Raw genomic sequence first — 57,671 nt, 5'->3', positions numbered from 1 at the left:
CCAATATGAATTTACTGTCATCATTTGCCATAAATCTTCAATTTGGTTGGCATCTCGACCAATCAAAAGTGGTTTTAGATATTCATCAACTACGCATTTCACCGCCAATGGCCTAAATTGGAACGTTGCGCACCCTAAACCGGAAATGCCTTTATTTGTTTCAATTTTAACGATAACTAGATTATGTCTGTCTGGCTTTATTGCGAAACTCTTTATATCTGTAATTATGGTTGGCGTCATTTTTCATCATCCCTTAAATTAGTGTCCCTTACGTTGCTATTGAATCATGTCCGTATATACGCTGTCAATTTGGAATAAAAAACAACGCTTATATGCAAAAGAACCAGTCCAATTTCCAACTATATAACCAAAAAACACTTATACATCAACGTTTTTTTGCGATTTCAATGTAATTAGGACTGGTTTTACAATCGTATATATTATGCTATGATTCATCTTGCAAGCGGACACATAGCTATGCGAAAATAAATGAGTGAAGGATGAGTATAATGAAACATGAAGATGTTGCAAAGCAGATTATTGACAATATTGGCGGCATAGAGAACGTTAACAATGCTTGGCATTGTATGACCCGGTTACGGTTTAACCTTAAAGACATTCATAAGGTTAACTATGATAATCTCAATAATATCTCTGAAGTTATAGGCACAAAATATCAGAGTGATCAATTACAGATTGTTATTGGCACAAATGTCGAAGATTACTACACACCATTATCAAAGCAATTAGGTCTTGACCTTGCTAGCAATGAGCTTAAGCAAGAGGTTAAGAGTAAAGGTTTAGTGTCAGTATTTATGGATACTGTATCAGGTGTTTTCGGACCTATCGTACCAGCTATCGCAGGCGCTGGAATGATCAAGGGGCTAATAGCCGGTCTGGTTGCATCAAATGTGATCTCTAATACCACTCCGACGTATCAAGTAATCAATATGTTAGCAAGTGGCGTTTTTACTTTTATGCCTTTCTTTGTTGCTGTATCCGCCGCAAAAATATTCAAAACAAACCAGTATTTGGCAATTGCTATTGCAGCTACCTTACAATTTCCAACAATGACAGAAGCAGTTGTCGCAGGAGAAATTTCACAATTCTTATTGTTTGGAATTTTACCAGTACCTGTTTTCAACTACGCTGGAACCGTAATCCCGATAATTTTTGCGGTATTAGCGCTTAGCTACATTTATCGATGGGTTGACAAACATTTACCTGAAGTATTAAGGACAGTTTTTACACCTACAATCTCTTTATTTCTTTCCGGTATAGTCACATTAGTAGTCATTGGCCCAATCGGTATTCATTTAGGAAATCTATTGGCTGATGGAGTAAGCTGGCTATTTACCATATCGCCAGTATTAGCGGGTGTTGTTGTCGGAGTAATTCGTCCAATTGCCATCCTAACTGGACTACATCATGCGATGACACCAATCGCCTTACAAAATTTTGCAACTCAAGGGTATGACATGTTGATGCCTATGATGTTGATGGCAAATATGGCTATCACAGGCGCGACTGCAGCGATGTATACCAAAGTCAAAACGAAAGAAGAAAAATCAATCATTGTCTCCGCTGCTGTATCTGGCTTACTTGGGATTACGGAACCTGCATTATTTGGGGTTTTAACAAAATACAAAAAAGCATTTATTGCTGCTTCTATCGGAAGTTCCGTTGCTTCTGCTTTCATTAGTTTCTTCGGGGTTCGAATTTACGGATATATTCTCTCAAGTATTTTTAGTTTGCCAGCCTACATCGGAGAATACTTCATCTTTGCAGTTTTAGGCATTGGGATTGCTTTAGTACTTTCCTTCATCATTGTTTATTTGACGGTACCCAATCAATCAAATACCTCGTTAGCTAATGAAGTAGAATTACTATCAGTAACTGACGGTGTCTATGTTCCATTAGAAGATGTATCAGATGATGTATTTTCCAGTAAGTTAGTTGGAGACGGCTATGCTATGAAATCAAATTCCGGAGATATCTTTGCACCAGTTAGTGGAACTATCAATACAGTATTTCCTACGAAACATGCCATTGGTATTACTACTGATAACGGCTTAGAAATATTGATTCACATGGGTATCGATACAGTAAGTTTAAACGGAAAGGGATTTGATGTATTCGTTAAAAAAGGAGAATTTGTTACACCACAAACAAAAATTGCTCACGTGGATCTACAAACTCTTGTGAATGAAAAGAAAGATTCATCCATCATAGTAGTCATTACAAATATGGATAAAGTTTCTAAATTTTCAGGCGAATACAAAATGGAAGGCTTTCATAAGAACGGGTCTCCCCTGGAAAAAGCGATTTTGGTTTAGTTCTTTCAAGATATAGATTAAATACTTCAACAAAAAAGGAACGGAAAAACAGGACATTGCCTGCTTTCCGTTCCTTATTTTGATTACACGTTCACGCCAACATTGGCTTTTTGATTCACCAAATTTTTGGCCTGTGCGACGATTTTTTCCCCAGTCAGACCGTATTGCTCTTTCAAATAATCCGCCTTCCAGATAGATTTCGATGGCATTTTTGCGGATCATCCCCACATAGTTCAAGCCATCCGTAGGGTACGTTTCTTCCAGGATAGCGCGCAAGTACTTGTCACCGCTAGATTCGTAGACATGCGCATCCGGTATCAACCACGCAAAAAAGGACAACCTATTCGGTTGCCCTAAAAATTATTCCCATTTTAAAAAGCAAGAACAGTCAATACACAAATGAAGATGTAGCTCAAAATCATGGATATTTGCAGTAGTCTCGGTGCTTTGTAGCCTAAATCTTCATTGACTTCCTTGCGGCAAATCAAGAAACAGATGAACAAGCCTGCAACCGGAGTAGAAATCGATGTCGCTACATTCGCAAAGAAAATCAATTCTACTGGAGATCCATTGTAGACGAATGCAACGATTGCCGCAAAAGCAAGTACAGCCAGAGATCCGTAGCGCACACTCTTTTCTTCAAGCCCTGTTGGTTTACCGAAGCCCGCATTAAGGAAAACCAAGCCACGTTGCGTGTTGCCTAACAAAGCAGCGAAGCCTGCACCTAATAGTGCTATTCCCATAACCAGATTAGAAGAATTGCCCATAATCGGTTTGATCAGAGCAGCCAAATCGCTGGTTGAACTGATTTGTGTCTGGGTTGGATTCAACACGATGGCGCCTACCAATACTATTGCCCCGCTGATCATGACGACTTCAACAACGTGCGAGACAGCATCCGCAGTCATCGCTCCATTGAAATAATCTTCTTTTTTCCATTTCTTTTCGCCGCCGAGATAAGTTCCGTACATGCTGGCCGTTATGGAACAACTGGTTGCGATAAAACCGAGCGCAGCCAATAAACTGCCTGCGGGTGCTTGAAAGGTTACCAATCCTTTGGCAACTTGGCCCCAATCTGGTCCACCAGTCGCCACTAAAGTTGCGTAAAAAGCAACAATCATCGCTAATACACAAATACCCGAAATTTTTTCCACCTTTGAGTAAACGCCTTTAGAAAAATAACAATAAAGCATGACGCCAATCATAATCATGGAACCGATCTTCCAGTTAATCCCGAAAATCAGACTGAAACCTGCGCCTGTCCCCGATATATTCCCGATGGTGAAGAACAAACAGGACAAAAAAGTAGTGATCCCGACAACGATTCCTGCCAGCGGTCCATAATAGTGACGGATGGCCGCGATAATGGGCATATCTGTCATTACCGAAATCCGATAAGTCGTCATCATAAAAGCAATTCCCATAAAGCCAATAGGCAACAATAGCCATAACATTTTATAGCCATAATCCGATCCCAACATAGCTGCCGTGGTGATTGATCCTGGCCCTAAAACAATCCCTGTCAAAATAATACTTGGCCCAATTTTTGTGACTAACTCTTTAAACGAGGCTTTCTTCACACTATCCGAAGCAACTAAACCGCTTTCATTAACTTTCATGTTTTTATACACCCCAGTTCTTATCTGTAAAAAAAGAGCTGCAAAGCCAGAAAGATTATTTCCCCTTCAAACTCTGCAGCATCAAAACGATCACCGTTATTAGTCAGAAAAACAGATTATTTTACTAAAGCTTCTTCTTTTTTGAACTTAGCGACTTCAGCACTGACATCGCCGGCAGTAGAGCCCTTAAGTCCTTGTGTGATCCAGTCTTTTTCCTCTTGATCCAACGGCAATACAGGCTTTCTCATAAGAGCAGAAGTGAAAACGCCACGTTGTACCAATGCTTCTTTCATGCGAGCATGAGCTTCACCTGATGGTTGTCCGCCACCGTAGATTGCTTTTGAAATCGGGAAAATCAAGTCATCGTAGTGACGGATTTTTTGGAAGTCTCCTGCTTTCATAGCTTTCCAAGCTTCTGTAATCAGTTCCGGGATACATCCAGCGAACCCGATCAAGGCACCGTCCATGCCTGGGAACATAGATGTCAATAATGTTTCATCATGGCAAGTGATCAAGGAAACTTCAGGCGCATGCTTGCGTAATTCTCTGATGTTATTTTCATAAAGAGCTGTTACACGCGTACCCATCTTGATGGATTTTACATGTTCAATTTCAGTAGCCATCTTGATTAATGTTTCTACTGGATAGAATGCTTTACTTGTTGCTGGATATAAATGGATAATGATATCGATATCGGCACCATCAGCTACATCTTTTACATATTCAAACGGAGCAGCAGGGTTCATTCCAAAGCGTAGCCACATGTGCGGAGGCATCAATAGGATACCGTCGGCGCCTGCTTCTTTTGCCTCGCGAGCCATTTCGATGGACTCTTGTGTGTTTTCGCAGTTGATTCCTGAGATGATTGTCATCTGGTCGCCAACTTCTTCCGCCACGATTTCAACTACACGAGCGCGTTCTGCGCGAGTCAAGGAAGTGATTTCGCCAGTGTGACCGTTACATACCAATCCGCCGATTTCGTCGAATGAAGCTAACCAGCGAACATAAGGACGTAATTCTGCTTCATTTATCGAGTAATCATCATTTAATGGGATAGAGATTGCTGGGAAGATTGTTTTCCAATTTTTTACTTTAGCCATAGTTATTTCTCTCCTTAATGATATGTATTAGTTTATTTTCATCCCTACATACTGCGCAATACATAAGGTCATGAACAAAGTTAGGTTGTTTCTCTTTCGACCAGGGTTACCCCTAATTCTTGATGGACAGGAATTCGCTTTCCATTTTTGGGTGCCTCGATATCCTTCACAATACTTTTTGTGATCAATTCACCGATCTGTTGGGAAGGCAGTTCCACAGAGGTCATCGCTGTTTCCAACATGCCGCCTATCGAGTGCCCTGTCAGACTCATCACCTTGATTTGATCAGGGATGGCGATTTTTTGCTCTTTCAGGTAACGGATGACTCCGATTCCATGCATATCCGCGGCAACAATGATGCCGTCAATGTCGGGATCCTTTTCCAAGAGTTTTTTTGCACCTGTATAGCCATCTTCAAAGTAAGATTCTTTTTTTGACTTGGAATCAATCACATACGCTTCCAACCCGAACGCTTGGATTGCTTGCTTGTAGCCTTCGCATCTTTCAATATACGGAAGCACTTTCATTGATCCGTTTATCAAACCAATTTTTTTACAACCTCGAGAAACCAGATACTTGACTGCTTCATAAGCCGATGAGCGATAATTCGCTACGATACTACTGAGCGTCTTATCCTGTTTGCGGATCAACTGGATGACAGCGATTCCACTATTTTGAATATTGCGTAACGCAGCATTATTCTTTCCTGTCGACGCAATGATGATACCGTCCACAAGTCCATTTCGCAGGCGTTCGATATATTCTTTCTCGATTTCCGGATCGTCATCCGAAATACAGATGATGATACGGTAGCCAAGTTTAGTTGCTTCCCGTTCAATTACTTGAACAATATCCGAAAAGATAGATAAGCTGATGCTTGGTATGATGACGCCTATCGACTGACGTTTCCCCTTGCGTAAGCCTTGAGCCAATAAATTTGGCTTATAGCTTAATTGCTCTACCGCCTCCATGACCCGTCTCCTTGTGTCTTCATGGACATAAGAATTATTATTGAGGGTTCTGGAAACTGTGCTGGCGTCTACGTTTGCTAATTTCGCCACATCTTTCAAAGTAGCCATCAGAAATTTCTCCTTCCTGGAGGATTGCTCTTTCTGCAATCGATTGTAGATTGGATATTTTTAAATAGGCTTAGGAAGTCACTCCCTTAGACCCATGAGCTTGTTCTACAATCGATTGCATATGTGCCATTAAAAAAAGGCCACAAGAAAATTCTCCCCCATAACAGTTGCGCCTAGTCTACAATCGATTGCAGATTAGGTGGTATAAAATAGGCTTCTTGCTGAATAAAAGTCATCCCCATCATTTTTGGAACGCAACTATCATTCCAACTTCGTGAAGGTTTTCTCTCGTTTAGCAATCGCTTTCTTTCATGTCTGTATTATAGACCCGACTCCTATTAAAAGACAATAGTTCTTGGCCTTTCTGCAATTTGTTGCATAATCTTTTTTATTCTCCTCTCAGTTGACATCTCTATAATCGCTGTACAACAGCATCCATGTTCATTTATTCTCAAACGTTTGGCTTTGCAGCCTTAGCTTGACATCCTATCTTAGCATTCCGCCCACTGCAAAAACTCCCGCCCTTCAGGTTCGCCTGAAAGGACGGGAGTTTCTAATTTATTATAGCTTGCCTTGCTCATTCAGTTTGCCCAGGAAATACGGCATCTGGACGCGCCACCATTCCCAGTCGTGGTGGACGTTCTCGCCCCAGAAATCGATCCAGGCGGGGATGTTCTTGAAGCGCATCGCTTCTTCAATCTTGCGCGTATCGCGGATGCTGACTTCTTCCCAGTTGCCTTGTCCGGTCGCGACGATAATGTTGCCGGAACGGTATTTATCCAGGAACCAGCCGTCGTTCAGATTCCAAAGGTAGTCGATCGGCGAGTTTTCATAGACGTTGCGGTCATGGTAATCTCCAAAGAAATAACGGACATCATAGAGGCCACTCAGCGCGATGACGCTGTCGAACACATCCGGATGGCGCAGGTAAAAGTTCAGGCTGTGGTAGCCGCCCATGCTGCAGCCGGTCGTGATCATCGGTCCTTGATGGTTCGTCTGATGCTTGATGTGCGGCACCAGTTCTTCGATGATGTAGCGATCATAGCGTTCGTGCATGTTGGCACGGTCGTACGGACTTTTCCATTCGCACAGCCAAGATTCGTTATCCATGCTGTCGGGTGTATAAAACTGCACCAAGCCTTGGTCGATGAACCACTGGCAAGCTTCGATCATGCCGAAGTCCGCGTATTCGTTATGGCTGCCTCCGGATGACGGGAAGACGATGATTGGTTTACCCGCATGTCCATAGCGATTGAAACGCATCTCACGGTTCAAGTGACCGCTCCATTGTGATGAATATTCTACGTGCATTTTATTTCCCCCAGTCTATTCGGTTATGGAAATCATATGGATAATGTCCATCAGTTCTTGATATTCTGCCGCACGGATGACGTAGCCGAAATCCCCCATGATGGCCGCAAAAATCCCCGGCATTTCCTCAAACAGGACGACGTGGCCTCCGTAACGGGCGATCACTTCCTCATGCGTGAAGCGGTAAGGATGGACGCCCTTGCGGCTGACGTAGCAGCAATAGTAAGGCGTGTTCATCTGCGCCGTGAAATTGCCGGTCGCAACCAGATTTCCGTAAGCGGCATAGAGATCGACATCATTTGCCCAGTTCCACATGTCCATCGTATGCCCGCCAGGCGGACGCAGGTTGGCTTCCAAGGCAACAAGGCTGCCGTCAGGTAAACGGAAAAACTCAAAATGGAAGAAACGCTCGCGGACATTGAAGGCCTGAACGAGCTTGGTTCCCACTTCGCGCAAGTCTGCCGGCATATTGCGGTCGACATAGTAGAACATATCCGCATTTTTCTCGACGATTTCCAACACAGCTTTTTCGTATACAAGTGTCGCATCAAAAAGGATATTCCCCGCGGCATCGGTCAGACCGTCATACGTCACGATCTTTCCGTCGATGAATTCCTCAAGAATATATGATTCATAAGGATTCTTCACATGGAAAAAGTGCCCTAGTTCCTCTTCGGAACGGATCTTGTGCGTATCCGCCGCCCCTACGCCTGAGTCAGGCTTGATGCAGACCGGGAAGCCGTATTCGTGGCATAACCCGAGGGCATCGTGATAGTCCCCGATGACGCGCCCGCGCGCTACCCGAATGCCGACTTCTCTGAATTTTTCTTTCATGGCTGACTTCAGTTTTACGAAGGCCATATCCTCGTTCTTGAAGCCGAACACATTGAAATCAGTACGCAGACGCGCATCCTGCGCCAACCAATATTCATTGTGCGATTCGATACGGTCCATCTTGCCGTGTTTGTAAGTCAAGTAAGCCACCGCGCGCAGCATTTCGTCATAATTTTCCATGTCGTTGACGCGGAAATACTCAGTCAGGCTCTCGCGCAAGTCAGCATCCAACAACTCAAACGGCTCGCTGGCGACCCCGAAGACATTCACGCCCGCGCGCTTCAAGCCGATTGCGAAATTCTTGAAATTACTTGGAAAATGGGGTGAGATAAATATATAGTTCATGGAATTTCCTTCTTTCATCCGAACATTAGATTATAGTGAGAATGTACCATTATGACGGCATATTTACAAGCATTTTTCAGACGAAAAGGGAAAATATTGATATAAATAATGATCTGTGGCACTGTTCGTTTTTAGGAGAACAGCCAATCCAAATTCAGCAACTCCGGAAAGCTGAGCATCAGCCGGTTGACCTCGTCCAAAGTCAGTTCCCCCAACCCCATTTCTCCTGACCGGACAGCATCCAATCGTTGCATCGCGACGCCACTCACGAAGGCCAATTCATCCGTTGGTTTGTTGACGAGGAAGATCAGTTCGAACAACGCGCGTTCGATCCGGTCAAGGAAGGTGTCGTGACAGATATCACCGATTCCTGTCTGTTTTGCCGATCCGTGCGCTATCCTGCCGCAAGTCGAGAGCATTTGGTCGATCGTTTCATCGCTGTCAGCATAAAAGATGCGGATCCTTTTCTCGCCCATCGAAAATGCCAAATGGTCGAAATCGTTGAAGTTCACGGAGAGCTGTTCAAAGACCGCAATTATGCCAGGCATCTGATGCGTGACCGCCCTCGAGGCAAGCACATCGTCAACGAACATTCTTTTGGAGAAAAAACGCAGTTCCAGCGGGACGCCATTCTTTCGGAACTCAAGCGCTGCCCGATTGATGATTTCGTTGCGGAAATCGTTCATGCTGACGATCATGTCCGGGTGCTCCCACATCTCGTTGCTGTCAGTAGCTGCAGTTTCATCTTCTACACCAGGATTCCACTCTTTTTCGGCTTGCGTTTCCTTTACCTGTCGCTCAATTTCCTCCCAGTTATCGGGCAGGCCATAAACCATGACGAACTGTCTTCCTTGGCGATCCACCGCCTCAACAGTCATCATTTCATGGAAATAATGATAGGCGAAGTCATCCATGATCGCATATTCGACGTCATCGATCACTCTTGTGCCGTAGGTGTTGGCCATACTTGTGTAGAATTCGATCGGATCATCGTTTCCATCATACAATTCTTCTTTTAAAAGATTTAAAACTCTGAGTTCCTGGAAATGCAATTCAAGAAAAGGAAAGCCTGGATCCAGAGTATCCAGTTCACCCAATCGCTCCTCCGGCGTTTCGTAATCACGCAGTTCATCCAACAAATCCTCCCAATCCATTCCAAAAACGATCCGTGCAGTCTCCATATGTTCTTCAAAAATGTTGTCCTCGTACATCCAGAATCCCCTCACTTTCAACTTTCATCCCATTCAGCCGTGCAATAACGATTCGGAACTGCGCAGCCACAACGCCTCCCAGAGTTCGCCGGTTTCTGCATGGTTCAAGAGCGCATTTTGGTAATCTTCCCAAAAAATGACATTCCGGTCCCAATCTTTGATTTCTGTGAAGGCTTTTATTTCCTTGCAATTTGGGCAATGCATGTGTTTGACGTGCCCCAATTTACGCTGCTCCGCTCTTTTGCGGTAAAGCACCATCTGCGCTCCGCATTCCTGACAAACGAACTTGCTTTGGACCATTATCTGATTTTTCTGTCTGGTCATTTTCAACACTCCATTCCTCTGAATGACAAATCCCAAGGGACAGTGATCAAAAAATAAATGGGTATCCGAAACGGTTGCAACCTTTCGATGTACTTATCATACACCCAGATACACACTAAAACAATTTTGTGAATTCGTCGTCAATATTTCACAAATTTGACTTTCATGCCTGTTGAAATGACAGCATTATTAAGAAGATTTCCAAATTTTCAATTGTCTTGAAAGAAGTATTCCCGTACAGATTTCATGGCCAAAGTGATATAATGAACACAAATGAACCCGCTTACAACAAGCGGTCCGAAAGGGGATCCATTATTATGAATGAGTCTGAACTATTAGCGAACGGTTACCGAAAATATACAGGGGAAAAGGTCGATGTTTACTTCAACTTAAGCGTCTGCATATACTCCGGCAACTGCGTGCGGGGGAATCACGCTATTTTCGACACGAAAAGAAAGCCTTGGATACTGCCTGATGCGGATTCGCCTGAAGAAGTGGCGCGCGTCATCCATACTTGCCCGTCCGGAGCGCTGAAGTACCGCTTGAAAGGCTCGGAAGAAATCTTGCCGACCTTCCCCTTGGGAGCAATGAAGCCAGAGCAAACTGAAGATAACCCTGAAGAAAAAAATGATTGCCAACCAGATAAAACTAAAAACTAGCCGGTTAACCAAAAAAATCACCCGCAAAGGATTTCAAGATCCTTAATGGGTGATTTTTTACGTTTCAATTTTATATATTCGTTTATTCTGCCGCAGCTATCTGCGCATTTTCCCGCGGTTTCCTGAGGGTCATCACAAACCTGAAGACTGCCAGCCCTATTAGGATCGCCGCTTCTATATAGAAGATACCGCGCACCGATGTCAAACGGAACAGCCGCTCCAACACCACGATACCGTATGGTGAGAAGGCTGCGCCAACATTGAATCCGACCAAAATGAGTGAAGTCCGGTAAGCCGCGTTGCCGGCAGAGGACGTGCTGACCTTGTTGAAAAGATAAGGCAGGAATGTCCTGAAGGAAAAGCCGCAGATGACGGCGGCGATGCTGGTCTGCAGGACCGTGTTCGATGACGCGATCAAAAACATGCCGACGCTCATGACGGAGAATGAGATCGGCAGCGTATATGTCCGTGTGATCCGGTATACCTTCCCGAAAAGAAAACCGGCTGACATGGCTCCTACCCCGATCAGCGCCAGGATGTTGCTGCCGTCCGTCGCATCGCCGTATCCCAGCGTGGTCATCAAAGTCGTGCCTTTCACAGCGATGGACATGTAGATGATGACGGCTATTACCAGCAGCACGATATAACCAAGGAAGTCCCGTTTGCCGAGAGCGGGCTCACTGTTTTTTGGGACGACCGATGCTTTCATTCCCCCGTCCGCTGCTTTTTCTTTCCCGATATCGTCATACGCGACATTCGGGACGAACAGCAGGAACAGGATGAAGACGGGCAATGCGATCAGATAGACCCAAAAGGAGGTTTGCCAATGGACCTTCAGCAGCTGTCCGACGGCGAAAGTCATAAACATCCCGCTCAACCCCTCAAACGCGCTCTGGTAACCGATCATGGCCGCCCTTTCGTCACCTTCGTAAAAATGGCTGATGATGGCGATGAGGAGCGAATTGAACATGCCTACGCCGAAGCCGAAGAGCGCACGCGATATTAGAATGATCCAAAAATTGTCGATCAGCGCCGGGATGATGCCGGAGACGAGAACGATTGCGATTCCGATCAGGATCGTGCGTTTGTAACCCAAATAACGCGCGAACAGGTTGCTCATCAATACCGAAATAATAATGAACAGGGACGGGATGGTCGACAGCATTTCCACTGTTTGGAGTGGAACATCCGCGAATGTTTTCGCCATGGCCGGAATATTGGCAGCAATGGCCCCTCCAGACACCACGACCAACGAGGCCGAGAGGATGGAAATTTTCAATAGCAGGTCTTTTTTCAAATCGATACCGCCTTTCCGCGACAAAGCACCTCGTAGTTTTGAAATCGCTAACTTGTTAGGCTAAGCATAACACCTGAAGTGAACTCCAGGTCAAGCGTTTTCAAAAAAAAATTTGCAGAAGTGAATTCCTGCGCCGAGCGCCGGAATCGGTGCGCTCCTCCGGCGAGGGTTGCCCCACCGGAGTACAGCGGTATCTTGCGGCCTCTTCTCCTGCGAGCCAGTCCTCGTCGGAGCACAGACTTATAATGTGAGGCGTCCTCCGGCGTAGCCTCCGTTCACCGGAGGAAAAAACCAGTGCGGCGGATCACGTAAGCCACATGTATGAGAGCAGCGAGTATACGAAGATACTCCCTGTTGACTTGCCTCCCAAAGCGAGTAGTATAATTGATATACATACGCTCAACATACCAGGAGGTCCTCCAATGAAAAAAACTTTATACCTGATGCGTCACGGCCAGACCCTTTTCAACGTCCGAAAAAAAATACAGGGGGCCTGCGACTCGCCCTTGACGGAACTCGGCATCCAGCAAGCCGGAATCGCCAGTGCCTACTTTGATGAGATCGACCTCGACCACGCCTACAGTTCAACAGCCGAGCGCGCCTGTGATACGCTGGAAATCGTGACAAGCGAACTGATGCCCTACCAACGCCTGAAAGGCCTGAAGGAAATGCATTTCGGCACCTTCGAAGGCGAGAGCGAAGACCTAAATCCCAAAGACAAAAGCACCTTTTTCGTACAGTATGGCGGAGAAGCCGGGGAAGATGTGAAGGCGCGGATGGTCAAGACCTGCACCGAAATCATGGAACAGGACGACCATCAGAATGTGCTCGCCGTCTCGCACGCTGGCGCCTGCATCCACTTTCTGCGTGCTTGGCAGGATCCCCACGAAGTGATGAAGGACGGCATCACCAACTGCTGCGTCTTCAAGTATGAATACGACGTGGAGGAGAAAACCTTCGCACTGCTGGAAGTCGAACGGCATGGGTTCTAAAGTTTCTTGAAAACAAATCTGGATAAATGAAAAAAGTTAAGGGGGTGCCTCGAAATAATGAGGTTTCCCTTAACTTTTTTGCGCATTTCCTACATTTAATTGGTTGCCGGAGAATCCGAAAAGATGAATAACTTTTTATTATTCATCCTATTCGGCCTCCATTGCCCTGAAAAGATGGATATTTCACGATTATCCATCTAAATCCGCTCGCAAGCTGAATAAAACAGTTCCTAACTCCAGCGAATCTCGTCCTGCAGTTCAAAACTGAAGCGTTTCAAAAGCCAGGCGTCCGCCAAATCGATCCACTTGGCGGCGTTTGGATCGACCAATGTTTTGGCGTTCGCTGTGGCTTGCGTGGCAAGGCTCAATCCATGCGGACCATCCTCGAATACATGGAGTTCAAAAGGAATTTTGTGCTCTGACAAGGCCATGCCCATCCGCAGCGTATGCCCAACCGGGACTAACGCATCCGACGCAGTGGCCCACAAGAACATTGGCGGCGTTTTTTCTGTAACCAACAACGCCGGGCTCACTTCCTTCAGCTTTTTATCACTCGAGGATGCTTCCCCCAGCAGCGACATTGCGGATGCATCGAACAGCAAGGTGGCCATTTCATCCTTTTCTGTCTCTTTCATGAACAAGTAGTCGCTTAACGTATACCCCAAAATGGTAGCGGCTGGGCGAAGTTTTTCTTCCGGCACCTGATAGTGATCGGTCAGGATCGGTTTGTCCCAATAGACCGAATACGTCGCGGCATTGTGCGCGCCTGCCGAAAATCCGCACAGTGCGATCCGATCCGTATCGACCAACCACGCTTCGCTGTTTTCGTGGATCGTCAGCATGGCTTTGCCGATGTCCCGGATTGCGGCAGGAAAGACAGTATGCTCCCGTCTTTCGACTCCTCCAAAAATGGATTCAAAAGGTTCGTGCTTATCCAGATAAACGGAATAGCGCAGCACAAAGGCGTGATAGCCCATCGCCGCAAACCGCATCGCTACGGGTTCGGCTTCCCGATCGGAACAGGAAAGATAGGCGCCGCCAGGACAGATCAGTACGGCCGGGCGGGTTGCGCCGTCCAACAATTCCGGCGAATCCTGCAGGACATAAGTCGTCAATGTGACATCTTCCCGCTCCGGATATAAATTTATCGTTTCAACAATCATTTTTTTGCCTCCTTAATACGTTCTGATGCATATCCCACATTGAATTGATTGCTGGAGGGTGGCCGAAAAGATGAATATCTTTCTGTTATTCATCTTTTTCGTTCCAGATTGCCCCAGAAAGATGAATAAATTTTTATTATTCATCTTTTTCGGGCTCCGGTGCTCTGAAACCATGAATATCTCACTATTATTCATCTTTCCGAGGCCCCCCTCCTTATAAGTTCGTTCCCCACACACCGCAGAACGGATCGACCGGGCTCTTGCCTTGGAATTCGGACTTGCCGATCAATTTATCCACGAGGATTTCGTTCACTGTGTCATTCGCTGAATAGCCGTTGATGTAGGTTTTAATCATCGGCGCATCGAACAGATGATAAGGATTCGCCAAGGATACGAACAGGGTCGGAACATCCTGGACAAACCATGGTGCGTCGGCCGCCATCATACGGATCCAATCGATCCGGCGTGTCGTCTGGTTGCTCGCGGTATCGTAATTCGCGACATAGATGACCAGATCCACTTTCGCCTTCAGATCGTCCACGCCTTCTTCAAAGATTTCATGGAAGTTCAATTGTTCATAATTGAATGTTTCTACCGAAAAGCCGGCTTCACTCAGTTTTCCGATGAAGGAACCTTCGGAGGCCCCGCCATCCTTAAAGCCGCCACTCAAGCGGTCTTCCAGCATATAGACCCGGACACGCGGCGTTTTCTCCGGTGAGATCGGCAACAGATTTTGCGTGTCTTTAACCAAAGTGATGGCTTTGTCCGCGCTCTTTCTTGCCAATTCCAGATGTTCCGGACACCCCACGATGTCCAACGCTTCCGGCGCAGGAATCAGGCTATTGGCTTGTTGTTTATCCGCCAAGCCCATGCTTGCTTTCATCGCCAAAATGCGCGTGACTGCTTCATCCAGCCGCTCCATCGATACGTCGCCGGTGCTTACCGCATCGCGCATCGCCTGGTAATCTTCGTCGATGTTTTTGTTGAACAGGATCATGTCGCAGCCGGCGTTGATCGTTGTCGGAATCGCCTTTTTGCGGGACATCGCGGCATTGTAGCCGATCATCGGCGTCGCATCCGTCACCGCCACGCCGTTGAAGCCCAAGCGCTCGCGCAGCAGGCCGTTCACCAATTCCGTCGACAAGGATGCCGGCAGAATGTCTTTGTCCTCCAAAGCGGGATTGAGCGCTTTGCTGTAGGCAGGCTGGAGGATGTGCCCGATCATGACGGACAAGGCGCCCTCTTCGATCATGGCTTGGTAGACTTTGCCGTAACTTTCATCCCATTCCGGAACGGACAGACTGTTCACGGTGCTCACCAGATGCTGGTCGCGTTCGTCCACGCCGTCGCCCGGGAAGTGCTTGACTGCCGTGGCGATGCCGTTCTCATGCAGGCCCTTCATTTGCTGGCGGGAAAAATCAATCACTTGTTTGACGTCCGATCCGAACGTCCTGACATTCGTGATCGGGTTTTTGAAGTTCATGTCGATGTCCACAATCGGGGAAAACGCCCAGTTGCAGCCGACTGCCTGCGCTTCTCGCCCGGAAACAAAGCCCAACTGATAGGCTTCCTGCTCGTCGGCTGTCGCCGCGACACCCATCGGACGGCCATAATAGGTTCCGTCCGAGCAGATCCCGTTTCCGCCGGCTTCAAGATTGGCCGCCAACAACAACGGGATTTTGCTTTCGTTTTGCAGAACACCGTGCGCCTGTCTGATCGCTTTTGCCGGCATCGGGCGGAACATCATGCCGCCCGGTTGGTATTTCTGCACAAATTCGGTCAATGCCTGATCTTCTGGATTCCCGGCGATCGGGCAGAAAATTTGCCCGATTTTTTCTTCCGTCGTCATCTCGCTTACTGTATTTTCTACCCAAGAAATTTGGTCATCCGTTAAAAAAAACGGCTTTTCTGTTAAACGTACCATCAAATCACACCTTTACTGTTATTCCTTCTTAACGCCTATTATACCGCAGTTCCCGACGCATTAACGCAAGCGCATAGGGTCCATTCTTTTCGCATTCACGACATTTTTTAAGGTATTTGAGCAACACAACGCTTTACAGTTTTGCCAGCGCCTCATTGATTTCTCCAAGGACGCGGTCATTCACAAAATGCTGCACGATCGGAACCGAGGAAAACGTTTCGAACGGGCTATCCAATTGGTTAAGTGCCAGGTCATTACCTTTCAACATCGGCAAGTGTTCGAAAATCACATTGCGTGTCGCTTTGATCGCCAAGAGCTCTTTGTACGTCATCGCAATGGAATAGCTGACCTTGTAGGATTTCAGCGGCATGTAGGTAAACTCATATGCCCCGCCGGCAACCGTAAAGGCTACGCCATCGCCTTTTTGGATGATTTCCGCTTTGGCAATGCCCAGACCCTGCAGTTGTTCGGCGATTTCATCGACTAAGCAGTGCGGGAGCTCGATCGTAGCCGTGCTTTGGGTCGGCACCTCGAAGGCGAAATGCAGTTGCCCGTCTTCCAGGATGCGCCAAGCACTCTTGATTTTTCCTGAGGATGAGTCGTATTCCCCGCTTGCGGCGCCCAGTTGCGCGCTTGGGGCAGGTTTCAGATAAAAATGACGGTAGCCTGCTTGCTCCGAATCGGCTTGAATGCCGAGCACCGAACGATAAAGCCATTCGACGATCGATCCGTAGGCATAATGGTTCAACGAATTCATGTCCGTGCCGCTGATTTTCCCATCCGGCAAGACGGAATTCCAACGCTCCCAGATTGTGGTAGCGCCAAGGTTGACCGCGTACAGCCAGCTCGGATAATCCTCATTCAACAAGATGCTGTAGGCCAGCTCCGTCAAGCCGCTCTTCGTGAGGGCCTCGCAGAGATAAGGCGTTCCGACAAAGCCTGTCTTCAGATGGACATCATCCTCCAACAGTTTCGCTTCGAAATCGGCAATGACGCGGCTCAGGCTTGCTTGCGGGACCAGATCGAAGTAGAGGAACAGGACATAGGCGGTCTGCGTATTCACAGCCAAGCGGCCTTTCGCAGTCAAAAATTCAGCCTGAAGGGCGGCTTTTATGCTTTCCGCCAACGACGTGTACTTTTCGGCATCCGCCGGCTTGCCTAAAGCTGCGGCAGCCTTGGCCGTAAGGGTTGTCGAATAATAATAGTAGACAGAAGCTACCAGTTTCGGATCGGTCCCGCCGATCGGTGCTTTCGGGTTCTTTCCATCCAAGGCCAGCCAATCGCCGAACTGGAAGCCGGTCGTCCAAAGTCTGTTCGAGCCGCTGCGCTCATCTTCGCGGTAGACATATTCCACCCAATCGACCATCGTGGCGTATTGCTCCTTCAACAGCGAGAGGTCGCCGTGCTGTTCATACAGAACCCACGGAATCACAGTCGCTGCATCGCTCCAAGCCGCTGCCCCGGCTCCCATAAAACCGCCTTCCGAATTTTTGGGTTTCAGCATCGGCACGACGAAGGGAATCGATCCATCCAATTGTTCCTGTTCCAGGCGCAAGTCGTGCATAAACTTGCGGTAAAATGCCGGTGTGTACATGTTATAGCTGGCTGTGCGGGCAAAAATCTGCGCATCGCCTGTCCAGCCCATCCGTTCATCCCGTTGCGGGCAATCCGTCGGCACATCCAGGAAATTACCTTTTTGCCCCCAAAGCGCATTTTTGATCAATTGATTCACTTGGGGATTGGCCGTCTCGATTTCCCCGGTCACTTCCAAGTCGCTATGGATCACGTAGCCGATGAAATCGGCCGGATCGACATCTTGATCGAATCCGATCAGTCTTGCGTAGCGGAAGCCATAGAACGTGAAGTGCGGACGGACGATTCTTTCGCTTCCGTCGCTGATGTAAGTGAACTTCGCTTCCGCGGTCCGCAGGTTATCGTTGTAGAAATTGCCATCCTGCAGCTCTTCCCCTACTTCATAGCCGATTTCCGTTCCGGCCGGCCCCTGCGTCTTGAAGGCTATCCAACCGACCATATTCTGTTTGAAATCCAGTATCGTTTCGCCGGCGGGTGACTGGATCACCTCCGGAACCATGCTTTCGACATATTTCAGGGCCGGGCTCAAGCGAGCGGAGAGTTTGTCAGTTGCATCTGGCAACACCGCAACCTTCTGCCATCCCGCAAGGTCTTCCGTGTAAACGGACCAATCGGCAACTTCTTTGCGCGCATCGTACAACTCGCCGTCGTAGATGCTGCTTTTCAGGACTGGGCCCGGTTTCGTCAGCCAGGAATCATCGCTGATGATGGTCTCCGTTGTTCCGTCCGCGTAGGTAAGATGCAGTTCGGAAATCAGCTTCAGTTGATCCCCGTACAGGTTGGTGTAGCCGCCGTCAAAGCCGAAACGGCCTTTGTACCAGCCATCCCCGAGCATGATCCCCAGCGCATTACCGCCGCTTTTCAGACTGTCCGTCACATCGAACGTCTGGTATTGTTGCCAAAAGTCATACGCATGATAACCCGGCAAGAGGTACTCGTCATGCGTCCGCTGACCGTTCATTTCAAATTCGTACAAACCCAATCCGCAGATGTACAAACGCGCATCCACGACTTCTTTTTCCAGCACAAATTGTTTCTTTAAAATCGGCTGTGCTTCTTGATCTTCGCCAGGAGTAATCCATTGCGCTGTCCACGAACCCGACTGCTTCGCTGTCTCAAACCAAGCCGGCTCGCTTTCGGCAAGCCCCCCCGCAGCTGATTGGACGATAACTTTCCAATAGTAGCGCGTTTGGGGAAGCAAGCTGATTTCTGGTTGGAAATCCAACGAGTTGATTTCTTCGAGCCATTCGCTTTCGAACAGGATATCTGCGAAGGCAGCATCAGCCGCTATCACTACTTTCGTTTCCATTCCCGGCTCATTTTTCCCGGACACGATCCAGGACAAGCTCAGCGTATCCAACAAGTAGCCCAGCGGATTTTCCAAATGGTTTGTGCGTAATTTCTGTATGTTCATGATTTGCCTCCGTTTTCATTTTTTCTCGTTCTTGATTTGTTGCGAATGATTGCTGTAATCTAAGCCTTCTTGAATAACAAAAATATGTCTGCTATACTTTTCCAACAACCGCTAATCTAGCTCTGATGGGGAGGATCTAAAAATTATGCCCTACTATATCACGTACGGTGAATTCCAAAAACAAATGACCGATTATTACCGCCAAGCCGGCAAACGCATGCAATTTACCGAGATGACGGACTACCTTTATCGAAAAGGTTTATTGAAACAAACGCTCGAAATACCCAATGTAACCGGCATTTTCGAGAACATGTCGGATGATGAGTTTGAGGAAATCATCGATTCTTTTGTGCTTTTCCTGACGCCACAGATCCCTTCAACGTCCTCAGTCGTCGAAACGGATATCATTCCTCACAAACGGGATGTGTTTGTTATCCGTCATCCCAAGTTCACCCGGCCGAATCCGCATACGCATAACTTTTTTGAAATCAATTACGTCGTGCGGGGCAGCTGCCGGTTCACTTTTGAGGATGAAATATCTACCTTGCAGGAAGGCGAGCTGTGCATCATCGCGCCTTCCTCAAAGCATGATATTTTGATTGATGATGAATCGATTGTGTACACAATCATGCTCCGGAAAAGTTCCTTCGACACGATCTTCTTCTCGTTGTTGTCGGGCAAGGATCTGCTTTCTTACTTTTTCCGCAAAATCCTTCAGGATGATACAAGTCCTAATTTCCTATTATTCAAAACAAATCAGAACGACCAGCTGAAACCGCTTATCCGCAACGCCATGGTCGAATGCCATCGCTATGACAATTACAGCAACAGTTGCTGCATCAATTGGATCAACTTGATGTTCTCTAACTTGCTGCGCAATTACAGCGAGAGCATGCAATTCCATAACTACCACATCGGCACCGATTTTTCGGTCATCCTGCAGTACATTCAGCACCATTACCAGGAGCTGTCGCTGTCCCGATTGGCTGAGGAATTCCATTACAGCGAGCCGTATCTCTCAACAATGATCCGGGAAAACACCGGCTACAATTTTACCGATTTGGTCCGGCGCCTGCGCTTGGCGCATGCGATCGAATATCTGGAGAACTCCAACCTGAAAATCAGCGAAATCGCCACGCAGGTCGGCTACAAGTCAACCGACCATTTTTCGCGCGTGTTCCGTACAACCTATCAGGTCTCCCCGGTGCAGTACCGGAAGCAGCACGCGCACTCCGAGGATACCTTCAATCCATTCATATAAACTTTTGAGATGGGCCGTCTTGCTTCCAAGGCGGCCCGTTTTTTTGCGCGGAGAGATCGGAGCTGGTGCTTTCCTCCGGTGAGCGCCCTTCTCAACGGAGGTGGAGTTCCGGTAATCTTCCCTCCTCCTGTGAGCGAATGCTAGCCGGAGCTGGGCGCGGAATCGGATACTGTCCTCCGACGAACGAGGGCTCTTCGGAGGTGGGAGTTTTGCGCTCGCCTCAGCTCCGGCGAAGCCAACCCTAATCGGAGCTGGTGCTTTCCTCCGGTGAGCGCCCTTCTCAACGGAGGTGGGGTTCCGGTAATCTGCCCTCCTCCTGTGAGCGAATGCTGGCCGGAGCTGGGCGCGGAATCGGATGCTGTCCTCCGTCGAACGAGGGCTCGTCGGAAGTGAGAGATTTATGCGCGAGTCAGCTCCGGCGAAGACAACCCGTCAATAAACCAACATAGGTGCTGCCCCTTTTGGAGACAGCACCCTTTTTTTCTAACAATTACTGTTGATTATGCTTCATGATTGTCTTCGCTGTGGTCGCGGATAAGCTCTTTCATTTCCAGGATATCTGCGCGGTGTTTTTCGACCGGATTGAACTTCAAGGCGATCAACAGGATGCCGCTGATCAAGGCTGGCGCGCCGAAACGCAGGAAGTTGATGGCAAACATTGTGCTCTCTGGTTGGTTGCCGATTTCACCAGCTCTGTAGCCTGCCCAAGCAAGGACAGCCAGAATACCTGAGTTTGTCACGGTATTCCCGCATTTCTGCGCAAATCCTTTGATGGATGAAATAACGCCGTTTGCTGTGATGCCGTCTTTGAATTGTACATAATCGATGGCATCGTTAACCAATACGTTGACTAGTGCATTCGACATCGATGCCACGGATGTAGCAATGAAAGTGATTACATAAAGCAACATCATACTTCTGCTGCCGACGAAGAACAGCGTCACATAGCAGATGATCGCTGCAATTTGCGTGACAAACAATGTTCTTTGGGCTGTCTTAAAGATGCGCATGCAGATCGGCATCAAGACAACCATCGAAACCAAGGCACCCATCGAAACGACCAGCATGTAGATGGAGATCAGATCCGGACGGCCCAAGTAATACATGACATAGAATACGGAACTGGCAAACATCAAGCCGTATCCCATTGAAGCCATGATCCAAACAACCACGAATGGCGACAGTTCTTTGTGGCGCAGTATTTTTTTCAAATCTTGCGTGAGCGGCGTATCGCTTAAAGGAGCGATATATTTTTCTTTCGCTGTAGCAAACAATCCCCAGAACGAGATGCAGGAGATCAATCCCAGAATGATCATCAAGGGAATATAGCCGTTCGATATTCCGAACGCCCCTTCGAAGAACGCTTTCATTTGTGGGGTGAATGATGCACCGATCGTGAACATGACCGCTGTCGATCCTGCTCCCATCATGATGACTTTGTTTCTTTGATCATCTGTCTTTACATGCGCAGGCAAGACGGCCATTTGCGGCATGGTGTACATTGTGACCGTCATACCGTAGCCGATATACGTCAACAGCACGTAGATGATTTTTCCGTTTGTCGAAAAGTCAGGATTCAACCAAATCAGTGTCCCGAAAATAGTCAACAGGATCGGTGCAACCACAAAGTACGGACGATAGCGACCCCATTTTGATTTGGTACGGTCGGCGATGACGCCCATCATCGGGTCATTGATCGCATCCCATAAAGTCGCAACAAACATGATCATGGATGCTGCAGCTGCCGGGATCATCATTGTGTCCGTCATGTAAACTGAGAAATAACTTCCGATAATAGCTGCTATCAACATAGCGGTTCCACTGACTGACGTAGCGTGCGACCAGGCGAATAAGTTGCTGACTTTTTCTTTCGGCGCATTTGTTGCTGTTTCTACCAACACTGTTCTTTCTGTCTTTTCTGCCATAAAGTATCACTCCTTTTTTTCTATCAAGCTTGATAATCACATTATATAAAACCGCTTACCAAACGACCATGTTATTATTTACTGATAATCCGACATTTTTTAATATAGGCCATTTTATTTTAGAAAGGGTTTACTTTGTTGTTTTAAAAACTTTTTACGTGTGAAAAGTTTTTATTTGAAATAAAAAATAAGGCGCAGCCGATATATCTTCAGCGCGCCTTCCCCATTAAATGAATGATAGATGGATTGTTTCCGAAAGGGTGTCCCTGGAATTGCCGCCCACAAAAAACGTGAATTCTCCAGCCTCCAACACATAATCCATTTTCTGATCGTAGTAGCCCAATTTTTCGAAAGGCACTTCAAATTCCACCGTAATCGATTCCCCCGGCTGAAGCAAGACCTTCTTATAGGCTTTCAACTGCTTGACCGGCCGCGCCCGTTTGGCCACAATGTCCTGCACGTAGCATTGGACGATTTCTTCGCCTGCACGCGCACCGCTGTTCGTGACGGTCACCGTGAGCCGGACCGCATCTTCTGCTTTTTCAACTTGCAGGCCGCTGTATGAAAATATCGTGTAGCTCAAGCCATAGCCGAACGGATACACGGGTTCAAGCGGTGTGTCCAAATATTTTGAAGTGAATTTGGATTTTCCGCCCGGACGTCCGGTGGAAATGTGATCATAATACAGCGGGCATTGTCCCGTTGCGAACGGAAAGGTCGTGGTCAATTTTGCGCTCGGATTTACGACACCATAGAGAATATCCAAAATTGCGTTCCCGGCTTCGATTCCGGGATGCCAAGCCTCAAGGATGGCCGGCACCTGTTCCGCAATGGTCGGGATCGCCAGTGGCCTGCCGTTGAACAGCACGGCGACAACCGGTTTCCCTGTCCGAAGCAGCGTTTCTGCGAGCTCCAATTGGATGGCCGGCAATGAGATGTCCGCCTTGCTTGCGGCTTCCCCGCTCTCTTCTTTTTGCTCGCCGATGGCCAAAATCACCACGTCCGCCTTCTCAACTAACTGATTGATCTCATCCATCGCCACGATTCCGTCGACGATGCCGGGATGGTAGGCATAAGAAATCTCCTGCGCATCCATGGCTTGAATCAGACTGACGCAGTCACTTTCCTGAACTCCGATTGCCCAAGCGCCCGTCATCTGGCCCGGATCGTTTGCAAGCGCGCCGAAGACGGCGATTTTTTGCTGCGGATTCAACGGCAAAATGCCTTCATTTTTAAGCAGCACCATCGATTTGGTTGCCGCTTCGCGGGCAAGCTCGCGATATTCCGGCTTCACCAATGTCGCCTTTTCTTTTTCTTCATCCGTCCGGTAAGGATGTTCAAATAAGCCCAATTCAGCTTTAAGCTTTAGGATGCGGTAAACGGCTTGGTCCAATAAATCTACTGCGAGTTCTCCGGCTTCGATCAGTCCGGCAAGATTTTCAGCGTAGACGTTCGAAGTCATGTCCATATCAATCCCTACCTGCAGCGCTTCTTTGGCGGCCGCTTGTCGATCCGCTGCGACGCCATGGTTGACGCATTCAGCGATGGCATTCGCATCGCTCACCGTGATGCCGTCGAAGCCCCATTCGTCCCGCAAAACATCCCGCAGCAGCCACTCGTTCACGGTGCACGGCACGCCGTTCAGATCGTTGAAAGCAGGCATGACCGCACGCGCTCCGGCATCGATGCAGGCTTTGTAGGCTGGCAGATACTCTTCCCACAAACGCTGCATGGACATATCCACCCGATTGTAATCCTTGCCTGCTTCACCGGCTCCATACGCCGCAAAGTGCTTCAGGCAGGCTGCCATCGCGTCCGCTTGCGACAGGTCCTCGCCTTGAAATCCTCTGACCTTGGCCGCACCATAGTCGCCGTTCAACAAGGTGTCCTCGCCGGCTCCCTCACTGACACGTCCCCAGCGGGCATCTTTCGCGACGTCAACCATCGGGGCGAACGTCATGTGAATGCCCGCCGCTGTCGCTTCTTCCGCAGACATTCTGGCCGTTTTTTGCCACAGTTCGGGTTCCCACGCGCAACTTTCAGCCAACGGGATCGGCGTCCCGGTCCGAAATCCATGGATCACATCATAGCCGAACAGCAAGGGAATCCCCAAGCGGCTTTCTTCTACGGCGATTTTCTGGAGCCGGTTAGCTGTCGCCGCATTCCCGACGCCATTGTACGAACCAATTTTTCCGGCACGAAGATCATCTTCATGGAAATCTTTTTCGGCGGTGCTCATCAGTCTGCCGAATTCTTCCTGACTGACCCTCCCATCGAACATCATATCCAGCAGTTCCTCGAAGCTGACCTCGAAGGCACCGACTAAAGAAGGGCCGCATTGCTGCAGCTGTCCGATTTTTTCTTCCAAGGTCATTTCGCCAATCAACGCTTCGATCCTTTGCGTCTGTACATCCATCATCGTTGCCATTCTCCTTCCGGTTCGAAGCCCTCGTAAATGAAGGTCTCGAAATCCGCATACTTTTCCTTCGTTTGTCCGTTTCCGGAAGCAAACATGCCGATATAGGCACCGACAAAGCCGCCCGCTGTTTCCGAACCCAGGAAGGATCCGTCCACCTCATCCGCAACCGACTCAAGGTTTTCTGCGGTTGTTCCTGCAGAGAAGCTGAAGCGCGAGCCATTTCCTTTCACTTGCAGAATAAAGTCCGATTGATTCGAAGCCGCAGCAACTTCGCCCAACTGCGCTTCGGTGAAGTGCTGGATGCCGGCTTGATCATAATGTGAAATAACTAGGATACAGCGCACGACCGGATTGCCCGCTTGGTCTTTCGTGATTTCCAAACGCAATTGGTTGGCGTCATTCTGCAGGATAATGATGCCCGCCGTCTCGTTTTCCTCCGGTGAAAAGTGGACAGTGACAGTTGCCTGGAAATCCAGGTGCTGCTGGCGTCTGCCGACAAAGCTGACGTTCTCTTTTGTTTTGCCGATCTTTGCTATGCGGCTGAAGACGCTCCCGTCCGTATTGTCGAATTCCCATGGGACCAACGCGTTCTTCAACAATTTCAACCGCAGACGGCCCGCTTCCACCTTGGCGAAGTCTTCATGGGGCGTGCCCAAAAAGTTCCAATCAAATCCCAGTTCCCGTTCGAAAGTTTCAACAATAGGTCCCTTGAAATCATTGCTGGCGCGCCCAACCGGTTGCCAGCTCGGCAGGCCCGGGGAGGGATAGGTCCACTCCACTTTGCCTGTGCCTTTGCTGACGACGGGCCAGCCGTCTTCCCACTCGACTGGAACAAGGAAGGTTTCGCGGCCCATCAGTTTATGTTTGCCCTCACTCAACCTTGAACCGAGGCAAACCATATACCAAGCGCCATTCGGCAATTCAACCAAATCCCCATGGCCCACATTCCAGATCGGAAAGCCTTTCCCGAGGTGGCGATGGGTCAGGATCGGATTTCCTTGATGATTTTCATATTCCCCGAAAATCGATTGGCTGCGGCTGATCGTGACTGCGTGGAAATGTTCGGTTCCGCCTTCGGCAATCATCAAATAGTAATAGCCATCCTTCTTGTACAAATGCGGACCTTCCGGGGCTTCGGCGTTTACCTGAGCCCCGGTCCCGATGATGTGGCGCTCGCCTACCAACTCGAAAGTGGCCAGATCGATTTCGGAGCACCAGATGCCTTGCCTGGACCCTGCTTCATCATCGAAACGAGTCGTACCTGTGTAATAGCACTTCCCGTCATCATCCCAGAACAAGGAAGGATCGATGCCGTCCGCACCTTGGATGATGTGCATGTCCGACCAGGGTCCGGCAGGATTGGTGGCGGTGACGACAAAATTGACGACACCCATGCTCATATTGGTCGTAATCAGATAAAACGTGCCGTCATGGTAACGGATGGTCGGGGCAAAAATGCCTGCAGAGATCATTTCATGCGTCAGCGGCAACTGTTCGGGGCGATCTAGCACGTGCCCGATCTGTTCCCACTGCTCCAAATCTTTGCTGTGGAAGATCGGCACGCCCGGAAAATAACTGAAGCTGGAAGTGACGAGATAGAAATCATCCCCGACCCGGCAGATCGAAGGATCCGGGAAAAAACCCGGCAGAATCGGATTCCGGATCATAGCTTCACGCTTTCCGAAACGCGCAAAGTTTGACGATCCGATTCCAAATCAGCCAACGCCAGTTCCAGCGTTTCCGCAGCGCCGTTCTCTGCAGTGAGGGTCAAGACGACGTTTTCCGCATCGGCTGTCTTTTTGAGGATGATCATCGCACGGCCAAGGAATGTCTGCGTAATATTCTTTTCGGGATTGGATTCCGGTTTCGGATTGCCGCTGCCGAAGCCGACAAGCTCCGCGTCACCGGAAACCGCCAAGCGGATCGTCTGATCGGTATCCGCGGCAACCGTTCCTGCCGCGTCACGATAGGCAACCGGGACAAAGATGAGTTCATCCAGGATTTCCTCCGCGCCAAAGACAAACTTGCAGTCTTCGCCGGCAGTCGTCAAGTCCATCCGGCCGATTTCGAGACCGTTTTCGTAAGCGACAGCTATCAGGGTGCCTGGCTCATAAGTGGTTTCGAAAAGCGCGCGGTAGCCTACCGCTTTGCCGGAAGCTTGTTTGCCTAACGATTCCCCGTTGCGGAACAGTTCGATTTCCGTACCCGGCGCATACACTTCCACAATCACCGGGTTCCACTCGCAGCCGCTCCATGTCCAACTCGACACGTTATCGCTCATGATCCACGGCGTTTTGATCAAATGTTGGCCGTATCGGTTAGGATTTTGGACGGTAATATACGGATTTTTCCTAAGTCCAAAGACGATTTCGCGGAAATACGAGAGCGGGCGGCGGATTCCGGTGATGTCGAAATCCCCGACATAAGCCAATTGACAAGGGAATTTCGCGCCAAAGCCGCCTTCACCCCATTGATAAGCAGGCACTCCGACACCAGCTTCACCCAGGTAATCCCAGCCGGTCCAGGTGAAATCGCCGATCACTTGTGGCAGTTTTTCAACCAAGGCCCAGTTGCGGGCGATCTCAGGCGGATACGTTTCGCTGCCGACCATGACGCGGTTCGGATAGGCTTTGCTGTCCCCTTCGTAACGCGCAGTCATGTAGTTGTAACCCGCGATATCCATCGGGCTGCAGGCCATTTCCAAACGTTCCGAGATGGCCGGGTGCACAACGATATCGTCCAGATGGCCGTCCATCAGCGTCATGAAGTCATTGACGTTGCCTTCGATTTCGCCTGACTGCTGCAGGTCGGAAACAACATCGCTTACGATCTGATCGACCTTGTCGCCGGCCGCAAAGACGCCGTTGATGCCAGCCAAGGTGAAGCGGGTGTCATCCAACGATTTGATCTTCGCACACAGTTCGTGGCAGACTTTCGAGCCATGCGGGGTCCCGATTTCCGGTATTTCATTGCCGACCGAATAAAGGATGACTGCTGGATGATTGAAATCCTTGCGGACCATCGCTGTGACATCTTTTTCCCACCATTCCTGGAAATAAAGGCCGTAATCGTAGTCGGATTTCATCCGGTTCCACATGTCGAATGTTTCGTCCATCACGTACATGCCCAAAAGGTCGCAGGCACGCAGCATCGCAGGCGCCATCGGGTGATGGGACATCCGGACTGCATTGAAACCAGCTTCCTTGAGCCGTTTGATTTGGCGGAATTGGGCATCCTCGTAAGTGGCTGCACCAAGCAGACCGCTGTCGTGATGGATGCAGGCGCCACGGAGTTTCACTGTTTCCCCGTTCACACGCAGACCGCGCTTCGCATCCACCTGCAATGTCCGGATGCCGAAAGTTGTCTCCGCTTCGTCAGTTAATTTCCCATCAACGTACAGATTGCTTTCGCATGTATACAGGCTCGGATTTTCATCCGACCAGCGATTAGGGCTGTCCACGGTCACGCGCTGTTTGATGATCCGTTCCTCTTGCTCAAACAACACAAAAGGCGAGCGTTCTTTCGCCACTTCATTGCCTTCCGCATCGCGAATCACGGTTTCCAACACAACTCGGCTTGGTGCATACTTCCGTGTCTTCACTTCTGTTGCAATGTCCAATACCGCCAATGTTTCATCGGCTTCTGTCGTTTTGATCTGGATTCCTTCCGGCACCAGATGCGTCACATCCGAAACCAACAGGTAGACATCCCGATAGATACCTCCGCCCGAATACCAGCGGCTGTTTGTCATCGCGCCATTGCGGACTTGGACACGGATTTCATTTTCTTCTCCGTAGCGGAGAAAATCATTCAGCGGCACATAAAAAGTTGAATACCCGAACATATTTTTACCGGCCAACTCGCCGTTTATGTACACCATGGCGTTCATATACACACCTTCAAACTTCAGGATGACCGTCTTTTCCTTGTAATCAACCGGCGCATGGAGCGTCTTCACATAGTTATAAAATCCGCCGTCGTAATATCCTGTGTTACCGCCGTTCAGACTGTCCGCATGTGCCTTCTTTTCGAACATCGCATCATGCGGCACCGTGATTTCCTTGGCCGTCTCCGGCACGTTCCATACCAACGCAAAGGAGTCCTTGTTCTCCCAGAATTTCCACTTGTCATTAAATTTTTTCTCTATCATTTCATCCACCCTCTCCGGTATGCGCTTCCATTTGTGGGTGTCCCCACTCTCACTTTACAGTTTAATCATATCCCGCAATAGATTCCATGCCATTTGATAGTGTATATCCGACATTTTTTAAGGTATCCGCGAGTGCCTACCCTAATAGGAGCTGGCACTTCCTCCGGTGAGTGCCCTTCTCAACGGAGGTGCGGTTCCGGTGATACGCTCTCCTCCTGTGAGAGAATGTTGGCCGGAGCTGGGTGCGTGGACGGATGCTGTCCTCCGGCGAACAGGGGCTCGTCGGAGGGGAGAGATTTCCGCTCGCGTCAGCTCCTGCGAAGCCAACCCTGATCGGAGAATGGCATAAAAATAGACTTGCCGCCTGGCAAGTCCACTTTTATTGTTCTCTGCGAGGAGCTTTTTCGCTCATCGCGCAGCGAGTGATCCGTTACTTTTTGCTGTTCGCCCATGCTTCCTGCAACACGGTAAGCGACAGGTCAGCTGTGCTCGGCAGTACGCGGTCCGCCAAAGCCAAAACCTGTTCATCGCCAACCGCAACCGCAACGATGCCGGCAGCTTTGATGGCCTCAACGCCGGAAGCCGCATCTTCTACTCCTACACAGTCAGCCGGGTCAGCGCCCGCAAGCTTGGCACCCTCCAGAAAAATATCCGGAGCCGGTTTGCCAGCCTTAACAGTCGCCGGATCGACGATGCCGTCAAAGTAAGCACGCACCTGCAATAGATCAAGAATTCCCGGAGCATTCTTGCTTGCGGAGGTCACGATCATTTTGATGCCGGCAGCCTTCAGTTCCTCCAACAGCGGAATGATGCCCGGCAAAATGTCATCCGGCGTCATTTCCTTAATCAATTCCAAGTACTGGGCATTCTTTTTGACGCATAATTCATCTTTTTCGGCTGAGGAATATTTATCCGCAACTCCGCCTTGCGCCAATATGCGCTCCAGCGAATCGATGCGGCTTACCCCTTTCAACTCCTCGTTGAATGCTTCATCCACTTCAATGCCCAACTCCGCTCCCAAGTCGCGCCAAGCCAAAAAATGAAATTTCGCCGTATCGGTGATCACACCATCCAAATCAAATAGTACCGCTTTCATATCCCCATCCCTTTCGTCTGCATTTCTGCCTCTGTTGCCTTAAGCTTAAAATTAGTTCAAAGGATACGCAAGAAATAGGGCGTTGTCAACGGACACCTTAGGGAGTCAATTATTTTACAATCAGATATTCAACTGGCCGCCAACCGCCCTTCCCCGTTCATCCGATTCGAAAATGATTTCGTTATCATTTGCGAATCGGATGTTCCTCAGAGCCCATTCCTACGCCAAAAAGCTACCTCTATTAAGATATGTCATCTATTTACATCCAATCCAAAAAAACGGAAACTGATCCTTCTGCAGCAAGTCCGAAAACACCAGACTCACCATCGACAATCAATCGCCGCCGTAAATCGATAAATATATTTACATAATCACAACCGCCAAATCCTGCCTTCAGCTGTTACGCAACCCGATAGATTTCCGCTCCGAACGGCGCTGTCGCCATGACCGCGGAGTTTTACTTGCTCACCAAATTTTTTTTACTCCACTCGCCCATACTATTCAGAATAGGGATAAAACTTTGGCCTAAAGGTGTTAAGGAATATTCTACTTTGGGCGGAACTTCTTTATAGACTTCTCTGTGAACCATCTGGTCTTCTTCCAGTTCCCTCAATTGCCTTGTTAAGATCCCTTTTGAAATATTCGGCAACAACCGTTGAAGTTCATTAAACCGTCTCGTCTGCGTACTTAGATTCCATAATATGATGATTTTCCATTTCCCTGCAATGATGTCTTGCGTTTGCGTAACGGGGCAAACCTCTATTTGATCCCCTGCAGGTTCACCAAACCGACTTCTTGCCATAATAAATGCCTCCCGTTCTCAATGGTACTGTTTTTGTGACTAGGTCATAAAAAAGTGCCTACTTCCAAAAATCTGTCTATTACTATACTATTAGATTACATTAAATAAGTAAACAAAAGAATTGGAGAGATGCAATATGAAATTATTAGTAACGGGAGCAACAGGGAAATTCGGCACGAAAGTTGTAGAAACGCTGTTGAAGACTGTACCAGCCAGTCAACTGGCCGTCAGTGTTCGTAACCCGGAAAAAGCGGAAGAATTAAGGGCTCGTGGAGTGGAAGTCCGACAAGGGGATTTTGATCATCCGGAAACATTGGATGCTGCTTTTGCAGGTGTTGATCGTTTATTGCTCGTTTCTGCGGATGGGGATAACGAAACAAGAATTCGTCAGCACGCCAATGCAGTAGCTGCGGCAGAACGCGCCGGCGTCGGTTTCATCGCTTATACCAGTTTAGCGAATGCAAAAGAAAGTAAAAACTTATTCGCTCCAACGCATCAGGCTACGGAAGCAGCCATTTTGAAAACAGGTATCGCCTACTCTTTCTTGCGCAACAACTGGTACTTGGAGAATGAAATTTCAAGTATTCAAGGTGTCTTGGCAGGCGCTCCATGGGTCACCTCAGCAGAAAGCGGCAAGGTAGGCTGGGCACTTCAACAAGATTATGCAGAGGCTGCGGCTGCTGTACTTTCCGGTGACGGGCACGAAAATACAATCTACGAGCTTTCTGGCAAGGTATTGACTCAGGAAGAAATAGCCGCAGCTCTCGGAATTGTATTGGGCAAAGAAGTAACTGTACAACAAGTCGATGACGTTACCTATGCTGATATTATGCAGGATGCTGGTGTGCCGGATTTCGTTATCCCTATCCTTGTTGAAATCCAAAAAAGCATTCGAGTGGGCTCCCTGGATGTTGAGAGCAACGATTTCGAAAAACTCCTTGGTCGTCCAGCAACACCGATCCATGAGGGTTTGAGCCAAATCGTAAATGAAATTACGCAAAATTAATTATTGCATTGAGCCGTAAAAATGAGGTCCTTTGTTCCCAGTGATTGACTGGGAACAAAGGACCTCATTGCTTTTTATAGTAGAGTCTGCGGTAGCGTACTTATCCAACAATGATATTGCAGATTACGCAACCCGATAGATTTCCGCCCCGAACGGCATCAATGCCAACTTGGCGTGCTTGAAGTGCTGCAACCCGAATGGAATGCCTACGATTGTCATGCAGAAGATGACACCCATAATGACTTCTTCGGCTGCCAATGCCAAACCGCCCAACACCATCCAGATAATGTTGAATATAAACGATGTGCCGCTTTCGCTGATGCGGATTTCCCTGCCGAACGGCACTGCCGCCATCACCGCGAACTTGAAGCATTGCATACCGATAGGAATCCCGACGATGGTCAGGCACCATAGGATTCCGATAACGATCCAAGAAATAAAACTGATGAAACCACCCAAAACAAACCAAATCAAATTCATTAAGAAATTCATGATCCTCAACCTCTCTTTCCCTTACATTATAATCCCTACTGCGCACAATGGCATCGGTCCAAGTACTGAATTTTGTAAGCTCAAAACATAAAAAAACATCGAAATCCCCCAATAATATCGAGAAATTCCAATGTCTTTTTCCAATTTATTATTTTATTAATTTCAATATTTTCGGTTACTTATAAGCAATTTCTAAATCTTTTATTTGTATATTACTAACATGCTTAAAATTATGGGTGATATTTTCAAAAACTTGGCCATGAATATTAATATCTGCACTAACATTAGGCGGCAATTCCACAGACAAAGTAACTTCATCAGCAACAATTTCCCAACTAACTTTAATCGGTCCCCAAATTGAATTAAATTGACCATCGGCGTATCGCAATCCTGAAGTGAAGTCCGGTTTAATAATGACGTTTTTAAACCCAACTCCTCTTTGATCAATTCCCAAAATCGTTCTAAACAAATATTCACCAACACATCCGAAAGCAAAGTGATTCATTGAATCGGCTTTAGGCACACCATTCTCTGAATACGCATCCCAGACTTCCCATATTGTTGTAGCACCCATTTTTATTTCATAGAGCCAAGAAGGACATTTATCTTGGAATAAAAGTCGATGAGCTAGTTCAAGTTCATCCAATTTTTGTAAAACGGGTAAAAGATACGGAACTGAAAGGAAACCGGTATCCAAACAATCACCATTTTTAGCAATCAGTTCTTTCAAACGGGCAATGCTGTTATTCTTTAAATTTTCAGGAATAGTTTCTGTGGCTAATGCTAAAATATATACTCCTTGATAATCACTTGTCATTGTCCCATCTGGATTCATGTACTCTTGAACGTAGGCAGCTTTCACTTTTTGATTTAATTCTCGATAGTATTTTTGCTCTTTTAATTTTCCTACTACTTCACAAATTTTACTCATTAAGTCAGTAGTCATCACCACCATTAATGTTGCTACTTCATTTCCAGTAATGCTGGCACTCTCTTGACCCACACTTGGCATTAACCAATCCCCAAATTGAAAATCGGTATTCCACAAGTATTTTTGGTAGGCCTGTTTTTCTGGAGTCATTTCATTATAGGTTTCTGGTAGAAGGCTCAATCTATTCTCAACAGATTTTATGTAACGAAACATCATATCATAGCAGTCCTCTAAAATTTTGATGTCACCATAGAATTCATACAAACGCCAAGGCACAATAATTGCTGCATCAGACCAGCCGGCAGTATTTACTGCATCTTCGCCATCTGGTTTCATATAGTCATGCGATGGCGGACAAGGAATAACTTGAGGAATTTGTCCGTCTGCCTGCTGCTCAATCTTCATATCTTCTAGCCAATGCCATAAAAATTGTTCAACATCCATTTCATAACAGGCAGTTGGAGCATAAACTTGCATGTCTCCAGTCCACCCAGTTCGTTCACGTTGCGGACAATCTGTGGGAATGCTAATCATATTTCCTTCTTGAGAACGAACAATATTTTCTTGTAATTTGTTTAGTCGCTCATCAGAGGTTCGGAAAAATCCTGTACGCTTCATTGGTGTGACGATGACATGAATCAAATAATGTTCTGGATCACAATCCATCGCACCTTCAATTTTCACATACCTAAATCCATGAAAAGTTAAACTTGCTTTCCACGAGTGTGCACCGTCTTGTCCGCTCTGATAATAATCTTTTTGCTCTTTATTTTGCCCTAGAATGTTTTGAAGGAAATTTCCATTTTCATCTAAAGTTTCACTATGTTCAAGCGAAACAATATTATTTTTTGCCAATAAAATATTATTAAACGATGTATAACCGACAATCACTTCTCTAGCATCCAAAACTAACTCACCTTTTGGAGTTCGTATAATGGTTGGTCGAATCGTTCTACTTTCAATAATTTCTGGAATTGTTTGCAATGTTAATTCTGAATAACCATATTTCTTTATTACAGGTTTTTCCCAACGAGAATCATCAAATCCTGCTTCTAGCCAGTTTTGCAATTCATCTGCCTGCTTATAATATTCTCCTACATATAAGTCAGCATATTTTTGAGGACCTTGATCTGTCCACTTAAAAGAGTCACCTGTGAAAATACTACTTTTAGAACCATCGGAAAAGTTTAATTTCAATTCAGAAATAATTGAATTCTCCGTTCCATATTGTTGTCCTACTCCTATATATTCAATTTTCCCAGTATACCATCCATCTGCTAAAACTAAACCGATTACATTTTTTCCTACATTCAAATAGTTCGTGACTGAAGCTACTTGATAGTCAATGTGTTTTTGATATGAAGTGTATCCTGGAGCAAAAAGTGACGAAACCTTGTGATTGTTAATCCAAACTTCATAAATGCCACGTGCACTCATATAAATTAATGCTTCCATAGGCAACTGCTTAAGTTCAAATTCTTTTCTGAAATAAATCGGTGCATCTAGTCTTTCAATCGGATCTTTTTCAAATTTTTTCACTTCCCAAGCTTTCTTCTTATCAATTAATGGTTTTCTTATCCGTTCCGGTTCAATCCATTGCGCTTGCCAATCACTAATTTGGGAAAAAAAATCAGGTCCTTCGGCTGTTAGTAAGCTCCCATTACTCAGTTCAATCGTAAGATTCCAAAATAATCTTTTTTCAGATGGAAACCCGGGTGCCAAGATATTATGTCGCTCTTCTGAAATAACCTTCTCACTATCCCAAAGTAAATTATTTTGAGAATCATATACCTCAATTTGATATGATACTTGATCTATTACGCCTACTAATTTCCAAGAAAAACGCACATCAATGCCAGAAACAACACTTAAATCGTATAATTTTGTCATCATAAATCTCCTTTAATTTCTAGTTTGTTACGGGCTTCTAAATCATCGCGCTCAGTCCAATCAAAATGAACATTTTACTACCGGCGTTAACACTACCTTTTCCATATAAAAACACCCTCTCTTTTTGTATGCGCTTCACTTACACATATAGTAAATTGTCTGGCTTAATAAAAATTGTAAAAAAACCATATAAAGTCAGTAAAAATTTGCTATAGGGAGACTAAATGTATATTTTTCTTTCAGCGAAACTAGAGCAATTTATGCCTGGACGAAAAATATCCAAGCAACATGTAGCAACAAAAAAATAGCCGGATACTCGCAAAAAATGCATAGTATACGGCTATTTAGGATGCGCACCAAATGGAGTGCTGTTTTGTTTATATTTCGGGCTTATGTTGTTTTAACCATTTGTTCGGTGGCAGACCAACTAATTTAACAAAATTTTTATTCATATGACTAGAATCAAAATAACCGACTTTCTGACTGATTTCTGTTAACGTATAATCTGTATGTTGCATTAAATACTTAGCTTCATCTAAACGTGCTATTTCAACAATTTGCTTGAAATTTTGCCCTGTATTCTTCTTTATCAATTTGCTTAAGTACGCTTCACTATATGAAAATATATCAGATAGTTCTTTCAAAGTGACACTATTATAATTCACCTTAATAAAGTTCAAGATTGGATGAATAAATGCCGCTGCATTTTTTTCAGAATTATCGATAACGGTTTCAGGAGTGAAACAGCGACTTAGTTCAATAAAAATTTCGTTCACATAGGCTCCAATCAAGTCCTCAAAAAATAATTTTTTATTTGTAAATTCATGAAATGATTGCACCATGCGATTCATAATTTTCTCGTGGCCATTCGTTTTAAACAATAAATAAGGTGTTGCATTATTTGCAACAGAAATATTTTTAAAAAAATATCCAATCATATCACTACGCGTTAAAATATGAGAAAAGTACTGACTAAAGCTTTCCTCATGTAACAATACATTAAAGATGACATCATTATCATTTACAGCTAACATTGCATGAACTGTAGAGGGTGCCATAAAACAAAAATCCCCTTTATTCATTACGATTGCTTTTCCATTAATAAAATTTGTACAAGATCCATTTAAAACATAAATCAATTCAACAAAATCATGATTGTGAAGAATTGGATAAGAGTATCTTCCATGAAGTGATAAAAAAATATTTGTCTGAGAATAGATTTTATTAGGCGTAATTGTTAGACCTGTACCATTCTTAGTTGTATCTCGATAAAATGCCCGTAAGTCTTCTATTTGTGTATTTGTTGATACCAAGCGATAATATTCTTCATAACTCATAGGAGCGGTGTACAATTCTCTGTTTCTATCAGACAAATACATTTCTTTATTTTTTCTCTCGATCTCATTTAAATGAAACTCTTCTGATTTCACCCTACACACCTCAATAATTTAGCTGTCTTTTATTCATAGTCTAGCATAAATTTTAACGTAGTATATTTATTTTTGATGCACTGGCCCCTTGGGAAGAAGCTCGTTTTTTAATAACAAAAAAATCCCCACAATCGCATGCATTACGCGATTTATGGGGATTTCTCGGTTTAACCATGACAAGAACGGTCAACCAAGATATTATTTCTTGATATTAATAAGTCAAGCCTGGGTTGAAGAATCCGACCAAAACGCCGACAAAGGCAATGACTACCAATATCAACATGACTTTGATTGGTGACATATTCTTTTTGGAAAGCAAATACCAGCAACCTACTACAAACAGAGCAGTCAATAATCCAGGGTATACTGAATCGAATTTATCTTGCAGTGTCAAGAGGCTATTGCCATCCGATCCAACCAACACGAACGATGTTTTAACACTTACCCAAGTAGCAGCAACGGCCCCAATGACCATTCCGCCTAATAAAGTAATCGATTCACGTAATGCCAAACCTTGTGGTCCTACCAAGAAATCTACAGCTTTACCACCTACTTCAAATCCTTTGAAGTAAAGAAATTTCATTCCCAAGTAGGCAATGATGTTCCACACGATTATGTAGAAGATTGCGCCTAACGGTGAACCATCAGTAGATAATCCCAGTGCGATACCTAATAGAATCGGAATCAACGTTCCAACTATAAGCGAATCACCGATACCTGCCAAAGGTCCCATCAAACCAGCACGTAAACCATTGATTGTTTCATCATCAACATCCGCTGCCCCATTGGCACGAGCGACTTCCAACCCAGCTGTAATACCGACTACCACTGTACCGATTTGTGGCTCCGTATTGAAGAAGGCAGTATAGGTTTTCATCGATCTTTCTTGATCTTCTTTTTTATCATAAAGTTCTTCAACGATTGGCAACATCGAACATAGATATCCAAATGTTTGCATATGTTCTTGGGAGAAACATGTCAGGTTTCCGTAATACCAATTGTGGAAAGATTTATTTAATGTTTTTTTGCTTAATTCCTTAGCCATCTTAAATGTCCTCCTCTTCGTCGCCGCTCACTGATACCATTCTTTGCAATGACAGCAGTTTGATACGATAGTTGATTAATGCAAACATAGCCGCAACCACTGTCGCTGAAACTAAGTTGATCCCTAATGACGCAGCCAAAGTGAAGCCAAAGAAGAAGGGAATAAAGTCTACTGCTTTCGTAACGATTTGTTTCAATAGAATCGCAATACCGACGCAAGGAAGCAAGGATCCGACTGTGAATAAGGTTTTCATTGCCAAACCATCCATTGGTAAGGTTGTTTTGATTACCTCTACAACGTCAGCTCCCAATTTACACATGATCAAGGTTGGAATAAATGAGAAGAAGAAATGGGAAATCCAAGGTAAGCCCATGTTGACTGTATATAACTTATGGAATTCGCCTTTTTCCACCGCTTTCCAACCGATGTGTTGCCATGCTAGGTTAGCTGTTGCAGTTCCGTAAAATAATACGGTACCCAAAGTCCCGACCATCGTACCGAATGATGTAGCTAATGCTGCACCTTCAATGCTAAGCGCCGTCAAACCATAGCTTTTTAAAGCTACCATCGCAAGCGGAATACCGATATAACTGACTGCCCGAACGTCAGCTGAAACTGTTCCACCAGGAGTGACCAAGGCGATGTACACGATTTGCATTGCTGCGCCGACTAAAATACCCGTTTGGATATCTCCTAAAATAATACCTGAAACTAAACCACCGATTAAAGGACGACCTAATGTATAATTTCCGAATGATGTACCACCTAAACCAGGCATACTTGATAAGCAGGCGAACAGCCCTAGCATAGCTGCTTGAATCCAACTAATTGTCATAATTTCTTCTCCCCTTTTGTTTTTTTATTTAAAACCAAATTTGCTTCTGAAGTTTTCCCATGTTCCGATTGAAACATCAGGCAGTAAGGCAAATTTAATTTTATAACCAGCTTGATACATCGCTTCAAAAGCCTCTGCTTCTGCTTGTGTAATCGATTGGTTATTCCCCAATTTCGTAGCACCCTCACGGTCATTGCACGGACCTACGATCACAGTATCGATTCCGGGTTTGAATTTTTGATCCACCAAAATCTTTTTCATGTCCAAAGGATCTTTGGTAATCAGGAAATATCGATCTTTACTGTCCAATACTTTTTGATTTTTTTGTTGCCATTCCTCATTGGTCCAAATGAACGTTTTTAAACCGCTGGCACTCTTATAGGCCGCTTTTAGAACGTCGCTCTGAGCCGCCTTATCATTCACAGCTACCAACCCGTCACAAGGGAACTCTTTTGCCCAACGCGTACATGTTTGCCCGTGAATCATACGATCATCAATCCGAATAAATGATACTGTCATTTTTCTTTCCCCCTCTAAATTTCGTCGTCTTCTTCTGGTTGTTCTAATTTGAATTCTTGCAAAGCTTCTTTCGCTTCAGATACGACCGTAGCAGTAAAAGTTTCTTTATCTAAGCTGTCTTTCATCAAAACTGCCGTTAAAGCCAATGGCAAGTTCATGCCGCCGATAGTGATTGTATTGGCAAGTTTGCCTTCATCCGCTAAAACATTCAATGAAGTTGTCAAAGGTGAACCGCCTACAATATCAGCAAGCAAGATGATTTCATCATCCCCGGTCACAGCTTGAATGCCTTCCTTGAACATCAAAGCAAACTCATCCGCTGTTTTCCCGTCAGGCAATCCAACCGCGATCACATCATCCCGTTTTCCAGCCAGCATATCCAACGATGTCTTTAAGCCCGTTGCAAAATCGCCGTGGCTTACCAGAACCACATATTTCAAATTATTTTCCTCCTTCGCGTATATCAATTAACCTCTAAAGAATAACACCCATCGAAGCGCTTGCATCGTGTCGCGTGTCAACACATTCATGTGACATTTGACATGAAATAATAGAAAAATCGTTTGGCTGCAGCATCGTTCGGTCCGGGATCCGGGTCTGGCGGTGCGGTTCCCCGCCAAATGGATTTTGGCGAGCCATCTCGCGTTGCCCTTGGACATTTTGCCCCGCCCAAGGGGTTTTGGCGGGTTATCTCGCGTTGCCCCTGGACATTTTGCCCCGCCAAAGGGGTTTTGGCGGGGAATCTCTGCGCATAAATTCAATTCCCATACAAAAAAGAGGCTGTATCAAAGCCAGAAGATCCCGTTCTGGTTCTGATAAAGCCTCCTATTCATGTTGCAGTATACAGCGGATTAATCGGACTTAACAGACCGCATCCTCCGAGTGACATTTGTCATTCCGCTTATTTCAATTGATTGTCAATTTCTCTTTCGATGTCGACCAGCTCATCCTCGATCCGATTTTCATTCAATGCATTCGTGATCAGATAATCGCATCTTTCGATGACATTGTTGTACTTTTTGAATTTCGGTTCGATCACCGCGTTTTCGATGATATCATCCAACACATCTTGTTTTAAGGAATAATTGCTCATGGCATCCTGATCCAGCAATGCTTTAGTGCTGTCGCTGGCCATCACACTCTTCAAAGCGGAAGCCCCTTGAGAATTTTCAAATAATTCCTGTTGAATTTCTTGGTCAATCGTTAAGGTTTCCAGAAACTCAAACGCCAATTGCCGCTGCGTCGTTTTGGAATTTATGGAGATTAAAGATGTGGCTATTTGAGAAGTCTTCTGATTAGCTGTTGTCCCCGGCATCGCCAAGCAACTCCACTTGAAAGTGGAATATTTACTGACGCGATAAGGATAAGGTTGATAGGTGCGGTATTGGGCAAACGTCAACGGGCAAAAAGCGACATTGCCTTTATCGAAGTCCTCCGACGATACTTGATAGCCTTTATTCAGATCCTTCAGTTTTTGAACATAGGATAAGGCTTCTCTTACATCGCTTTGATTCAGATTACTCGATGCACCCTCCTCATCAAACAAGCTGATGCCGTAACCGTTGACCGCATCTTGCCATTTGAAACCATAGGAGCCGTATTGATCAATCGTGCCATCACCATCCGTATCCTTCGTCACTTGTGCGCATATTTGATAAAATTCTTCGATCGTCCAATTGCCCTCAGGTATGGCGATGCCTTCCTTTTCCAATAGATCGCGATTGACGCACATCATGGTCGGGTTGATCTCATAGGGTAAAGCATATTGCGTATTTTGGTAACTGCCAGAACTCAGAGCGCTTTCATAGAAAATATCAGTGCTTACTTTGTTGTCTCTAATCAGATCATCCAACGGCATTAATGCTCCTAAAGAAGATAACTTATTAAAGTCTTCGGCCAATACCATAAAAACATCCGGTTGCTCCCCGCTGGCGATGTTGGAAGCTAACCAGGCTGAATAATCTTGTTTTAAAATGCCGCTCTTATATTCTATCGTTACATTAGGATGTTCCTTTTCGAATTTTTCGATGGCGTCATCGATCACTTTATAACTTTCCGCATTGTAGACATCCCAATTGCTGCCGGTGAACATCCCTAGCGTAATCGTGATTTCCCTGCGAGAGCTGACAAACAGATAGATCATCAACAGAACGCAGCCTATCAAAGCGAGGAATACCTTTTTCATCTTAGTCATGCTCATTACCGAAATCTTTTGTGGTTTGACCCGTTTGGACTGCCCAAATGGCCAGTTGGGTTCGATCCCTTAAATCCAATTTTGACAAAATGGTGCTGAGATAATTGCGGACCGTCCCCTCCGACAGGAATAGCTTTTGCGATATTTCTTTATTGGATAGGCCGAATCCCACTTGTTGAATGACCTTCATTTCACGGTTTGAGATATCTGCAACATTTTTTTCATCCACTTGGATCGCATAATTGCTGGTCGCCATTTGAGAGAATTTTTTGAATACTTTAGTGGCGATATCCGGGTTGATCATGGCGCCCCCATTGACGACGGTCAGAATGGCTTGGTGCAGACCGTCCATGCTGACCCCTTTCAACAGATAACCGCTGGCCCCATATTTCAAAGCACTGAAGACAAATTCATTGTCATCAAAAGTAGTCAGGATAATGATTTTGATGTCAGGATATTGTTCCTTAACCATCTTCGTGCAGTAGACACCATCCATCTTAGGCATCCTGATGTCCATCAAAATAAGATCCGGACGGCATTTCTTGATGCTTTCCAGCACTTCAAACCCATCAGCTACGGTTGAGACAACTTCAATATCCGGTTTGGTCGATAAAACAATTTCCAGAGATTGTCTTATCAACTCTTGATCATCGGCAATCATTACTTTAATCATAATTTATTCCCCTTTCGATCGGTATTTCTATAGCAGTTCTGAACCCATTCTCGCCAGAAAATCTGACCGTACCATTTAAAATAGCTACGCGTTCACACATCTGCTTTAACCCATAACCACATTTGATATTTTCACAACCCGTGCCATTATCCTGAATGATGATGACATATTCATCATCGTAGACGAACATATTTATCTCAATCTCCGTGGCGTGCCCATGCCGCAAAGAATTGGTGATGGATTCCTGGATCATCCTGAAAATGATATCTTCTTTTGTATTATCAATATCAACATTATCCCATTTGTAATGCAAATCTATTTTCAGATTCGACACACCTGCATATTCGGCGATCATTTTGGTTAACCCATCTTTTAGCGTGCTGTCTTCCAAAACGCCCGGGCGCAATTTATATAAGGAACGCCGCACATCCTTGATGCCCACCCTGACAACATCACTGACCAGCAGCAATTGCTGTTTCGTTTTTTCTGGATCGATATCAATGATGGCAATGCAGGCATCCAAGCCCGCAGAAATCCCTGTCAAAGCATGGCCCAGCGTATCGTGTATTTCTCTGGAAATCCTTTTCCGTTCATTGTCTTCACCGATTTTCTCAGTCAGATTGGCATAGTTCTTCAATTCGACATTTACGCGTGAAACCATCGCTAGTTGTTCTCCAAACCGCTGTTTTTCTCTTTGTTGGACAAATAAGGACGCCGCCAGAAAAGAAATGAAGCCGACGATATTCAGCGAGGCAAGGATATTTCTGAAAAACAATAGTAACGTTCTGGTTCCGCTGGGATAAAAATTAATATAGGTTTCAATCGACGGCATTCTGACAATGAGTGAAAGAATGGCATAATCAGAGATGATCAGCAGGCCAAAGCTGATGATCAGCAGTGCCGGCCAATATTTGATATTTTTTGTATTGTACAAAATATCAGCAAACACCAACAACACGATGCCATTGTAACTGCCGTTCAAAACGATTATCAACGTTATCATTACTACAACTTCCAGATAGATCAGCCAATAAACGATATAACTGTCTTTCGTGCGGAAATACATACTCGCCAGTAATATCAAAAACAATAGGATTGCTTCAAAAAAAATCTTTTCCGGCGCCGGAGGGACATAAGACAGGTTTTCCAAAAAAGCAGAGGCATACCCATGGGCCTGCAAGTATTTAGTCGAAAGCAAAAAGATGGAGGCATTAAACAATACGATAATAAAATTCAGTAGCAATAAAGAATTATGAATATAAGCTATATGCTTCGTTCCTAAATTTTTCATTATTGCCACCCCGAAATATCATATTCACTGATGTTGTCCTTGGTTATTAAGGTAACCGGCACAACAATCGACTTTTCATATTGTTCATCATCAACAATTTCATAGGCTGCCTCAATCGCTTTTGCCCCCATCGTGGTAGGCGATTGTGCTGCAGTTCCCTGGACTTCATCACTGTCAATCAATAGTTTTTTCATATCCGGTGAACCATCCACGCCATAGACCAGTACTTCATGATTGATTTGTTTATCTTTTATTGCCGCCAAAGCACCCAATGCGCTAGGATCGTTTAAAGCCATGACAACGTCGAAATCGATTTTTTTATCAATGATTTCCATCATTACGGGCATCGCAACTTCCGTTTGGCCCAAACACTCTTCACTTGCAACAACCGTGTAATTATCATTATCTTTGATAGTATCCAGAAAACCGTTGATCCGATCCACAGAGGATAAAGCAGCGCTGTGCTTCAAAAGCACTATCTTTGCTGAAGCCAGATTGCGCATCATATCCTTGGCGCATTGCACGCCAGCATCATAATTATTGGATAAAACAGTCGTATCGGCAATGGTGTCATCATCCAGCTGCGCATCAATGACAATAATCCTGATGCCTTTTTCTTTGGCTTTTTTCAAAGAATCATTCACTTTCGAATAATCAACCGGGTTGATGATCAATACATCAATCCCCATCTCGATCAAGTCATTGATTTGTTCGTTTTGTTTCTCGACATCCAAAGCAGGATCACGGGTATACAAGATATCGCCACGATCATTGATCTGTTTTTCTATTTCATCTGTTATGGCTTTGTAGAAACTGTTGTTCATGGTCATATAAGTGGCGCCAAAAACAATTTTGTCACTGTCATATCTGACAAATTTATAATTATAATAGATGGATGAAACCGCGATGACACAAACAGAGACAATTATAACCATCATTTTGCTTACATTTCGCACCCTATCATCACTCTCCCACCTCACAGTCTATATACTTTTGTCACATATGTAAATTGACAAAAGTAATTAATTTATGCAGGCGCTTTCTGAAAATCCTGACAAAATCATTCTCGGAGTACATATGAGGCACTCGTGGCCATTCTCCAAAACAAAAACAGCAAGCCCCTAGTTTCCGATAGATGTCGAAAATTAGGGGCTTACTGTTTTGAATAATTTAGCTGTAGAGAATCCACTTTGCCTAACGAAAAATAGTGTTGATTTAGATTTAACCGATATGTTAACTTTTCTCAGGCGGGCTATTTTTTTATTCAAAGCTTTCAATTCTTAATCTAAAATAGGTCTGGCCTTCTTTGTGAGAAATAATATGGATGACTTTCTATAAAATCAATCGCTTCAGACTCACTCAACACTTCAGTTGTCCTATCTTCAAATCGTTCATTTTCCTTACCGTCAAAGAATTTGCCTGTAGTAATTTTCGTCACCTCAATACTCCCAAAGGATACACTCATCTCCTTTTGATGACTATTTTTCCCGTAGCCACTATATGGTTCATATGTATGACTTACACCATCAAATTCTCCTGCTTTAAGGGCATCTAAAACTTTGTCTCTTTTCATTTTGTCGTTCCTATCTGCTACTGATGCAGCTAATAATTATTATTTGCGTACCACTAGAACTGATCAAACTTCTTCTTCCAAAAGGAAAATGAGTATTGTTCTTATCAAGCTGTAACTCCTCGTTGCATCCATTTAAATGACTCATAATCCAAATTTACTCTCCCGTAATTGAATATTTACAAAACAAAAATAAGCACAGAACATGAAAACCGCATTATCGACCAACGGCAATTGAACTAAGATGTATTTGTTTTTGCATTAATTCCTATACAAGCTGGCCTGCACGGGTTCCGGAAGTTTTCCTAAGAAGTAATCCTCGATGACATCCCAGAATTTTTCTGTATAATTTCGAAGCTTTTCGTCTTTGGTTGCGCCTTCCTTCTCCATTTTAAAAAGATAGGTCAACAGTTCAACGCTGATATTGTGCCGTTCATGAACGCTTTTCAAAATCAGGTTGTTGTATTTTTGAGGGGCCTTAATAACTTTTTCTAATTGATATATGCTGTTTATGCGGATATAGATTTGCGGGGAATTTCCACTTATGATTTCATATGACAATGCTCCCGCTGCTTCCGCAACACCCAACAATACCTGCTCCAGCTCTAGCTGCTCATTCTTGTTGCTTCGTTGTGCGTAAAAAACGAGCTTGTCATCATACTTATCAGCAAATTTTTCCCCATAGAATAAGCCATTTATTATTCTTTTCATTTGGTCAAAGTAGGTCATATAATGCGTAGTTACATTATATAGGTCACCGCGCTCATCACGAGCCTTTATGTATCCGGCATTCTTTATTTTGCTGACTTGTATAAGTGAATTCAGGAGTACACTACTCAAACCTAGTGCTTCAAATCTGTTTTGAATACCCAGTTTAGTTTGTAAAAATTCACTGATCATCTTTTCATTAAAATACGTTTTAGAATAGACTTTCCCTCTTAAAAATTCTTCAAGGGCAGCCAACACAATGTTTATGCTAGCAATAACCGTTTGGACATCATTCTTCAAATAATTGATTTCTACGCCCATGGCAGGACTGATTTCTTTAAGAATCTTTTGATCCTTTAATTCCTCCACCTCCGCGTACATTTTATATTTGAATTGCGGAAAAGACAGGGATGGATATCTGTCTTCCCATAATTGTTTGAAGTTCATCTGACAAATCGAATCATAATAGTCAGTATCAAGTTGCTTTTCTTCCTTAAAATACTTTTTCAGTTTTGATGACTCCAATAATTTTTTTCCTTTTTTTGAGAGAAAGACAAGCTCATTCCCATACATGGCTCTAGGCCTGGCAACAAACGGTGCATAGCTCAATTTTTTCGTGGATTCAAAATCTTTTTCAATCATCAATAACGTTATTTTCAACTTATTGTCGATATCCGAATCCTCTAATTCATTCTGATTGAATATGTATTTGAAGTCATCCGCACTAACCACGATATTTCTATTTTTCTTTTGCTCATAAAGAGACACTATCTTTCTCATTACTTCAATTAATTGCTGTTTCTTTATAGTGGACATACCGTGTAATCTTTTTACTTCTGTGAAATCTTGAGGCAAAAAATCGAACCAAGCATAACCTTCAGGCAAGCTTCTGGCAGCTCGTCCTATTTCTTGGATGTAATCTATGACATTGCCGGTAGGTGCATAATGATACACATTGTGGATGTCAGGTATATCGATCCCCATTCCGAATGCTTTAGTAGCCAGCATGACTTTAGCGTCACCATCTTTAAATTCCTTTAGGCTCTCTTTTTTCTCATGTTTGTCCAGGCTGCCATAATAAAGCGCCGTCTTTTCCGCAATCGATGAATAATTCTGCCTTAAATGACTGTTGAACATGTTCAACGTTCTGACAGTCGGAAAATAGACAAGAGTTTTTTCATTTTTCCGATCAAAGCTCTTTAAACGTTTGCCCATTATTTCAAATTTAGTTTTTATGTATTCTCGGGAATATTTTGTAAACTCTTTTTGCGATGACTGCACACACATGAGAATATCATCGCGTTTCACATAACCGAAATAAGCGATTGGATTGACCATATTCAAGCTATCCCTTGTTTCTAAGTACATGTCTTCTTTACCGCCGTATATTGCAGTTGCAGTAAATGTCACGATGGGGAAAGTCTGCTTTTTCCTCATTTTTGCCAAGTAAGATCCCATATACCAGTAATCTGCACGGAACGATTTGCCCCAAGTCGTTACAATATGAGCCTCATCCACAACCAACAATCCTACTCTTCGTTGTCCAATGAGCATCCCGATATCCGAGCGACTCTGCAAAGTCTCCGTTGATATATACAGAATGTCTACCGTACCGGCTTGAACTCCCGAAATAATCTCTTCTTTTTCCATTTGGGATAAGTTTGAGTGGATCGTTTTAGCATTGCTTATATTTCGCAACTCCATACTTTTTACTTGATCATCCATCAAGCCGATCAAAGGTGAGATTACGATTGTTAAAAAACCGTTGCCTTTAAACTTGTTGGCTAAGTACAGTGCTGGTATTTGAAACATGACAGACTTTCCGGATCCAGTGGAAGAAGTAACATATACGTCTCGAAAACTTCGACCTTGGATAGAATTTTCCGATTGCTCAATGATATCATCAATAATCTGAGCTTGAGACACTTCAATTGTTTCTTTTCCCATTGTCTCAATGTCCTTGTACATCTTTAATTCTTTAAAAGAGTCGTACCCCCAATAGGCCTTCAAAATTTCTTTGTATTCATTTTCGCGCTCGATTGTTCTTGAGTTTAATTGTTTCGTAGCCAAAAATATCTGGTATTCATCCCCAGCAATGTACTGCATGATTGCGATCCGCTCATCGTAGTTGTTGGGCAAGCTCCCTCTTTCATCAGCAAAAAATATCCTGATTTTCTTAGCTATATTTCCATTCTCCATTTTTTCGGTAAAATGAAGAAATTCATCTTCGCTATCGCCTACCTCAAATGAATATAGCTCCTCCTCACTCAAATAATCATTGATGATAGGGACGACTTTCAAATTGCTTTTGTCGATGAATGGAATGATTTTATTGAAATCTATTTTTGGAGCTTCATAGGTCACGTAATATTTTTCATTCGAGGCATTATAGTAGATTTTCCCATAGTAGATCGAAACGGCATTCAATTTTTCTTCCTGCGATGCAGAAATTTCCTCATCATCATTGTGATAAATCTCTTCATAAACCGCGAATATATCAGTCAACGTATTTTGATAGGGATATAATTTATTGTACAGATTATTCTCAATGCATTCACATTCAAAAAAATCATAGAGCGTATCTTGAGCCGTCATGAATTCTTCGTATGTGCACCAATAGTAGTCTGATTCTGCAGCAGTTGCTTTAAGCACTATATCTACTGTCATTTTCGCTTTGTTTTCAAGTAATATTTCTAGGTTCTCATAGACAGGAAACTGAAACAACTTATTACTTAAAGCCTCAATCTGCGAGATGTCGAAACCTTTCAAAACATAGATTATTTTCTTATTTGAGGCCTTTTGATCAGCAGCATAATCAAGCAGTGTCTGGTCTGTTAAAGTTTGAATCACAAATAATCCCCCTTCGTAGCTATTAAGTAGTTCATTTTTTTCCTTATTTTCTTCAGAGCCTTCGACTCAATCTGGCGAATGCGTTCCCTAGTCAAGCCAAATTTTCCACCAATTTTCTCTAGAGTATTTTCTTCCTCGCCATCAAGGCCAAGTCTCATTTTTACTACACTGCATTCTGTCTCAGTCAAAGTATCAACTAGCAAGTTGTTGATTGATGCTGCTACTGCTTTATTGATAGCTAATTCTTCAGGCGCTCTCAGTAATTCGTTATCTGAATCATCAGATAAAACTGCATGCCTATTCTGAAGCAAATCTAATAAAGCAGTATCCCCGTCCTCACCTACAGCTTTATCAGTACTAGCCATATTTCGGTACTGATATTCATAAGTCTTCAGTTTCAAGTACTCCTCTTTACTCATCTCTAGAACAGCACAAATTTCCTCAATAGAATAGTTTGGATATTTGATCTGAAACTCACTCTCAACGCGCTTTAATTTATTCAAACGCTCGCCTAAATGTACAGGGAGTCGAATCATGTAACCATAATCCATAATATCCCTAGCTATGCTTTGCCTTATCCAGTTGGATGCATACGTGGAAAACTCAAAACCCATGTCAGGATCGAATCTCTCAATAGCTTTAAGCAGGCCTATATTCCCTGATATCATCAGGTCTTCCTCCGTTAAACTGATTGAAGTGTTGTGTCGCTTGTACCTCTGCACAATTTTCCATACCAAACGTTGATTATTTTCTACGATTGCTTCCTTCAAAACATCTTGGTTATCCTGTTGATAGTCACGTATCATTTCTTTATTGAACCTAAAGTCACTTAAATCAGCATTCTGTTGCATGCTCGTGGAAAACTCTTCGGACTCCAAAAAATCATCAAGATCAAAGTCATCATCCCACGCCGGAGTGTCCGTAAGTGTCTTACTTGGCTTATTCTCCACCGAATTGATAGCGCTTGCATTCACTTGGACAAACGAAGCTTCCCCTCCATGTTTATGGTCTATACGGCTTAAGGTTTTTGTTGGCCAATTGCAGGAAAATCCATTCAAATTTAGTAGCTTTTTTAATTTTTCCTTATCCTGATACAGAGCAGAATATGCCGATATATCATCTAAAATATGGTGTTCTTCAATCTTCATGTAAAATTGTTGAATGCTTTCAGGTATCACTTTGTCTGGGAAAATAGTGGTTAGTTGTTCAGCTAATTGACTATCCATTCCTATCACCTTCATTCAATTAATTTAATCAAAACTTGAAAAATATTGGGTCTATACTTATTTTTCTGAATAATAAAAAGCTGTGAAAATAATGTTAATTTGATTATATCAATAAATATCTACTTATAAAATAAATAAATTCAATATGCAACATTTATTTTACAAAAAAGCGGAAATAATTCAATAATCCGAGCTTTCCCTCCGATTACAAAATTATTCCCGCAATCAGAATAACCACTCCTAGTTTTATGCTTAATAGTTTTTAAACCGCAGACGATACCGCTTTGCGTTGAGTCCGGCGAAGGCGCTCATTCGTATTTGGTGTTGCCCCGCGAATTCCGCGTAGTGCGCTCTTTAGCAGGTCAAGATGGAGGAATACCTTCTTGAGCAGATTGGCTGTCGCAAATGCATCATCAAGGTTTAGCTCTTCTCGGCTCGTGTGCTCATTTTGATAGCCAACCGATAGATTTACACTTTGGATCCCTTGTTGTGCCCAAATGCGTGTGTCACTACTCCCGCCTAATGTTGATTCCCAACGTTTTTCTTCACCTAAATTTCCGATGAGTGCGAGCATCTCTCCGAATAGTTCGTCGCAAAAACCGATTCCGCGTGTGCCAGTAACGACATCGCCTCTTCCTCTACGGTCCACTACTAAGGCAGCTTGGATGTCCTCCAAAAATTCTGAAGACACCGATTTTGCACCGCATAATCCGACTTCTTCCTCAACCGTGAAGGCAATCTTCACTTTAACAGGAGCGCGAAATTCCATCCGTTGTAACTGTTTCAAGGTGTGCAGAATAACGCCTATTCCGGCTCTGTCGTCCGCACCCAGAATACCGGTGCTGGAAGTCCAGACAGGACCGCACTTCAGTATTTCTCTCCCGACCTCTATTTCATCCACTACATCCAAATGACCGTTCAGCATAATCGTCAAGGAAGGTTCTCTGCTACCTCTCCCGAAGGTGACCTCAGCCAAAACATTCCCATAATCGTCAACTGTCATTTCATCAGTTAATTTCGCTAGTTTCTTCATCACATGGTTGCGGATGACAGATTCATATCCACTTACACCAGGAATTTCGAGCAGTTCTTCAACGACATTTTCAAACACTGCTCTCTCAAGGTGCTCAGTAGAGATTGCATTCAGCTTTTCTGATAGCCCGTTCAGCAAGCTGAAAAAGCCTAAAAACTCTTCTCTTTCCTTTAGGATGACAATTGTCTTGCGCGCTAACTTAACTCTATATTCGAGTCCAACCTCCGCCATCAACAAAGCAGCTCTTTCCGTATCATTCTCTGTTGCAAATACGATATTCGGTATGCGTTCGCCTTCTCCATCACAGCTCATGATTGTCTTGCAGCCCAGGCGATTTAATTGTCTTACCAAACCACTGATGTACAGATCCAACATCTCCAAAGAAACGCTGTTCTCTTCATCGAAATAGCCGCACATTTCGGTTCTGCCTCTACCCCCGACAGCACAATGGGTAAGCCATACTTTTTCGTTCCAAAAAGTATCTCCAACTGTCAGAAGTCTTCCTTGCCATTCATGACGCCAATTACTTTTGTTAAGGACTTTCTTCAGGAATTCTACGTTCAATTCTGATTCATTGCGAAAATCTAGCGTGCTGCTATCCACCTGAGAAAAAATAAAACCTTGTTCCACTAATAACGCATCCATTGATTTAACCACTTCAATCACAACCTCTCTCTTTTATGTCTTAATTATAGAAAATGGGTGTGAAGGGGTTGTCACAATTTTTATGATGGTTTTATTTGTATAACAAGGAGGCTTCTTCCGAACGACAAATGATCATATATGGCACTTTTTTATTGTAATAATAGCCACTGGGATATGGCGATTTACTAGTACTGATGACATCTAATTCCGGATCCAAGCTGGAGATAAGACGCTTTTCCTTACTGATGGCTGTCCTTAATCTGTCATTCGTTACAAAAGGACTGTTGGATAGTTCCTCAAAGCAGTTCTGCATATTATGCTCATTACCAGGATTGTTTTGCGAAGTAAACCGTAGCAGATATACTAGTTGCTTTGCTTTGAATTCACTGCGGAAAAGTTGCTCCTCTTGATTGAAAGCTACCTTGCTGTTGACACCATCAAACCAAACAATCAAGGTATCTTCTGGACGCTCTTCTTTATGGAAATAGCCCATTGCATCTTCATATGAAATATACTGACTTCCTTTATCGGTGAGCAGTTCGTACTCCTGATCCGTAAGGTCTAAACCCAGAACTGATATAAAATCCTTAATTCCGTAGGAAGTATAGTTCGGAAGGACAGGATATTTTTTACTGGTTGCAGAAAATTCTAACTCATCATTCAAATTATCGACTTCGTGCAAATAACACGTCATTAAATACAATCTGGCGTAGTAGGTTTCTCGATTCGATAAACAAAAGATAGGTTCATCATGAATTGTATTTTCAAGTGCCGCATTAAAATATTGAATAGCTTTTTTATAATCATTCATACGATAATATATAAACGCTAATCGGTATGCCGCCATGCCAGAAAAAGTGCCTCTTTCAATGCTTTTTCAGCCTCTAACCTACTGCCTTGCCCACGAGACTTCATTTCTGAACCGTGATTGAGGAGTAACTTGGATAACTTACGTTTAACATCAGTAGTATCTATATCAATGTCATTCGAGGACTTGCCACCATTAATCTTAGGATTCTTCAATTCACGCGAGACTCGTAAGACCTTCTTGTGTAATTCGATTTCGCGCCAATAGCCATCTTCATTACCATTGACGTCATCTTCTCTTATCAGTTCCATTCTATGCATTTCAACCAATAATTCTTCCAAACTCATTTCACTGAATCGTAAATTTCTGGCCATCTATTCCGCTCCAATCATATAAAGTTACTTAACTGGCGAAACAACAAATACTCAACTAAATAGTCTTGGTTTAATACACGTGATGTATAACTTTTTTCGTGCACATTTACAATATTAGATATTACTCTTTGGCCGTAAACTTTCTATAAAAGTTTATTTTCTATAATCCCCTCATTTGAAATGGAATACACATAAGTCTTATCAACAATATGTTTCAAGTCTTCCATATATTCTTCACTAAATACATAGTTTGCATGATTCGTTAGTATAATGAATCGTTCTTCGCCATTGTATCGTTCGCTGTAGAAGTCCACTAGGGATAAATTATCAAAGTTTTTTACTATTTTACGGCCATTGGCTTTTTCATATTGTACAATCATCTCAATATAATCTTCTGCTATAACGCGCATAGAACTTCCATTTGGGATCAGTTCAAACTGAGCTATTTTTTTAGGTGGCATCATTGTAATAGTTCGTTGTCGATTGAGTAATTCAACTCGGCTTTGTTTTTGGATTTCAACATCAATAAGCTGGGAATTCATTTGATTAATAAGAATGGAGTTCCGATTATCAATGTTGTTCAATTGATATTGAACTAATTTTTCATATATGTCATTGTACTGAGATTCAAATGAATTTATGAGATAATCATGCAATTTATTGAGTTGGTTTGATCTCATTAACTCTAACTGACGCTTCTCTTCTAAACTGGATTGCAAAACCTCTTTTTTAAAGATATGGTCATCAGTTATTGGCATTTCTGTAATACTATCTGGAAATCTATCTAAAGCTAACCAGTAGGGACTTATTCCAAGGATGGAACCATCTTGTCGTTCACCAAGAATAATCAGCTTATTTTGAAGTTCTTTACCCGTTCCATCTTGTAATTTCACTTGATACACACTCAGTTCCAGCTTTTCCGGAACAGTATATGTTAACAGGTACCTTTTAAAGGCGGCGAAATCATTATTGGCCTCTAGCAATTGATTTGCTAATGTCACTAAAGGATGTTCGCTGTCTATTAGTTTTATCTCCTCATTTATATAATCACTGAACCCCGTATAATGGTACGATCCATCTAACTTAAGCTGCCTCGTATATTTATCTCTTATCATTTTAGGAAAACGATCAACGCGATGGAATCTATCATTTTGTGCATGAAAAACTTTCACATTATTTTTATTGAACGCATAATTTATGTACGGTACCAGTAATCGATTTGAAATTTTGTTTATTTCTACCTCATATTGCTCTTGTTTTAATTTACCTACATCAACAGTATCTTCACTCAATTGCAATTCCTGCATGCTATTTAATAATTTCTTGTGTTCATCGCTTATGCTTCTATCCATCTTAGACACGATTTCCTCAAGATTTTCCCGATGGAGTATCGCATCTCTCATTAAATCTGCCAGAGTTTGCTCTCCGTCCAATAGTTCTCCCATAAAGTTATAAACCAAATCATTACCTAGATCCAGCTTCATAGTTTCTAGCTTTTCCAGCAACTTACTCATCACATAGCCTTCGCGTGTACCGTTAGCTACTAGGTTGAAAACAAAGACCTCGTTTTTCTGACCAATACGATGTATACGTCCCATCCTCTGCTCTAATCTATTTGGATTCCACGGAATATCATAATTGATCATTTGATTACAAAATTGTAAGTTAATCGATTCTCCTCCCGCATCTGTTGCCAGCATTATTTGCGCAGTTGTTTTGAACAACTCTACTTGTTTACGCCTTTCCTCCATTGAATAACTGCCTACAATTTTGGCAATCGGACGTACACGTTCAGATAGTTTTTCTGACAGAAAATTCAAAGTGTCTACTGACTCCGTAAAGATCAATATTTTTTCTCCAGTATATACCAATCCATCTACACCAAATAGCATTTGCTCAAGTTCGAGATATTTTTTCTCAATGCCATATTGCTTCAAATCTGCGGTCATTTTAATCAGATGTTCTAACTCACCAATTTCATCATTTAAAGCATCGATATCTATTTCATCGATGGATAATTCCAGTTCATGATCCAGCGTATCTTCAGCATTATCAACTTCTTCATTCAGGCTATCTTGGTAATAGTTTTCAACCTGATCAGCATATTTTTTTCTTCTTTCTTCAGTATCACTAAGGAGCTCAGTTAAGCGGCCTCTTCTTCGAATTAAGGATTTATGAATAGCTTCAACAGAAGAACTCATGCGTCTTTGCATCAGCATCATCGCAAAAGCCGTGCTATTTTTCCCCGCATTGATTGCACGATTAAAATGTTGTCGAACATAATCAGTTACAGCATCATAAAGTTCCATTTCTTCATCAGTCAGTGTATACAGAACTGTCTTTGTTGTTCGCTTTGCAAATATTGGTGTGCCATCAAAATTGACCATCGATTCTTTTAGACGTCGAATAATATATGGATTACTCTTATCTCTAAGTGTTTCTTCAGGTAACAGATGATTAAATAAATCTGAATCAATAAGTTTCATTAACAAACGGTAATTTTCAGCATTCCCTTTATGTGGCGTAGCCGTTAATAGCAAACAATTTTCAGATTTAGATAGTAAACTTTCACCCAAGTTATATAATTTAGTTTTGTTTGTCTTTGGCTTAACTTTTCCATATGTATAAGCAGCCATTTTATGCGCTTCATCAACGACAACCAGATCAAAAGATGCTTCAAGAATCAAATGCTTAATGTCTTCACGGCTAGCCCAATACATAGAAACTAAACAACAATCATTTTCTATGAATGGATTGGTGTTGCCATATTCGCCCAACGTTGCTCGATTAATTATTTTAAAAGGTTCTTGAAATTTTTGCTCCAATTCTTCTTGCCACTGTACTAAGACTATTGGAGGAACTAATATTAAAACCCGTTTAATGCTCTCTCTTGCTTTCAACTCTTTAATGAGCATTCCGGACATAATGGTCTTTCCGGCACCTGGATCATCCGCTAATAAATAGCGTACATTTGGTGACTGAAGCATCTTTCTATATACCGCTTCAATTTGATGAGGTAGAGGCATAATTTGCTGATTCCCTATCGCTCTTTTCTGCGAATGTTTGCCTTCTAGGTTTAACATCAAATGTAGAAAGCGGCTTTGAATGGATTTACCCGTCGTCTGATTATCTGTTTCCTCGGCGGTACTGATAACGGATATAGAATGTAATTCACCTTGTGTAAATAATCGTTCATAGTATTGATTCGTTTGGCATCCAATACCTTCCAACAATAAGTACTCATCACCAAAAGAGTCTATTTTTTTCACTTCAATGGCTTCCGGAAAGAAAGGGCCTTTGATAATATCATTGATATTCATTTACTGACCTCCTATGGAAAAACCCTTACTCATATGAATAAGGGTTTTTGGGATTCCGTTCAATTAATGTATCTCGTATATTATTAATGATAGTAAAGCGCTTGGTGTCTATGTCTCCAGCAGTAATGTGATAATCGAAGGGGAAAAATAACGCACTTGCGTTTACCATTTCGACGCTGACTGTATTTGTGCTTAAGTGTTCCATTAAAACTTCAATCAATAGATTTTTTACTAGTTTATCATTTACTACTAACCTATGTGCCGTTGCGCTGTATACACCAGGTTTATCCATAGTAATGATGCCCCAGTCTTTTGAGGATGACAAGACTGCGCTGGATGCGACTTCTACACGTCTTCGGTCTCCGTATAGACTTTTCATTTGGGAAATAAGTACTTTGCTTTTAACCGCATCCGCCATCTTTAAGTATTTACCAATAAAATTCATTTGTTCTCGATAAAAAGGATAGGCAATGCACGTTAAGCAATAATGAACGCACCTTTGCTCCGAATTAGAAAGATAAGGATATTCCCCAATAATGGTACCTTGGATTTCTTCAATATTAGGTTCTGCCAACTTCCAAATTTTCATGAGCATTGTGATTGCATTTTTTCTAGATTTATCTCCTTTTATTGACGAAAGTAGATGTTCTTCTAGAACCCTGTAAATATCCTTAGAGTTATAATTTTTTAGATTTTTAGCAAGAAAATCCAAATGTTGAAATTGTATTTTTTGATCAAATCCAACGGGTTTCACCATTAATGTGCCTACTTTCCTTCTAACGATATATTCTAACAAACGGGACAATCACTTCTTCTATATGAATGCCACCATGAGTAATAATTCTATCATTTTTCAGTACAAATGCATCATTGTTTTTCGCTAGCAACACGTAATAATCATCTGGTAAATTCACATTATCCCAAACTAATGTATCTGGGTGTTCGGCGGCTGTATGTTTCCGTATATTATCAGATTGATAAATTCTTAATCGCTGGTTGGCGGATTCTACAGTCACGCCTTGAAATATCCGACCTCTCCCTTGACACTCTACATTTCCGTGATCTGCAGTGACATAAATATCAAATTTCTCATTATGCAACAGTTTCAATAGATTCTGAAAATATTGTGTGGACAGCCAATTATCTACTTCGGATGTCATCGTGCGATTTCCTTGTTTTGCCCCATGCATAAATTTATCGATTACATCAATGACGGCTCCGTAAACTTTAATAAATGGAGAAATGACAAATGGAAAGTCATTTTTTTCGAATTCCTTTAGGCCTAATGATTTTTCATAGGCTATGTTACGTTCTTGCAACCCCTGATGCACCCAAAATTCTTTCCAAAGTTTACCTTCTTTATTCGTTGTATTAATTGAATCAGCATATTCCCTTGGTACTTTCCCGGAAAAAATCGCCTGTCTTGCTACAGGAGTTATAGTTGGTACCCAAGAGAAAACACCACTTTCATCAAAAAGCCAATTATCTTTAGCTAAAACTTCTTGGATTTGATACCACTGTGTATAGCTCATGCCATCCATTACGATAAGTGCAACTTTATTATTCAATTTCCGCTCAAGATACCATGGAATCTGGTGCAGCATTTTAGGTTTAGGCAAGATAGGTAATGTGCTCAAATCTTGGTATTTCGAATACATCCATTGTTCAAATGCCTTATTCGCAATAGCGGCTTGTGCCTTGAATTCAGCATCCAGTGCCTCTTTTTTCAGTAATTGATTTTTTATATGTCCTAGTCCGCTCGCAAATTTAATCCAATCGGTCATATCAAATGCTTCGTATGTCTCACGGAATAGAACCTTTCTTTCACTTTTAATATACTCCGTATTGGCATCTTTCACTATTAGGCCAGGTAACATCCATTTTTCATAATCTTTATCTGATAAAACTTCTATAGGTGAAATAAAATTCCCTATGTGCGCTCGAATGTAGGGATCGCTGAAGTAACTCTTATGCAAG

General features: G+C 43.9%; 43 protein-coding genes and 1 pseudogene (2 of these 44 cut by a window edge). 5 read left to right on the top strand and 39 right to left on the bottom strand.

Features of this window, described 5'->3' with window-relative positions; translation table 11 throughout:
* Positions 1-240, bottom strand: partial view of an enolase C-terminal domain-like protein gene (locus C7R73_RS08875; protein WP_106450161.1) — the 5' end (the start) only. It extends 960 nt beyond the left edge of the window; the window shows 240 of its 1,200 coding nt (coding positions 1-240); it begins with the start codon at positions 238-240; the stop codon falls past the left edge of the window.
* 269 nt (positions 241-509) lie between these two features.
* On the opposite strand from C7R73_RS08875, the gene C7R73_RS08870 reads away from it, so the two are divergent.
* Positions 510-2,336, top strand: a complete 1,827-nt coding sequence (locus C7R73_RS08870; RefSeq protein WP_106450160.1) for a glucose PTS transporter subunit IIA — start codon at positions 510-512, stop codon at positions 2,334-2,336.
* Between the two features lie 83 nt (positions 2,337-2,419).
* Here the strand turns inward: C7R73_RS08870 and C7R73_RS13890 are convergent, their stop codons facing one another.
* The 8 genes from C7R73_RS13890 to C7R73_RS08835 all read right to left on the bottom strand — a co-directional run bounded on the left by C7R73_RS13890 (position 2,420) and on the right by C7R73_RS08835 (position 10,159).
* The gene (locus C7R73_RS13890; RefSeq protein ID WP_275658096.1) at positions 2,420-2,545 is read right to left on the bottom strand and encodes a hypothetical protein; all 126 of its coding nucleotides are present in this window, start codon (positions 2,543-2,545) and stop codon (positions 2,420-2,422) included.
* A gap of 162 nt (positions 2,546-2,707) precedes the next feature.
* A complete protein-coding gene (locus C7R73_RS08865) occupies positions 2,708-3,955 on the bottom strand; it encodes an Nramp family divalent metal transporter (protein WP_106450159.1) in 1,248 nt (415 codons plus the stop codon).
* 116 nt (positions 3,956-4,071) lie between these two features.
* Entirely contained in the window at positions 4,072-5,055 is a 984-nt protein-coding gene (locus C7R73_RS08860; protein ID WP_106450158.1) for a dihydrodipicolinate synthase family protein, read from the bottom strand.
* 80 nt (positions 5,056-5,135) lie between these two features.
* Positions 5,136-6,134: a LacI family DNA-binding transcriptional regulator gene (locus C7R73_RS08855; protein ID WP_106450157.1), complete on the bottom strand. Its 999-nt coding sequence runs from the start codon at positions 6,132-6,134 to the stop codon at positions 5,136-5,138.
* A 561-nt stretch (positions 6,135-6,695) separates the two neighbouring features.
* Positions 6,696-7,445 carry an esterase family protein gene (locus tag C7R73_RS08850; RefSeq protein ID WP_106450156.1) on the bottom strand — a complete coding sequence of 250 codons (750 nt, stop codon included), beginning with the start codon at positions 7,443-7,445 and terminating at the stop codon, positions 6,696-6,698.
* Between the two features lie 15 nt (positions 7,446-7,460).
* On the bottom strand, positions 7,461-8,624 hold the full coding sequence (locus C7R73_RS08845) for an ATP-grasp domain-containing protein (protein WP_192875252.1): 1,164 nt from the start codon (positions 8,622-8,624) through the stop codon (positions 7,461-7,463).
* A 131-nt stretch (positions 8,625-8,755) separates the two neighbouring features.
* Positions 8,756-9,835 carry a hypothetical protein gene (locus C7R73_RS08840; protein ID WP_106450154.1) on the bottom strand — a complete coding sequence of 360 codons (1,080 nt, stop codon included), beginning with the start codon at positions 9,833-9,835 and terminating at the stop codon, positions 8,756-8,758.
* A 33-nt stretch (positions 9,836-9,868) separates the two neighbouring features.
* Positions 9,869-10,159, bottom strand: coding sequence for a hypothetical protein (locus tag C7R73_RS08835; protein ID WP_106450153.1), 291 nt, complete (start codon positions 10,157-10,159; stop codon positions 9,869-9,871).
* A 263-nt stretch (positions 10,160-10,422) separates the two neighbouring features.
* Here C7R73_RS08835 and C7R73_RS08830 point away from each other — a divergent pair.
* A pseudogene (locus tag C7R73_RS08830) lies at positions 10,423-10,707 on the top strand ((4Fe-4S)-binding protein); the annotation flags it as partial.
* A 193-nt stretch (positions 10,708-10,900) separates the two neighbouring features.
* Here C7R73_RS08830 and C7R73_RS08825 read toward each other — a convergent pair.
* Entirely contained in the window at positions 10,901-12,115 is a 1,215-nt protein-coding gene (locus tag C7R73_RS08825; RefSeq protein ID WP_161525911.1) for an MFS transporter, read from the bottom strand.
* Positions 12,116-12,537: 422 nt separating this feature from the next.
* Here C7R73_RS08825 and C7R73_RS08820 point away from each other — a divergent pair, with 422 nt between their 5' ends.
* Entirely contained in the window at positions 12,538-13,107 is a 570-nt protein-coding gene (locus C7R73_RS08820; RefSeq protein ID WP_106450150.1) for a histidine phosphatase family protein, read from the top strand.
* A 230-nt stretch (positions 13,108-13,337) separates the two neighbouring features.
* Here the strand turns inward: C7R73_RS08820 and C7R73_RS08815 are convergent, their stop codons facing one another.
* The 3 genes from C7R73_RS08815 to C7R73_RS08800 all read right to left on the bottom strand — a co-directional run bounded on the left by C7R73_RS08815 (position 13,338) and on the right by C7R73_RS08800 (position 19,201).
* Entirely contained in the window at positions 13,338-14,270 is a 933-nt protein-coding gene (locus tag C7R73_RS08815; protein WP_106450149.1) for an alpha/beta hydrolase, read from the bottom strand.
* Between the two features lie 214 nt (positions 14,271-14,484).
* Positions 14,485-16,194, bottom strand: coding sequence for a glycoside hydrolase family 3 protein (locus C7R73_RS08805; RefSeq protein ID WP_106450147.1), 1,710 nt, complete (start codon positions 16,192-16,194; stop codon positions 14,485-14,487).
* Between the two features lie 133 nt (positions 16,195-16,327).
* Positions 16,328-19,201 carry an alpha-L-rhamnosidase gene (locus C7R73_RS08800; RefSeq protein WP_106450146.1) on the bottom strand — a complete coding sequence of 958 codons (2,874 nt, stop codon included), beginning with the start codon at positions 19,199-19,201 and terminating at the stop codon, positions 16,328-16,330.
* 145 nt (positions 19,202-19,346) lie between these two features.
* Between C7R73_RS08800 and C7R73_RS08795 the strand changes: the two genes are divergently transcribed.
* The gene (locus tag C7R73_RS08795) at positions 19,347-20,462 is read left to right on the top strand and encodes an AraC family transcriptional regulator (RefSeq protein WP_106450145.1); all 1,116 of its coding nucleotides are present in this window, start codon (positions 19,347-19,349) and stop codon (positions 20,460-20,462) included.
* Between the two features lie 500 nt (positions 20,463-20,962).
* Here C7R73_RS08795 and C7R73_RS08790 read toward each other — a convergent pair whose 3' ends face one another.
* From C7R73_RS08790 to C7R73_RS08765, 6 genes are all read right to left on the bottom strand, one after another.
* Positions 20,963-22,387 carry an MFS transporter gene (locus C7R73_RS08790; protein WP_106450144.1) on the bottom strand — a complete coding sequence of 475 codons (1,425 nt, stop codon included), beginning with the start codon at positions 22,385-22,387 and terminating at the stop codon, positions 20,963-20,965.
* Between the two features lie 226 nt (positions 22,388-22,613).
* A complete protein-coding gene (locus tag C7R73_RS08785) occupies positions 22,614-24,806 on the bottom strand; it encodes a glycoside hydrolase family 3 N-terminal domain-containing protein (RefSeq protein ID WP_106450143.1) in 2,193 nt (730 codons plus the stop codon).
* Positions 24,803-26,473, bottom strand: a complete 1,671-nt coding sequence (locus tag C7R73_RS08780) for a glycoside hydrolase family 43 protein (protein ID WP_106450142.1) — start codon at positions 26,471-26,473, stop codon at positions 24,803-24,805. Before C7R73_RS08780 ends, C7R73_RS08785 begins: the two co-directional genes overlap by 4 nt.
* Positions 26,470-28,956, bottom strand: coding sequence for a glycoside hydrolase family 2 TIM barrel-domain containing protein (locus C7R73_RS08775; RefSeq protein ID WP_106450141.1), 2,487 nt, complete (start codon positions 28,954-28,956; stop codon positions 26,470-26,472). Before C7R73_RS08775 ends, C7R73_RS08780 begins: the two co-directional genes overlap by 4 nt.
* A 430-nt stretch (positions 28,957-29,386) precedes the next feature.
* Positions 29,387-30,052 carry a beta-phosphoglucomutase gene (gene pgmB / locus C7R73_RS08770; protein ID WP_106450140.1) on the bottom strand — a complete coding sequence of 222 codons (666 nt, stop codon included), beginning with the start codon at positions 30,050-30,052 and terminating at the stop codon, positions 29,387-29,389.
* 457 nt (positions 30,053-30,509) lie between these two features.
* A complete protein-coding gene (locus tag C7R73_RS08765) occupies positions 30,510-30,854 on the bottom strand; it encodes a winged helix-turn-helix transcriptional regulator (RefSeq protein WP_106450139.1) in 345 nt (114 codons plus the stop codon).
* A gap of 136 nt (positions 30,855-30,990) precedes the next feature.
* Between C7R73_RS08765 and C7R73_RS08760 the strand changes: the two genes are divergently transcribed.
* Positions 30,991-31,860 (top strand): SDR family oxidoreductase, encoded by an 870-nt coding sequence (locus C7R73_RS08760; protein ID WP_106450138.1) that lies wholly within the window; start codon positions 30,991-30,993, stop codon positions 31,858-31,860.
* A 123-nt stretch (positions 31,861-31,983) separates the two neighbouring features.
* Here the strand turns inward: C7R73_RS08760 and C7R73_RS08755 are convergent, their stop codons facing one another.
* The 20 genes from C7R73_RS08755 to pglZ all read right to left on the bottom strand — a co-directional run.
* Entirely contained in the window at positions 31,984-32,352 is a 369-nt protein-coding gene (locus C7R73_RS08755; RefSeq protein ID WP_106450137.1) for a YccF domain-containing protein, read from the bottom strand.
* A gap of 175 nt (positions 32,353-32,527) precedes the next feature.
* Positions 32,528-35,173, bottom strand: a complete 2,646-nt coding sequence (locus C7R73_RS08750) for a family 78 glycoside hydrolase catalytic domain (protein WP_106450136.1) — start codon at positions 35,171-35,173, stop codon at positions 32,528-32,530.
* Between the two features lie 377 nt (positions 35,174-35,550).
* The gene (locus C7R73_RS08745; protein ID WP_106450135.1) at positions 35,551-36,603 is read right to left on the bottom strand and encodes an AraC family transcriptional regulator; all 1,053 of its coding nucleotides are present in this window, start codon (positions 36,601-36,603) and stop codon (positions 35,551-35,553) included.
* 211 nt (positions 36,604-36,814) lie between these two features.
* Complete coding sequence (locus tag C7R73_RS08740; RefSeq protein WP_106450134.1) at positions 36,815-37,648, bottom strand: PTS system mannose/fructose/sorbose family transporter subunit IID; 834 nt, start codon at positions 37,646-37,648, stop codon at positions 36,815-36,817.
* 1 nt (position 37,649) lies between these two features.
* Complete coding sequence (locus C7R73_RS08735; protein WP_086629850.1) at positions 37,650-38,483, bottom strand: PTS mannose/fructose/sorbose/N-acetylgalactosamine transporter subunit IIC; 834 nt, start codon at positions 38,481-38,483, stop codon at positions 37,650-37,652.
* Positions 38,484-38,507: 24 nt separating this feature from the next.
* Positions 38,508-39,002, bottom strand: coding sequence for a PTS sugar transporter subunit IIB (locus C7R73_RS08730; protein WP_086629849.1), 495 nt, complete (start codon positions 39,000-39,002; stop codon positions 38,508-38,510).
* Between the two features lie 14 nt (positions 39,003-39,016).
* Entirely contained in the window at positions 39,017-39,442 is a 426-nt protein-coding gene (locus C7R73_RS08725; protein ID WP_106450133.1) for a PTS sugar transporter subunit IIA, read from the bottom strand.
* Between the two features lie 461 nt (positions 39,443-39,903).
* Positions 39,904-41,187 (bottom strand): ABC transporter substrate-binding protein, encoded by a 1,284-nt coding sequence (locus C7R73_RS08720; protein WP_338064719.1) that lies wholly within the window; start codon positions 41,185-41,187, stop codon positions 39,904-39,906.
* 1 nt (position 41,188) lies between these two features.
* Positions 41,189-41,869, bottom strand: a complete 681-nt coding sequence (locus C7R73_RS08715; RefSeq protein ID WP_106450132.1) for a response regulator transcription factor — start codon at positions 41,867-41,869, stop codon at positions 41,189-41,191.
* The gene (locus tag C7R73_RS08710; protein ID WP_106450131.1) at positions 41,862-43,160 is read right to left on the bottom strand and encodes a sensor histidine kinase; all 1,299 of its coding nucleotides are present in this window, start codon (positions 43,158-43,160) and stop codon (positions 41,862-41,864) included. The genes C7R73_RS08715 and C7R73_RS08710 overlap by 8 nt, the downstream gene beginning before the upstream one ends.
* Entirely contained in the window at positions 43,160-44,098 is a 939-nt protein-coding gene (locus tag C7R73_RS08705) for a sugar ABC transporter substrate-binding protein (RefSeq protein WP_106450130.1), read from the bottom strand. Before C7R73_RS08705 ends, C7R73_RS08710 begins: the two co-directional genes overlap by 1 nt.
* Before the next feature lie 347 nt (positions 44,099-44,445).
* Positions 44,446-44,733, bottom strand: coding sequence for a hypothetical protein (locus tag C7R73_RS08700; protein WP_106450129.1), 288 nt, complete (start codon positions 44,731-44,733; stop codon positions 44,446-44,448).
* 258 nt (positions 44,734-44,991) lie between these two features.
* Complete coding sequence (locus C7R73_RS08695) at positions 44,992-48,288, bottom strand: helicase-related protein (RefSeq protein ID WP_106450128.1); 3,297 nt, start codon at positions 48,286-48,288, stop codon at positions 44,992-44,994.
* Positions 48,285-49,514, bottom strand: a complete 1,230-nt coding sequence (locus C7R73_RS08690) for a sigma-70 family RNA polymerase sigma factor (protein ID WP_161525910.1) — start codon at positions 49,512-49,514, stop codon at positions 48,285-48,287. Before C7R73_RS08690 ends, C7R73_RS08695 begins: the two co-directional genes overlap by 4 nt.
* Positions 49,515-49,776: 262 nt before the next feature.
* The gene (locus tag C7R73_RS08685) at positions 49,777-51,192 is read right to left on the bottom strand and encodes a M20/M25/M40 family metallo-hydrolase (RefSeq protein WP_106450126.1); all 1,416 of its coding nucleotides are present in this window, start codon (positions 51,190-51,192) and stop codon (positions 49,777-49,779) included.
* Between the two features lie 91 nt (positions 51,193-51,283).
* Positions 51,284-52,039 (bottom strand): tetratricopeptide repeat protein, encoded by a 756-nt coding sequence (locus C7R73_RS08680; RefSeq protein WP_106450125.1) that lies wholly within the window; start codon positions 52,037-52,039, stop codon positions 51,284-51,286.
* Entirely contained in the window at positions 52,021-52,374 is a 354-nt protein-coding gene (locus C7R73_RS08675) for a hypothetical protein (protein WP_106450124.1), read from the bottom strand. The genes C7R73_RS08680 and C7R73_RS08675 overlap by 19 nt, the downstream gene beginning before the upstream one ends.
* A 143-nt stretch (positions 52,375-52,517) precedes the next feature.
* Positions 52,518-55,694 carry a DEAD/DEAH box helicase gene (locus C7R73_RS08670; RefSeq protein WP_106450123.1) on the bottom strand — a complete coding sequence of 1,059 codons (3,177 nt, stop codon included), beginning with the start codon at positions 55,692-55,694 and terminating at the stop codon, positions 52,518-52,520.
* Positions 55,695-55,719: 25 nt separating this feature from the next.
* Positions 55,720-56,451 (bottom strand): hypothetical protein, encoded by a 732-nt coding sequence (locus C7R73_RS08665; RefSeq protein WP_205076497.1) that lies wholly within the window; start codon positions 56,449-56,451, stop codon positions 55,720-55,722.
* Positions 56,452-56,470: 19 nt separating this feature from the next.
* A protein-coding gene (pglZ, locus tag C7R73_RS08660; RefSeq protein ID WP_106450122.1) for a BREX-3 system phosphatase PglZ crosses the window boundary here: on the bottom strand, positions 56,471-57,671 show its 3' portion. 686 nt of this gene lie beyond the right edge of the window; the window shows 1,201 of its 1,887 coding nt (coding positions 687-1,887); its start codon lies off the right edge, out of view; it ends in the stop codon at positions 56,471-56,473.

The organism is Trichococcus alkaliphilus, from assembly GCF_003008695.1.
In the GTDB taxonomy this organism is placed as follows: Bacteria; Bacillota; Bacilli; order Lactobacillales; family Aerococcaceae; genus Trichococcus; species Trichococcus alkaliphilus.
This window is presented reverse-complemented; position numbering and strand designations above follow the sequence as displayed.

What these genes read in the sequence shown, in the direction of transcription:
- C7R73_RS08760 (WP_106450138.1), top strand. Translation starts at nt 30,991, where the DNA reads ATGAAATTATTAGTAACGGGAGCAACAGGGAAATTCGGCACGAAAGTT.
- C7R73_RS08855 (WP_106450157.1), bottom strand. Translation starts at nt 6,134, where the DNA reads ATGGCTACTTTGAAAGATGTGGCGAAATTAGCAAACGTAGACGCCAGC.
- pgmB (WP_106450140.1), bottom strand. Translation starts at nt 30,052, where the DNA reads ATGAAAGCGGTACTATTTGATTTGGATGGTGTGATCACCGATACGGCG.
- C7R73_RS08715 (WP_106450132.1), bottom strand. Translation starts at nt 41,869, where the DNA reads ATGATTAAAGTAATGATTGCCGATGATCAAGAGTTGATAAGACAATCT.
- C7R73_RS08700 (WP_106450129.1), bottom strand. Translation starts at nt 44,733, where the DNA reads ATGAAAAGAGACAAAGTTTTAGATGCCCTTAAAGCAGGAGAATTTGAT.
- C7R73_RS08670 (WP_106450123.1), bottom strand. Translation starts at nt 55,694, where the DNA reads ATGAATATCAATGATATTATCAAAGGCCCTTTCTTTCCGGAAGCCATT.
- C7R73_RS08675 (WP_106450124.1), bottom strand. Translation starts at nt 52,374, where the DNA reads ATGGCCAGAAATTTACGATTCAGTGAAATGAGTTTGGAAGAATTATTG.
- C7R73_RS08790 (WP_106450144.1), bottom strand. Translation starts at nt 22,387, where the DNA reads ATGGCAGAAAAGACAGAAAGAACAGTGTTGGTAGAAACAGCAACAAAT.
- C7R73_RS08835 (WP_106450153.1), bottom strand. Translation starts at nt 10,159, where the DNA reads ATGACCAGACAGAAAAATCAGATAATGGTCCAAAGCAAGTTCGTTTGT.
- C7R73_RS08735 (WP_086629850.1), bottom strand. Translation starts at nt 38,483, where the DNA reads ATGACAATTAGTTGGATTCAAGCAGCTATGCTAGGGCTGTTCGCCTGC.
- C7R73_RS08755 (WP_106450137.1), bottom strand. Translation starts at nt 32,352, where the DNA reads ATGAATTTCTTAATGAATTTGATTTGGTTTGTTTTGGGTGGTTTCATC.
- C7R73_RS08775 (WP_106450141.1), bottom strand. Translation starts at nt 28,956, where the DNA reads ATGATAGAGAAAAAATTTAATGACAAGTGGAAATTCTGGGAGAACAAG.
- C7R73_RS08800 (WP_106450146.1), bottom strand. Translation starts at nt 19,201, where the DNA reads ATGAACATACAGAAATTACGCACAAACCATTTGGAAAATCCGCTGGGC.
- C7R73_RS08720 (WP_338064719.1), bottom strand. Translation starts at nt 41,187, where the DNA reads ATGAAAAAGGTATTCCTCGCTTTGATAGGCTGCGTTCTGTTGATGATC.
- C7R73_RS08795 (WP_106450145.1), top strand. Translation starts at nt 19,347, where the DNA reads ATGCCCTACTATATCACGTACGGTGAATTCCAAAAACAAATGACCGAT.
- C7R73_RS08815 (WP_106450149.1), bottom strand. Translation starts at nt 14,270, where the DNA reads ATGATTGTTGAAACGATAAATTTATATCCGGAGCGGGAAGATGTCACA.
- C7R73_RS08780 (WP_106450142.1), bottom strand. Translation starts at nt 26,473, where the DNA reads ATGATCCGGAATCCGATTCTGCCGGGTTTTTTCCCGGATCCTTCGATC.
- C7R73_RS08860 (WP_106450158.1), bottom strand. Translation starts at nt 5,055, where the DNA reads ATGGCTAAAGTAAAAAATTGGAAAACAATCTTCCCAGCAATCTCTATC.
- C7R73_RS08750 (WP_106450136.1), bottom strand. Translation starts at nt 35,173, where the DNA reads ATGACAAAATTATACGATTTAAGTGTTGTTTCTGGCATTGATGTGCGT.
- C7R73_RS08805 (WP_106450147.1), bottom strand. Translation starts at nt 16,194, where the DNA reads ATGGTACGTTTAACAGAAAAGCCGTTTTTTTTAACGGATGACCAAATT.
- C7R73_RS08710 (WP_106450131.1), bottom strand. Translation starts at nt 43,160, where the DNA reads ATGAAAAATTTAGGAACGAAGCATATAGCTTATATTCATAATTCTTTA.
- C7R73_RS08680 (WP_106450125.1), bottom strand. Translation starts at nt 52,039, where the DNA reads ATGGCGGCATACCGATTAGCGTTTATATATTATCGTATGAATGATTAT.
- C7R73_RS08685 (WP_106450126.1), bottom strand. Translation starts at nt 51,192, where the DNA reads ATGGATGCGTTATTAGTGGAACAAGGTTTTATTTTTTCTCAGGTGGAT.
- C7R73_RS08705 (WP_106450130.1), bottom strand. Translation starts at nt 44,098, where the DNA reads ATGATGGTTATAATTGTCTCTGTTTGTGTCATCGCGGTTTCATCCATC.
- C7R73_RS08870 (WP_106450160.1), top strand. Translation starts at nt 510, where the DNA reads ATGAAACATGAAGATGTTGCAAAGCAGATTATTGACAATATTGGCGGC.
- C7R73_RS08740 (WP_106450134.1), bottom strand. Translation starts at nt 37,648, where the DNA reads ATGGCTAAGGAATTAAGCAAAAAAACATTAAATAAATCTTTCCACAAT.
- C7R73_RS08845 (WP_192875252.1), bottom strand. Translation starts at nt 8,624, where the DNA reads ATGAACTATATATTTATCTCACCCCATTTTCCAAGTAATTTCAAGAAT.
- C7R73_RS13890 (WP_275658096.1), bottom strand. Translation starts at nt 2,545, where the DNA reads ATGCCATCGAAATCTATCTGGAAGGCGGATTATTTGAAAGAGCAATAC.
- C7R73_RS08865 (WP_106450159.1), bottom strand. Translation starts at nt 3,955, where the DNA reads ATGAAAGTTAATGAAAGCGGTTTAGTTGCTTCGGATAGTGTGAAGAAA.
- C7R73_RS08690 (WP_161525910.1), bottom strand. Translation starts at nt 49,514, where the DNA reads ATGGATAGTCAATTAGCTGAACAACTAACCACTATTTTCCCAGACAAA.
- C7R73_RS08730 (WP_086629849.1), bottom strand. Translation starts at nt 39,002, where the DNA reads ATGACAGTATCATTTATTCGGATTGATGATCGTATGATTCACGGGCAA.
- C7R73_RS08840 (WP_106450154.1), bottom strand. Translation starts at nt 9,835, where the DNA reads ATGTACGAGGACAACATTTTTGAAGAACATATGGAGACTGCACGGATC.
- C7R73_RS08765 (WP_106450139.1), bottom strand. Translation starts at nt 30,854, where the DNA reads ATGGCAAGAAGTCGGTTTGGTGAACCTGCAGGGGATCAAATAGAGGTT.
- C7R73_RS08850 (WP_106450156.1), bottom strand. Translation starts at nt 7,445, where the DNA reads ATGCACGTAGAATATTCATCACAATGGAGCGGTCACTTGAACCGTGAG.
- C7R73_RS08820 (WP_106450150.1), top strand. Translation starts at nt 12,538, where the DNA reads ATGAAAAAAACTTTATACCTGATGCGTCACGGCCAGACCCTTTTCAAC.
- C7R73_RS08665 (WP_205076497.1), bottom strand. Translation starts at nt 56,451, where the DNA reads ATGGTGAAACCCGTTGGATTTGATCAAAAAATACAATTTCAACATTTG.
- C7R73_RS08785 (WP_106450143.1), bottom strand. Translation starts at nt 24,806, where the DNA reads ATGATGGATGTACAGACGCAAAGGATCGAAGCGTTGATTGGCGAAATG.